Source organism: Paenibacillus sp. Soil766, assembly GCF_001428105.1.
Lineage (GTDB): Bacteria > Bacillota > Bacilli > Paenibacillales > NBRC-103111 > Paenibacillus_E.
This window is the reverse complement of record NZ_LMSJ01000008.1, coordinates 1-57,671: the sequence shown is the minus strand read 5'-3', so window position 1 is coordinate 57,671 and position 57,671 is coordinate 1. Positions and strand designations below refer to the sequence as shown.

The window sequence follows — 57,671 nt, the reverse complement described above, 5'->3', positions numbered from 1 at the left end:
CGAGCCATAATCTTGCCGTTAAGAGTTGGCAGTGGATAAGGCTTCATCGAAGCACCCGGCACATTCTTCATTAGATCCGTAGTTGGCCACCCCCCCATCCAGTAAGGAGACACCACAATACCTACACGGCCTTGAGCGATCATTTCTGCTAATTTATTCTCGTCATGCAGGCCAGCTTCTTTCGAAATATAGCCTTTGCTGTACCAGTCCCGGAGCTTGGCCAAGCCGTCTTTCATCGCCGGAAGCGTTGATCCGTGAACCAATTTACCGTCTTTCTCCAGCCATTGATAAGGTACAGTGCCGAAAGCCCCGAACACCCATGAGGTCTCTCCCAGCCAGCTAGTGAACGGGTTGGGGGAAGATCCACCTGAGCCAAAGCTTGCTCCGAATGGGATAACATTGTTATTACCACCAGGTTTCTTGTCCAAGAAAGCTTGCATGACTGCTTCCAGCTCTTCAAATGTCTTAGGAGCCTTCATTCCGAGTTTATCCAACCAGTCCTGCCTGATCCACATGACAGGATTGTCGTTCCCCGCATTGGCAAAGTTCGGTAGTGCCATCTTTTTCCCACCGTATGTGACCTGACTCCAATTGAGCGGAGTTGAGTTGTAGATTGATTTCATATTGGGAGATGCATATTTTTCGAAATCTGCTGTGATATCTCTATATTTGCCGGACTGGATCAATTCGTCTAACAACGTCATATCTTGGGTTGTCAGAACATCAGGCAGCGATTCGTTGGCTGTCAGCATCAATCTGAGTTTCGTATTGAATTGTTCGCCAGGTACTTGCCACAAAACTTTAAGATCGATACCTAGTTCGTCGTGTGCCCATTTCGTATGCACGTTACTTTCCATGGTCTCCCCATTCTTAAACTTCATGGTGGCGTCCGTGGCTTTGACCGTCGTGATGGTCACAGGCGTTTCAAACTTGTAAGTCCCCTTTTGGATGGCTTCAGCAGCAGCTGCACCTTTCTGGTCAGCAGTCACAGGCGAATTTTCCGTACCCTTCTCTCCACTATTTGTACTTGTGGAACAAGCTGTAACGGTAGAGAATAACATGAGCCCTGCTAGTGCAAGTAGATATCGTTTTTTACCCATTTTCTATCAAGATCCTCCCTTATAGCTGTATTTAGTCGCACTTTTATCTTAATACAGCGCTTACAGCTGGGTAAGAGTTAAAGATTTAAGATGGTATATGAAATTGTTAAGATTCAAGCTATATATGCCGGTCCCTATATTCTTGTGGAGTTACCCCATAATAATTTTTAAACAGTTTGCTGAAATACGGTGGGTTCTGAAACCCCATTTGACTTGCCAGTTCATAGATTTTGATATCCGTTGAACCCAGCATGACACCCGCCTTTTCCATCCGATAGCGCATGATAAAGTCGCTGATGTTTTCTTTCATCTCCTGTTTATAGAGAGATGATAAATATACCGGGTGCAGACTCACATGATCAGCAATGGTTTGCAGAGAAACATCTTTGGCTATATGAGTCTCGATAAAACGATGGATCTTGGTAATAAGCTGATTTTTACTATCTTTGAATTCACGGTTACTGCCGGATTCCATGCTTTCCAGTACCCCCATAGCCCACTCCATGACCCGGTCCGACTGGTATAACATTCGCGGATCTGCCGTCACATCTATCTCCCATCCCGATACTTCCATCAACGTTTTACCTTGCAAATGCGCGATATACAGAAAAGCATTCATGAGTGTATAGATGACTTCCATCATGTGTTCTTCGGTATCCATTTTTTTGGAGTTCATTTCTTCAAACACTTCACTTACTTTAGTACGGGCATCTGTCCACCGCCCAGCTTCCAAAAGCTGCCCGATACTTGGCGGGCTGTATAAGGTTTGCAGGGATCTCGATTGCACGCGAGGCTCCCCGGATATGATCATGATTTCCCGGTCGCTTCGGGGGACCTTACGGAATTCATTCAACGATTTGCGGTAATGCACGGCGAGCTCTGGAAAGACCCCCAAGTCGCTTATCAAGACGGATATTTGGCCCTTCAAGAAGCCGGCGACTTTCAATTGGAGCTCATAGGCCGATTTCTCAAGAGCTTTATCATCAACTTTTTCTACAGACCCATCCTTAACTTTGTTCTGCAGCACGTAACACAAATATCCGAAAGAATCTTTACAGTACCAGACATCGTAATCTGTCTCTAGAATTTCGCAAGCGATATTATGGACGGCGTATTCGAATAACAACAAGTCACCCTCCTCTGGATTGCCAAACGCACCTTCCATTCGTACTAGAATTAAAGAGCAATCCATTCCCGCTACAAAAGGAAGCTTGTACTCTTTCATCCGCTCAGCCAAGACGGATGCTGTCATGGAACCTCCGGATAAGAGGTTATTTAATAAATTTGATCTTAATAGTGGCAGATGAACATGAAGTGTATGACGGGCCTGTTCCAAGGAACCCACTTGCTCCCATTCCTCCTGGATGAGCATTTTGACACGGGAAACCTCATTCATCAAATCTTCGTCCTTGATCGGCTTGAGCAGATAATTCACTGTACCGAACTTAATAGCCAGTCGTGCGTACTCAAATTCGCCGTAACCCGATAATAGAATACATTTGGTACGGGGATAGTGTTCCTGGATATGTTCGCATAATTGCAGCCCATTCATGCCCGGCATCCGGATATCCGTTACGACAATATCGATTGGCGTTTTCTTAAGAATCTCAACCGCATCCAACCCGGATGCTGCCTGAAAAACATACCCGACACCGACACGTGCCCAGTCATTATCTACCATACTCTTTACTAGCATCGGTTCATCATCCACTAGCAAAAGTTGAATCATAGATCCCCACCCTCTCCTACCTCATACTCTTTTCCAACGCAGTGATACGCAAAGACCTGACAATCTTGTCGAAGACTCAATAACAATACCGGCATCCTGACCAAATCGTTGGATTAATCGTTGATTGACGTTCCAAAGTCCGCAGCCTGTATGTTCATCCATGGGTTGTTCCAGCGTCTGTACATATTCGCCAATCTCAAGATCCGTCATTCCCTCACCACTATCTTCCACAACAAGAACATTCCAGTCGGACTCACGACGTCCAGAGATCATAATGGTTCCTCGCCCCAGTTTGGGTTCAATCCCATGTACAATCGCATTTTCCACAACGGGCTGTAGAATAAGCCTCATCACGGGTTCATCCAGCATTTCCGCAGGGATATCAATGTGATAATCGATGCGTTCCAGTCTCAACGAATAGATATTCAAATAGTGATTGACCAAATCAACCTCCTCTTTCAAGAGAGGCATTTGATTCTCGACCCGGGTGGTATACCGATAGTAATCCCCAAGGTGGTACGTCATTTGTTTGATTGTCTCTGTATATCCTGCTTTTGCGCAACCGGCGATGAAAGACAGACAGTTGTACAAAAAATGCGGATTGATCTGCGATTGCAGCTGCTTTAGGGTGGCAAGGCGGGAGCGGTTCTGTTCCTCGTACACATGTGTGATTAAATGTTGGATTTCCGTTCCCATATCATTAAAACGCTGCATCATGTAATCAAATTCGTTATGAAACCGTTTATTGATTCGGAACGAATAGTTCCCCATCTCCATTTGCTTTAGTCCTTTCATAATAAACGAAATCGGCTTTTGCACATGAAGATACAAGAGATAAGAAACGGCAAATCCCAGAATGACCAGCACAAACATACTGATATAAAACAAATTTCTGCTCTTAATAATAGGAGCATGAAATGTGTTTAAAGGGACGTAATCGATCAAATAGGCACCGAGTCCTGATAGGTGTGTATAACTCAAATAGGCTTTCTGCTCCTCCAGCTGTATTCTCCGATGCCCGCTTTCGCTTAACCCTTCCTTGAGGAGATTCTCTCCCAATTTCTCTAATGCGGCATCATTCGATTCGTTAACCGAAAACACCTTGCCAGTGCTTGTCAGTAAGAAGGAGTGTCCCGGACTATCCCGTTTGTAGTGCTGCAGCATTTCCCGAATATTATCTAGACCGAATCGCACCTCATACACGGCATTTACGGTCTGCGAATTACTTTTAGAAAAGTACGGATCCCATATAAACAGCTGGTAGTAAGGAGATTCCTGAGAGTTCCCCTGGCGGAAATGCCAATTTCCGTTGTCAGCCATATCCAAGACGCGCTGATCGTAACGATCATTGGGGTTTGTAGAAATTCTCCTTTGAGTCTCTGGTAAATATACAGAAAGATCATTGGACCAATTGCTGGAGAAACTCTGAAGATAGAGTTTTTCTTTTACTTGTGTCTGGAAGTCGATCGCGCCGTAATAATCATTGGTCAGTATGCTCATTTGCAGCTTCAGTATGGAGGAATCTCGCGCTAAAACACTGGAGGAAAGCGATAAGCGTTCCGCATTAGCTTCAATCTGATTTTTTAGAAACTGCAGTTGGCTTTCATTGTACGCCGTTATCTGTGAATCAATGACCTGAAAGCTGGTCCTATTGAAATAAGCAAATAGAATGACAATGGGAATCAATAGAATGAGGATAACTCCGTTGATTTTCAGAAATATTGGCCAATGCCCTTTCACAGCACAACCTCCTAAGCGTTTCTGTAGAAAACTTGCTTCATATGCATTCACTACGAGTTTTTCGCCAGAAGAACTGGCTTCGTAAGCCTATGCTTAAAATAATGACAGTCACCTTTAATATGTATTCTATACAAAAAAACGCTTCCAACCTAAGATGATTATACAGACAGTCGCAAGTAGAGGAGGAAAAAAATGTATGAAGGATACCGTCATTATAACATCATCGTCATCCGCATCGGCAAGAGTAAAAAGGAGTAAGCCTACTTCGTTCCGTAAAACCTGGAGGCTTCATCTCATGCTGCTGCCCGCAGTGTTAGTCGCGCTTATTTTCAAATACGCCCCGATGCCGGGGATTATTATGGCGTTCCAGGATTTTAAGCCTTGGCTTGGCATTACCGGCTCCCCCTGGGTCGGTTTGGATAATTTCCAACTCATTTTCACGATGAAAGGTTCCGTTCAAGTGATTTGGAACACGTTGATCATCTCCATTTTGAAAATCATTTTTGGATTAGCCGTACCGGTCACATTTGCTTTGCTGCTTAATGAATTCCGCAATATGAAGTTGAAACGATCGGTTCAAACCATGGTATATCTGCCTCATTTTATGTCCTGGGTCATATTAGCCGGTATTTTGCTCGACGTACTTTCACTGGATGGCATCATAAACCGGTTATTCACATTCTTTCATTTGCAGCCCATTATGTTTCTGGGAGAAGGGACTTGGTTCCGTATTACCGTAATTGTTAGCGATTTATGGAAAGAGTTCGGTTTCTCTGCCATCGTATTCCTTGCCGCATTATCCGGTATTAATCCTGAGCTGTATGAGGCCGCCGAAATCGATGGCGCTGGCAGATGGAAGCAGACCATTCATATTACACTTCCGTCCATGCTTCCCATCATGGTTGTTGTGTTCACATTATCGCTAGGGAACATGCTGAGCGCCAACTTCGATCAAATATATAACTTGATTAATCCGCTAGTACTTCAGCAGGGCGATATTATCGATACGTTTGTATTCCGCAACTTCCAAGGCGGGCAATACAGTTTGGCTGCCACTGTGGGCTTATTCAAATCGGTGGTCGGGTTCATCCTGATCAGCGGCGGATATTACTTCTCCTACAAATGGACGAATTACCGTGTATTTTAAACTTAATAACTGCGGAGGAAAAAGTTATGTATTATAAAAATCCATCCTATAAAGTGTTTTATTACTTGAACGTGACGATTCTGATCCTTGTTTCCATCCTTTGTATTTTACCGTTGGTGCATATCTTCGCCGTTTCCCTCAGTGGAAAAACGGCAGCCGAATCGAACTTAGTCACTTTTATCCCGATCGATTTTAATCTGGACAGCTATGTGAAAACCTTTCAAAACGACAACTTCCTGCATGCCATCCAAATCTCGGTATTGCGAAGCCTGATCGGTACGGTATTGGCTATGATCGTCACCGTTCTAGCGGCCTTTCCATTGTCTAGGAGCAGCATCGAATTCAAGCCACGCAACTTTTACGTATGGTTCTTCTTGATCATTATGATCTTCGATGCCGGACTTATCCCGCACTACCTGCTGAACCAGAAAATCGGACTGGTTGGTTCGTTCTGGGTCTATATTCTTCCGCATCTGCTCAATGTTTGGAATGTTATTCTCATGATGAATTTTTTTCGGGCTATTCCCAAGGAGTTGGATGAAGCGGCTACCATGGACGGGGCAAATTCGTTTAGAATTTTCATGTCCGTTTATTTACCGATATCGTTGCCAGCCCTTGCAACCCTTTCCTTATTCACACTGGTTGGCCATTGGAACAACTGGTTCGACGGCATGTTATACATGAGATCTCCAGATCAATGGCCACTGGCCACGTTGCTGCAGACCATCGTAGTAGCACGCGACCTCAGTCAAACTGGCATTGATTTTGAAGATTTGGAACTTTTATCCAATCGGAGCGTCAAATCTGCGCAAATCTTCATCGCGATGCTCCCGATCCTGGTCGTATATCCCTTTCTGCAACGCTTTTTTGTCAAAGGCATTGTCATTGGAGCTGTAAAAGAGTAATCTCATTTTTCGAATGTAATCCCCTAGCTCGAAATAAAAAAAACACCGTTACAAGCTGCTTGAAAGCCAGCTGCAACGGTGTTATTACTTTAAGATAATCGCTCTACCAATTGATGAGAGTTTAGTACAAGATCAGCACGTATGCTGCATGCCTGCGGATTTGCTAAACTAACGATAAAATGCTGAACAACACCAGCGAAGCCTCTACGCTCCAGCACCGTGTCCCAGCTGCCGAAGGTGCGCAGTCGCGGAGCGGCATTTTTATCATAGAAGACCGCTGACTCTAAATTCGTCACCTCGACGGATCTACCGCTGCCGTGCAGCTCCACCTTTTCCAAATCAACACCAGCGAGTCTAACCATACTGTAGGAACCTATAGATGAACCGAAGCTCAACGTTCCAGATGCATGAAGCAACTTGCCGCTATCATCCACCTGTTGATGGGAGGCTCTCACCTCATACGAACTATCACCAAGCCAAAGCAACGTGTCCAGCATGTGGATCAAATCGTCGTACAGTGTTTCTTTGGCGCTGTGTCCCTGCAGCTTGGTACGATGCTTTACGGCTGAGGCTACATCGAAACCGCCTGACTCCTGCAACCATTGTTTCGCCTCCATATAAAGTGGCGCAAAGCGACGATTAAAGCCAGCTGCGAGCAATACACCTTTCCTCTCCGCGTACGAAGCCATTTCCACGGACTCATTCCACGCATACGATAGCGGCTTATCCACATAGACTGCTACGCCATGAGCCATGCATTTCATCGCAATATCATAGTGCGTCGACGTCGGACTATGCACGAAAACAGCATCCAACCCAAGCGCTAATAATTCATCCAATTGTGTCGTCCCAAACGGCACTCTGTACTTCAACTTCATGCGTTCAACAGTTGCCGGCGTAGAGCTCATAATCCCTACGAGATCTACTTGTTCATTAACGGACAGCAAAGGTAAGTATACTTTTTGTGCAATATCACCTAAGCCGATGAGGCCGATTCTTTTTTTTGACATGTTACACGCCACTCCTTATTTGTGTTCGTAATACATAACGTCCTACCCACAAGCCAAGTATGAGCAAGATAGCGCCCACCAACGTGGACACGCCATACACCTGCACCCACTCAGGTTGATCCACAATTAGGGCATAAATCTTTCCCCCTGCAACAGGTCCCAAGAAAGCCGCGAAGCCTGTGATCGCCGAGTACGTCGCAATATACATCGGACGCTCACTCTTCGGAGTATCCCCAATTGTAAAAGCGAAAACCATCTGGTTGAAGCCTCCCAAGCCAATCCCAAGCACAATATGAACCAAGTACAGCACAACGACTGCTGGAATGAAAGCGATAGCTCCCCATAATAAACACGCTAACGCAATGATCGGTAACGACCATAATAGCAAGGTCTGAGCCGAGAATCGCGCATTGAGATTTCCCCATACATAATAACTAGCCATCATGACTAAGGTATGTACTACCGTAATATAGGAAACAGTTCCATAGGAAATGTTCATCAACTTCAACATAACGTAAGAGAAAAGAGGCACAGTCAATCCTTGCACGAAGAGGAAGGCTGCTAGGAAAATGATTGCTCTAAGAAATGCGCGATCCATAAGAGGCTTCCGGATCATACCAACTGGATTGGATGCAGTAGAAGGCTCGAAAGGCGGATTGGGGTACAAGAAGTAAGCAATCACGTTAAGAACCACACATACACTCACAATCATGAAAATGTAATTGAATCCCTGTTCGCCAGGGTACTTATCCAGAATCTGACCACCTACGAATAGCGCCAGCGAGCTCACACCACCCAGAATCGTATTACGCAGCCCAAAATATCGCCCACGTATCGGGCCTGGTACCGCATCACTGATCAGTGAAGTCCACACAATCCCCCCAGCCGCATTCCCCAGATGCGCAGCCGTGTACAGAATCATGTAGGTGATCACCCAATACTCTTGCGGTAAGACAAAAGGAATTAAACCTACACATGCCCATAATATACGATGGGTAGATCCGAAAATAATCAACATGCGCTTCCGATTTCGGAATTTCTGCATGACGACAGCCATCGCGATTTGTACAATATTCACGACTGTCGTGATCGCTAGAATAAGGCCAATCTCGGTGGAGCTTGCACCCAAGTAAATCAAGTAACCGGTTAGGAACGGTCCGCCAAGCAGTTGAAAAATAATAACAGCAGGAAAGCCCTCAAATGTCGCGACGAATAAGCTTTTACGATAGGTGGACATTTTTTTCTTCGGCTTACGCGCGCTCGGATCGAATAATTTCATAGGCATAAATCTCCTTTTGTCGGTCTAGCAAAGTTAGCAGTATCTAATAGTTTACAACCTATGGGTTGCATATGTTAAAATAGAAGTGATTACCTAATCTATCATGTCAGGCGGGATCATTGTAAACTTATGAAACCTAAATTTTGGGGTTTGCTGGCAACATTGTTGCTCTTTTTGATTTTCATTGTACTCTCTATGAAATTTGAGTCAACTACTTATTTGTATATCGCGAGTGTTTGCCCGATTCTTGTCGTGCCTTTTTTACCTGATATCCGCTCGAATCAATATATTAAGCCCAAAGCGAACGGCGCTGTACGCCTCATTTCGATGGAAAGCAAGGACGACGGAGATACTGATTTTCTCGTGATTCTTTTTGAACCCGGTTATGTCAAATGGAACGGCGGTAAGCTTTTCTTCAAATTGGCAGATAACATGAAAGATGTGTATGTGAAGCCAGACCCCTATGCGGCAACGCTTACCGTACTTAAATACGATCTGTTCAAGCACCGTCGTAAGAAGCATTGGATCGGCATTTCCTTAGCCCAGCTCGAACAGCGCACCGAACAGCTCTCTTATACAACGAATGAAGTAAACCGTCTCATTATTCGTACTTCGGATATTCAAGAATTGCTGCAGACCAACTTTAAACAACCTGCCTCCCTGGGGCAACAAGTTGGCGCTTAATAGCCACTAAACATAAAATCACCCAACGCTTGAGATCTCAGCCTACTGAAACTGGTAGGTGGGAGGACTTTCAAACCTGGGTGATTTTTTTATTTGAAGAAAAATATTAACCGAGCTGCTCGCCGCACAAATACGCCGCTAACGTTCGAACCAGAACACCGGTTGCCCCTTTGGGCTCGATGCCTTTGGCCGACCATAGCCAAGCTGTGCCACCGGTATCCAAATGGATCCAAGGCGTTTCCTCAGCAAAGTATCCGATGAACAGTCCTGCCGTAATCGCGCCTGCCCAGCGGTCGGAGGATGTCGCGTTTTTGATATCCGCTACATCACTTTTCAGCATTGCGCGATATTCGGGATAGTTCGGAAGCTGCCATATTTTCTCGCCTGCATCTCCTGCTGCTTGCAGGAATGGCTTAATGAATTCATCGTCATTCGTAACAGCCCCTGTTGCGATATCTGCAAAGGAGATCAAAATCGCGCCCGTTAATGTCGCTACGTCGATTAGACGGTTCGCCCCTTGCGCTTTGGCGTAAGTGATTCCCTCTGCCAAAATAATACGACCCTCCGCATCGGTATTCAATACCTCCACGGAATGCCCGCTGAGCATTGTGACGATATCCCCTGGACGGTACGCCGTACCCGACGTCATATTCTCTGCTGCGGGAATAACCACAACCAGATTTACCTTCGGTTTCAATTGACCGACGACGTGAAGTACTCCAAGCAGTGTGGCGGCTCCGCCCATATCACTGATCATTTCTTCCATGCCGTCGGGCTTCTTCATCGAGATACCGCCGGTATCGAAGGTCACGCCCTTGCCGACGAGGCCCAGCACGTCGGCACTGCCCGGATCACCCGTGTACCGCAGGGTGATCATGCGGGGCGGGTGGACGCTGCCCGCGCCCACCGCCGTGAGGCCGCCCATCCCGCGGGCGGCGATCTCGTGCTCATCCAGCACTTCTATGGCGAAGCCATAGTGCTGGGCGAGTGTGATGGCTTCCTCTGCGAGGGAAGCCGGCACAAGCTTGTTGCCCGGGAGGTTCGTGAGATCCCGGGCATAGTTCGTGCCCTCCGCAACCGCCTCGGCGGCTGCGATCGCACTTGCGAGAAGCGCTGCATCCGCAGCCGCTTCTGTGAGCAACACCGCCTGGCGCAGCTCCGCGCGCGCAGGCTCGTTCTTGCGGTACGCCGCAATGCGGTACGTACCGAGGAGCAGCCCTTCGGTCAGCGCCGAAGCGGCTGACCGGCTGTCGAAGCCGCTTGGCAGCTTCAGCGCCAAGCGTTCGAACTGCAGCGCGAGCATCTTGCGCGCTGCAAAGACCGCGGCTGCGCGCAGCGTATCGCGCGTGGCAGCGGGGCCGAGCCCCGCTACCAGCACGTACGCGTACGGCAGCAGCCCGTGGGTCGGCAGCGCCTCGAGCTCGCCTGAGGCGCCCGTGAATAGGCCCTTTGCGCGCATGCGCTCAAGGGCCTGGTCGAGCTGCGGCTGGCCGAGGACACCGTCCTGGCGCAGCTCCGCTTCGGTAAGGCAGACGAGAATCACGTCTGCCCCTTCTGCATTATCCAACAACGAGGTGTACACACGCGTTGTGATGTCTGTTATTTTAGTAAACATAGGAAATGATCCCTACCCTCATCCATTTTTCGAATCTTGCTTTTATCCCTATCTGCCTATTTCCGTCCGCCAATTAACTGGATAAACTCCCGTTAATTTCTTCACATTTCATCAAAAAATCCATTTAACTGGAAAATCCCCAGTTATTTTCCGCCTAATTGCCATTTTCAAACCAAACTAGGCAAATTAACTACATAAAATCCATCTATTCCTCTAAATCCATGGGATTAGTCGAAATTAGCTGTACTTTTTCCATTAAATCGCTTGAGCTGACGAAGCAGAACCATCCCTGCCGCTCGTTGTCTCGCCTCACATGGTGCCTGACCCGCATCCGTACTCCCTTGCTCTACTCACGCGCACTTACATGCTCTACTCCCTAGTGCACTTCCTAACGCACTTCCTAGCTCACTCCCTAGCGCACTTCCTCACACACTCCCTAGCTCACTTCCTTGCTCCCCCTAATAAAATGAAGCCGCCTTCTGCACAACCGACGACATCGGTAGTTGGTACGGACACTTTGCTTCACATAGTGGGACCACTTTACAAGGATCATGGTCTGCACAGCTAGTTATTTTTTCCTGATGCCGCTGGAAAAATCCATCCCCCTTCGGCAGCAAGCCGAATTTCTCCCTGAACTTACTTGCGATCATCACATCAGGGATTGGGATTTCCAGTGGACAGGAGCAATAATTACACCGTCTGCAATCGTGCTCACCTAACTCAACTGCAAGCTGTTCTAGCTCACGGCGCTCCTCAGGACCAACTTCCTTCCTTTGCGCTTCCAAATTCTCTTGCACTTCCTTCACGCTGACCATCCCTGAAATGGTTACATGCACATCCTGGCTATATGGATATCGGATCGCACGATCCACGGGTTGAATAAATCCACCTGACAAGGGCTTCATCGCTACTCGCATCAAGTCCATCTCAGCTGCTTTGGGAATTAGCTCATCCAAGGCGAAGGGCTGTGCCAAGTTCAGATGAAATAATATTTGCGAGAACTGCTCGTTCGCAATCCATTTGACAAGTAAATCTGGTCGATGTCCGGAAATGCCGATAAACCGCACTTTTCCCTCTCGCTGAGCCTCTAACGCAGCCTCGTAGGCGCCGCCGACTTCCATCGCTTTCTTGTATTCCGTAACATTATTCACATAGTGAATTTGTAGTAAATCAACATGATTAGTCTTCATGCGTACTAGGCTTCGCTCAATTTCTGCTTTCGCAGTAGCGTAATCGCGTGCGCCTGTCTTCGTTGCCAAGAAATACTCCTGTCTTCGATGCGAGATACACTCCCCGATAATCTCTTCGCTGTTCCTATAGGCCGCTGCTGTATCTATGTAATTAATGCCATGATCCAAAGCATAATTAAGTGCTTCTCTCGCTTGTTCCAAGGGAACGCTAGGCAAATTCATGGCGCCAAACCCTAATGACGACACTTTATAGCCAGACTTCCCAAATGTTGAATATTTCAAGCCTTATTCCCCCTTAGGTTTGCTGGTTCACAACCAGATTAACTTCCTCTTCGTCTTTCTCATGCTCTCCCGCAAGAGCTTCCTTCTTCACTTCAATATTGTAATACAAGTCAGTTCTACTTTCCATGCTGTCCACTAGGTCACTTACATGCAAAAGCACCTGAGACGAATGCCTCAGGTGCTCTTCCTTTATCTTCTTCCCTCATTTTGATTACCATTGTCGTCCCGATCATTGCTCCCCCAGCCCCAATTGATACCTGGGAATTTCCCGTTGTCATCCCTAGAAAATGGGTTCACCGTAGGTTTACTTGAACTTGTTGGTTTCACTGTAGGCTTCGCAGTAGCTTTTGGTGTTGAAGTAGCCTTTGGTGTTGGAGTAGCTTTTGGCGTTGGAGTTGCCTTCGGTGTCGAAGTTGTTTTTTTCGTTACCGTAGGTTTCTTCCCATCGTCGTCGTCATCATCCTTACGATCCGGCTTTGGGGTTGGTTTGCGATCCTCATTCTTCTCGTTGCCGTTATTCTTATCATTTCCGTTGTTCTTACCATTGTTATTATTGTTATCGTTGTTATTATTTCTGCCGTTATTGTCATTCTTAGATGTTGGTGTCGGCGTCGGTTTCTTAGTCACTTTGCCCGGGGTATTATTCCCTGCATTGTTACCTTTGCCGTTGTTGTTTTTACTGTTTTTATCGTCATCTTTATTAGATGAATTACCCGTACCGGATTTGGCAACCGAAGTTTGCTGAGCACGCTCACTGAGCTTACCTGACTTTTCGTCAGCAAGTAACCTTTGCAAAGTAGACTTATCAATCGGTTTATCTGGTTTAACGAACGTTTGAATACCACCGTTATCCTTCGCCAGTTGATGAATGGAAGTCGTTTTGATGTCATCCAGCGATACTTTCGCACCATTATCAACGGCATTGAGATAGATCGCATATTTCCCTGCGGATACACCACTTGCTTTCGCTTCTTGTCTTACTTCTTGCGGAGCAGCGAAAGCTTGCACTTCATAATTCTTCACTTGGTCCGGATGACTGTCTTCGATATGTTTATTTACCTGAGCTTTCAGCTTCGTCGCAATGGCTTCGTCGTCGACCGTTGTTTTGGCTCCTACAACCGTTGAGGAAATAATAATATCTCCTTCACCTTTCGCCAATGCCCCTTGCTCGGCTTTATCGAGAATATCAGACGTTACATCCTCTAATGTTTTACCTTCAAACACTAAAGCTTGAATCAAATCCTCACCGTCTGTATTAAGTCCATGCAGGTCACGAACAATCTCATTATTATCGATGCCAATTTCAACACTTGGATTAATATCAATGGTTACGTAGGCAACAACACTATTGCCGGGCACACCACCTGACAAGGTTGATACCAGAACGAAGCATACAACAATGGCAGCAGCTAATGCTGACACGACAGCCATTTGCGGTACTTGTAACCGACGCTTCACTGGTGAGTAGAGAATCTCTTCACCTAATTCACAACTGCGCGTCCCCCTTGGCAACTTATCAAAACGCCCCTCTGAATTCATTACAATAATGGAGCTCTCGCTTAATTCCATTACGATCCCCTTGTTCATGCGCTGTTCTTCCTTTCATTCAACTTTCTTCATCACGAATATGTAAGTAATCCCGTAAATATGGATATGGGCCGTTAAAAATAAGTGCAATTGCAATGATGTACTTACGATTTCGTTCCAAGGTCTTTCTAGATACTTGAACTTGCTCGAGCAGCTCTTTAATTGGCAGCTGTCGTTTCGTCAACAGAGTGCGCATAAGCTCTGAATCCTGTGCAAGTGTGCGGCCGATACCGAACAGCATCTGCCTGGAGTCGTCATGTTTGGGGGAGGCATCTGTTAATTCCGAGAAATTAATGTCAAAATCACTTAAGCAGCGATTAAAATCAATAATTTCACTTCGCCTTTCTTCTAAGCCCTTCTGCTTCTCATAGGCTTCGATGGCTTGATGAACCTCAATTGGATTCATTAAGTTATCTTCATCATCTTCTTGATCAAACGAGCTATAAGGGATTTGCCCTTTGAAGCGTTGCTCCTTACGAATAAAATCAATGAGCCTTCGCCTGATAACCGTCTCTGCGAAACCTAGAAATGATCTTCCCATAACCGAAGAATATTGATTAATAGCTTCATTAAAAGCTGCTAAGGCAATGCTAAATTCATCATCTCTTGCGGGATCAATGAATCTCTTGCAAAACCTGCTTGTTACTTTGGCAACATAGGGCTGATAATCTGCAATAAATTGATTCCTTAGTCTTAGGTCTCCCTCTTGAATCTGATGTATGGTTACCTCAAGTGAAGAGGCTTGCGGTTCATTTTTTCCATGGGACTCTTTCTTTCCCAGAAACTTTTTGAATAGTACCAGTAGCACCTTTCCACCTCACAGTATAGTAGTTTCGTCCTTGTATATAACAATTCGGGGGGTACGTATGATGAAATTTATAAATAATTTGCTGATTCATTATAACATAGATATCTAAATGAGCACCTACTGGCAAATAAACCCTTGTTTTACGGTTTCAATTGCTTTATCTATCCTTTATAATATTAAGAAAACCTCTATCACGATGCCCTCTCCGATGAGCAATGTTGAATAGAGGTGGTACGACAGGGAGGTGTTTCATATGGAAGCAAGCAATCACTTTGGTAAGTTTCTTGAAACGTTACGAGGCAAAGCTTCATTGCGTAAAGCAGCTAATAAGAGCGGCCTATCTCATGCATATATTAGAGATTTGGAACTGGGTCGTAATCGAACGACCAATGATGTCATTAAACCTTCTCCCGAGACCTTGAGAAAGTTGGCCCAAGCTTATCAATACCCGTATACGGATTTACTTAAAAAGGCAGGATATCTAGAAGAAACTTCCACTTGGTCGAAGCCAGGGCAAGCCAATCTGGATACGATCTGGTATGTCGAATTTGGAATTCAATCCATTATCTACTATTCAGAGGATGGAATGCGAGAAGAACAAGTCGAATCTCTCGTGGCTTTCACACACTTTATCGAAACATTAACAGAGCATCATTTTGTGAAAATGGATATGCATCTTTTCGTAAATCTGAACAAAATAAAAAAGTATGCCTCCTCAGAAGGCAAACTTTATTTTGATACATATGAAAATGCACCCTTCATCATTGCCGCAGCAATACCACAGAAGAAGTATCATCAAACTATTCTTGATTATGTCGCATTTAATAATGGACACGCATTGGAAGCATTAGGTAATCCATGTCCCTCATCTTTGAAAGCCAAGTTCTTTACTTAGCATGACATAGATGAATAGAATCGTTGCCATACTCAATAACTGAATAGGCATCACGACACTGAATACATTATCACTGAAAGCATGACGGTAGATCATGCCAATAATAACAACGATCATGTATAAGTATACCCCGACATTTTCTCGATTGAACGGAATTCTCGTATAATGCGAAAGAAAGGTAAATCCTAGTCTCCGCTTGTATAGCGTCATGAGGAATACGAATTTACCTAACAGAATTAATATATGCGTCATATAAGAAATGGCAAGATCGTCTTTAATGACATGATAGGCTTCGTCTTGTGTGAAATTGATGCAAACATATACAGTCGTAGAAATGAGAACTGGCATAATGTAGCCCGAAAGTGCTATGAGTAAAGCAGGTACAAACCGATATTTCCATACACACATGAGTAAGATACATAGGATACAAACCAATATTAAAGGCGAATTATTAATTAATGAGAGCAGTGAGCCTACCAGCACAGCTAGCGATATTTGTTTCCAATATGGCTTTATTCGAATCCGAAATAGCAACAAGGAGAATAAGACCATGGGAACAAAATGAATAATAGCTAGTATCAATTTTACCCATGTGAACAATTGCGCTTTCCCTCATTTCTAAGCGACGAAATCATGCTGTAAGCAACTTGACAATTTCTATAATTACATTAAAGAGTATACAAGATATTCGTACTTTTGCCTTCAAAGTGGACTAAGTTGGCTGTTATAGCGTATAAGATGACATAGTTCCTGCTATTGTCTTTGGAAGGATTGGAGTGAGATCAGTAAATGAAGCATGGCTTTACAGTCGCCATCGTAGAAGATAATTACTGGGTAGGTCAATTACTTGAAAGCTATTGTCAGCAATGTGGGTTACAAGTCATTTCAATCGTATCGGACGGGGAACAATTCCTACGGGATTACGATAAGTTACAACCTGATATCCTTCTCATGGATATTGGGCTTGAAGGTAAGTTGGATGGTATCAGCGTTGTGCAGGCTTTACGCCTTGCGGGGTACCAAATGAAGGTCGTTATGGTTAGTGGAACCACGAATACCGAGCATATTTTGACGGCATTTCATGAACTTGATTCTGTCTACTTTCTCTCCAAACCTGTCATGTTGCCGAAATTTCAAGCTGCCATCCGCAAAACGATTGCCGAAATTCAATTAGAGCGAAGCCGCAATTCGCAGGAACCACAGCCTGCCTCAGCAACGTGGATTACAGTTAAAAATCAAAAATCACAACTCCCTATTTCCGAAGATGCCATTCTCTTTGTGGAAAAGGAAGACAAGCGACTCTCCAGAATTCATCTGGTGAACGGTGCTCAAATGGAGTCCAGCTCGAATTTATCGGATATATTGGCTCAAAGCACACCCCATATGTTCAGCCCCTTCAAGGGCTATCTAGTGAACTTGCGACATGTCGTGTCGTTTGTGAAAGAAAGCGGGTTCCCCACTTCTCGGAGATTCATCATTCATTTGAGACATACCTCCGTCAAGATTCCCCTCAGCCGTGATTTGCAAAAGGAATTCGCAAAGCTGCTGCAAGAAGTTAAATGAGTATGAAGAGCCCGTTGCGTATAAGCTAAATAACAGGAAAACCTCCAGCTATTCTTTGGAATTTGCATCGAAAACAGCAAAAACCAGAACATTAACGGGAGGTTTTCCATTTAATTGAAATTTTCATTTAGAAAGCACACCTCTAGGAATTCTTAGAGGTCTTTTTATTTTTCAGCTTGTCACGGCGTGTGCTAAGCATTTGTAATCGTTTCATGAGTTGCTCTTCCCATTCCTGATCCTCAATCGTTTTGGCGAAACCTAACAGATCTAACGCCATGTCAATTTGACAACGAACGATATCCATCGGCTCTTCGCCTTCGTGATTTACGCAATTGTCGTGCAACAAATGATCCTTGCCATCTACGTACTCAATAAAATCGACTTCTGCAGCGCCATCTCCATGGGCATATTCGGCGAGAATTTCATATTCGTTCTCCACCAAATAGTGAACCTCAATATGGTGACATACCGGGCAGAAGAGGATGGGCACATTGTGAATTTGTGTACGTATGTGCTTCAAAGTACCTTTTGTTCCAATCATACTGGCTCCACAGCAAAAACTCATGGGAAATCCCTCCTAATCATCGAACCCGGATTAATTTAATATATTCGTTACAAATGTGTGAAATTCCTTTTTCATAAGTGCAGCTAGAGGATGTCAAATCATTCTAAATGTGTTTGACTAAGCATAATTATAGTAATGACTGATCCATTACGTGTTTTCCGAATTCTTGAGATGAAGGGGAGAGCGGCGTGAACATGATTCCGAGTGTTTCCAGACAGATAGCCTTTGTGCAGTATGACGACCAATCCTCCAGCATGACAGTCCAGTATCATACCGGATTCAGAGCCTCCTACACCAATGTAAAACAAGATGAGTATCTCTTGCTTTTCACATCGCCGAATCGATATGATTCTCTAATGAGACTTACGGAGAGTAGGTACATGGAAGAAAACATCTCAACCAAGTAAGGCATTGAATCACCTTTACCCTCGGCCAATCATGATGAGCAACTGCTAGTGGTACACAAGCAATCTCCCCCCTTTCTTCTGGGGTGGAGATTTTTGGTTTATATGGCGCATATGCTACAATAAAACATAGAACAACATCTATAAACACAATTACTCCTTCTTACAACATAAGTAAGCAGAAAAGGTGAGTCTGATCTCTACTCAAGCACGCCACTTTGCCTTTGATCGCGATACGCTTCATTTACTGGCACAATCCCCTTCCGTCCAGTTTATTTATTGGCAGCTTTCTTCCAGTAAGCAGATGCTCCTGCAAGAGCATTTCCAGAAGGACTGGCGCTCTTTATCTCCTTCACTACGGTTCCACGAAGTCGTCGATCCATCTCCTAACACATCTTGCAGCAACCAACAGCAACCCGCGGGTCGGGTCTCGGAGCTTTTGCTTCCTCCTGGAGATTCATGCTTTCTCAGCGGATTAGCCTCTGGCCAAGCGTATTATGCAAGACTAGGTATCCGAAATGAGCAAGGTTATTTCCTTCCGCTTCTGCATTCCAATATCATTCAAATCCCAGCGATAAGTCTGGATAGCGATCATCATTCAGTCGAAACTGATCATTCTTTTATTTATCAGTTAACGTCTCTTCTTTTACCACAAGTAACGCCCGATGAACATGCGTATTTTTCGGCCTATTCGGTGTATGTACCGAAGAACACTTACCTTGTAGATACGGAATCTGGAGGCGATACTGATTGAGCACTAACGTACAAGGCTATGTTGCTTTGCTCTTGCATGCCCACATCCCTTATGTTCGCCACAATGCATCTGAAATTACGTTAGAAGAACGCTGGTTTTTCGAAGCGGTTGTCGACACGTACCTGCCTCTCATTGACATGATGGAAAAGCTTGTAGAAGATGAAGTGCCGTTTCGCCTTACGTTATCATTGTCTCCACCCCTGCTTGCCATGCTAGAAGATTCACGCATGCATCTGCGACTTCGCAAGCACCTCTCCTCGCTTTGCGAGTTGGGGCAGCGTGAAGTCATTCGCCTGTGGGGTGATGAAGCCTTCGGCCCGCTAGCTAAGCTATACGCGGATCGGTATCATCGGCTCAGCCTCTTATACGATCGCCTCCACGGCGATCTCATTGCCAAGTTCCGCAGCCTCAGCTCCACAGGCTGCTTAGAATTAATTACTTGCGCTGCGACACATGCGTTTCTACCCTTGGTGAAGAACGATGGCACGCTACGCGCGCAGCTCGAGTCGGCGGTACAGGAATTCCGCCGACATTTCGGAGTCGCTCCTGCAGGCATCTGGCTGCCAGAGTGCGGCTATTCGCCTGCGCTTGAGCCACACCTGCAAGCGCTCGATCTACGTTACTTCATCGTAGATACGCATGCGCACACCTTGGCCCGCCGCGAGGGCGCCATTGACAAGGACACAACAGGTCTGCCGCTGCGCACGCCAGGCGGTGCCTGTGCGTTCGCCCGGGATCCCGAGGCCGGCGCCCATGTCTGGAGCGCCGAGGCTGGGTACCCCGGCGACCCCGACTATCGCGAATATTATCGCGATATCGGGTATGACCTCGGCCGCGAAGGCGGGGCCGAATGGGCATACTTGAAGCCCTACGTGCTGCCGAACGGCGCACGCATCCATACGGGCTTCAAGTACTACAGCGTCACCGGCGATGGTGACGCCAAAGTGCCCTACAACCCGGCGCGTGCCGCTCAGAAAGCTCAGCTCCACGCTGAGCATTTCATCGCTAGCCGGGTAGCGCAGGTGCGCCGCCTCGCGGAGCGGCGCCTGGCGTCTGGCGCAGAGGCTGCATCTGCGCCTCAGGAGCCCTCGGTCATCGTATGCCCGTACGATGCCGAGCTGCTTGGCCACTGGTGGTACGAAGGCCACCAGTGGCTCGAAGCCGTGCTGCGCGGCCTTGCCGCGCGCAGCGATGACAGCGTAGTCGTGCAGACGACTACGCTTGGCGGCTACGCCGCCGCCCATGCGCCGACCACCGTAGCTGCGCTACCGGTGTCGAGCTGGGGCCGCGGCGGCTATGCCGAGGTCTGGCTGCAGCCGCGCAGCCAGTGGGTTACGCCGCGGCTGCACGCGGCGGAGGATCGCATGGTGCTGGCTGCGCAGAAGCACCAGGACCCGGCAGCGCTTAGTTCCCTGCAGCTGCGGGCGCTGAATCAGGCAGCGCGGGAGCTCATGCTCGCGCAGAGCAGCGACTGGACGTTTATCCTAGATGCGGATACGGTCACCTCCTACGCGACGAAGCGTATCGAAACGCATTTATCCCAATTCCATAACCTTATGAATACATTAGACAAGGGCGGATCTGACAAAGAGCTAGCCACGCTAGTACACGCTCTGGAACGGAAGACTCCTTTTTTACCAGAGCTTCATTATCGACTTTTTCAGCTATCTTCCACTAATCATGTCCTATTACGCGCATCATCCAGTGTAGATACCGTCATACCTTTAAACGAAGTTGCCGTTACCTCGAACAAAGAGGCTGCGCAACAGAGCCATCCGTCCAAGCTGCGCATTCTCATGCTCGCTTGGGAATACCCGCCGCACGTCATTGGCGGTCTAGCAAGAGCGGTTTGCGATTTATCCAGAGGGCTTGCTGCCGACGGACATTCCGTTCATGTCATCACCTGTCAGTCTCCAGACTGTCTTCCTTATGAAGTTTCCGAGGGTGTCCATATTCATAGAGCGGAAGTCATTCCTACAACCGACTCCTTGCACTTCCTAGATCGCGTATTCCAAATGAATATGGCGTTCACAGATCTCATGTTAGGCTTAGTACGTAAGGGCCTTGTATTCGATCTAGTGCATGCGCATGACTGGCTTGTGTACTACACAGCACATGTCGCCAAACATCAAATGCACCTCCCGCTTCTAGCAACAATTCACGCTACGGAAACAGGACGTAATCTTGGAAAGCTCGAGTCACCGCTTCAGAAGCGGATTCATACCATAGAAGGTAAATTAACAGAAGCGGCCGATCATCTCATCGTATGCAGTGTAGCCATGGGGCAGGAAATTAAGACGCTCTTTCATATTCCTATTCACCAAATAACCGTAATTCCAAACAGTGTTTCTCCCTTGCCTAAGCCCGACCCAGCGTTATTCACGATGAATCCACTGCTTGCTAACGCGATTCCTCATAGCGAGGCGCCGCAGCGCGTCCTTGCTTTTCTAGGCCGTCTTGTATATGAAAAAGGTGTACACACTCTTCTGACCGCGATGCCGCAAGTACTCGCCAAATGCCCGGACGCCAAACTCGTCATCGCTGGAAGCGGTCCTGAGCGAGATAGCTTAGAGGAACTCGCTCTTAGCTTTGGAGACCGCGTATGCTTCACAGGCTTTCTCGATGAGGCTGACAAGAGCTTACTTTTACAAAAGGCAGAAATTTGTATTTTCCCAAGTCTCTATGAGCCCTTCGGATTAGTCGCGTTGGAAGCGATGGTCAGCGGGACGCCTCTCATCGTTTCAGATACGGGAGGCCTTGCAGAGATTGTCAGCCACGGGGTTAACGGATGTACATGTCCCGCAGGCGACAGGGATGCGTTAGCCGCACAAATCATTCAGTTATTAGATCAACCGCAGTATGCATCTAAGCTCGCTTCTACCGCCTTACGTACCGTTCATAGCGAATATAACTGGAAAAGAATTGGATCTATGACAACTCACGTTTACGAGGCAGTGATTTCACTTCTAGCTACTACTACCAGTCATTCCCCGCATCAAAAGGAAATAATCAAATAATTTGGATATCTACACCAAATGAAAGCGTGACCAGTGAGAATTTTCAGTTTTTTTTCAAAGAATCATTGATTCCTTTGTCAGAATTAGGTAACCTAATTGCAAGACATGTGCTCCATCGTTCAGTCCTCCTGGCCTGATCTGAATGCGCGATCAAACAAAAGAGTGGGGAAGTGATTGTATTGCCAAGACATCTGGTCATCGGAAATGGAAAATTCCTTATTAACCTCGATCAGCATTCCTACATGCGAGATCTGTACTATCCTTTCGTAGGCCAGCTTAACCATATTGGCGGTTATCAGTGCCGTGTTGGTGTATGGATAGATGGCGACTTCGCATGGCTGAATGCCCCTGAGTGGCAATTCAAGCTTGCCTATGTGGAGGATTCCCTCGTCACAGAAGTGACAGCTACACATCCCGGCCTCGGTGTTACTCTACTTATGAATGACGGTGTTCACCAGCGTGAGGATATTTATTTGAAGCGAATTCACATTACCAATCACACGAATACGGTTCGTGAAGTACGTATGTTCTTCAACCAGGATCTGCTCATTAATGAGACGGAAGTTGGCGATACAGCCGCGTACTACCCATCAACGAATACCGTCTTTCATTATAAAAAGGATCGTTACTTCATGTTTAACGGAAGTACTGGCACAGAAGGGATTTATCAATACTCCACTGGTGTCAAAAGGTTCTACAACGCCGAAGGTACATGGCGGGATGCTGAAGATGGTCATCTGATGGGCAATGCCATCGCACAAGGCTCTGTTGACAGCACGATCTCCTTCCGACTGTTCGTCCCTCCTAACGGCAACCAAACACTTTACTATTGGATGGGTGCAGGCAAGAATCTGGAGGAAGTGAAGAAGCTCGATTCCTATGTCAAAGACAGCCACCCAGGCAAGCTGCTTGACCGTGTGACCGTGTACTGGCAGCGTTGGGCGAACAAAATAGATCGCGATTACTTCGATCTCACACCTGAAGTGCAACGTCTCTTCAAACAAAGCCTGTTGCTCGTTCGCACGCAAACTGATGTGAATGGGGCAATCATTGCTGCGAATGATTCTGACATCATGCAGAGCAACCGAGATCATTACAGCTACATGTGGCCACGCGATGGTGCGTTAATCGCTTATTCCATGTCCATGGCTGGCTACCAGGGAATGATTATTCCGTTCTTTAACTTCTGTGCAAATGTCCTGTCACCTGAAGGTTATTTGCATCACAAATACAATCCGGACGGCACCGTAGGCTCCAGCTGGCATCCCTACATTCATTCCGGTCGCGTGCAGCTTCCGATTCAGGAAGACGAAACGGCGCTTGTATTATATGCACTCTGGCAGGATTTCCAGAAAAATGGAAGCTTGGAGTTTGCTCAATCTTTGTATCGCAATCTCATTCGCAGAGCGGCAAGATTCATGTCCACTTACATTGATCAAGAACTGAATCTGCCGAAGCCGAGCTACGATCTGTGGGAAGAACGCTACGGGATCTATACCTTCACGGCATCTGCTGTGTACGGGGGATTGATCGCTGCTTCGAACTTCAGCAACCTGTTTGGAGATGAGGAGCGCAGCAATCGCTACAAGCATACCGCGGAGAAAATTAAATCCGGTATTCTGAAACATTTGTGGGATGAAGGCGAGCAACGCTTCGTTCGCGGCTTGTATATGGAAGACGGCCAATGGGTTAAGGATATGACGTTGGAAAGCTCCGTGTACGGTATTTTTGAGTTCGGCGTACTGCCTGCTGACGATCCACGTGTGGTAAGCACGATGTTAGCTAACAAAGAAGGTCTGATGATCAAAACCGAAGTCGGTGGCTCCGCCCGTTATCATCATGATTATTACTTCCAACGCTCCACCGATATTGAGAAAGTGCCAGGGAATCCTTGGATCATTTGTACCCTCTGGATCGCAGAATGGGAAATTGAGTATGCCAAAACGGTTGCCGATCTCGAGGCTCCACGCAAAACGCTCGAATGGGTCGTCAAACATGCCATGGAAAGCGGCGTGTTATCTGAGCAATTGGATCCTTTCTCCGGCGAACCGGTGTCTGTAGCTCCACTTACTTGGTCGCATGCGACCTATGTATTGACTGTGGTCAAATATCTGAACAAATATAAACAGCTTTTAGGGAAATAAACGTTAGTAAATGGAGGACAGGAGTCATTCTTGTCCTCCTTTCATTTCCGACCATAGGGGGATCTGGTTTTGGGGAATTTGAATTTCTACATCTTATGTATCATCATTCTGTATTTGCTTTATGTAATGGTTTCCCGCATTCGTAAGAGAATGAAATTGAAGAAATCAGACCTTCCACCGCTTGGAAAGTCTCGTAGAAAAAGAGCTGTTGCAGGCGATTCAAGTAACTGGCATGACACAGCTATCTATGATCATAACCCTGGGCGTGCTCACCACAATCATCACCACAGCAGCCATGGGGATGACCATTGCGGTGATTCCGGGGATTCGGGAGATTCTGGAGGGGATTCTGGAGGAGACTCGGACTAGCCCCTTTCTTTTCCAACCGAATTAGCCCGTTATTTTATCAAGGAGGTTGTGTATGGCTACGATCATCACTATTGTCATATTCGTAATTGTCGTTCTGTTTCTTTTTTCTGCTTTCTCCCACGAGTCTAAGCGCAGGCAACAGCGAAGACGCCGACATGACAACCATGACGCTAGCTATAGCGGCTTTGCTAGTGACTCCTCTCCGTATGAGGATAATCGTCATCATGGTGGACATGGGCATCACGGTGCTCATAGTGACCATGGGCACTCCCATGACAGCGGCGGAAATAGTGGTGGTGGAGATTCTGGTGGCGGCGGCGATGGTGGTGGCGGTGGCGGGGACTAAGCCAATTCTACTCGAAACAACCATCCCCTATCATATGGCGACTCATACAACAGCATGGTGGTGCGCTCTACCAACATATTCACAGCTATCACCTTCCCTGTCACAGGAGAAAATAAGTCAAATTCATCAACAGCCGTTTCGATGGTGCTCATGAATGCCCCTTTCGCTAGCTCGGCCCCCTTCTCTGGCAGCTCTATGAATAGAATCATGCTCCATTTCTCTAAAGCATCCTCTGTAAACCCAATTACAGCTTCGTTACCTTCTTTACGTATCCAAAATAAATTTTCTGTCGTAATGCTATCCATACTCGGACCTCCTTAACAAGAAAAGCCCCTCCGCCCGCATTCGCATGCTAACCGAGGGGCCTTCCTATGTAGTTACAACTTATTTAACAACCAAGTTTTTGTCGCCTGGTTTCCAGTTCATTGGGCACAATCCGCCGGATTGTAGCGCTTGAAGCACACGAAGTGTTTCTTCTACGCTGCGGCCTACGTCGTTGTGGTTAACAACTTCGTATTTCAATTCGCCTTCTGGATCGATGATGAATAGACCGCGAAGCGCGATACCTTCTTCTTCGATTAGAACGCCATAATCACGTGCAACGGATTTCGTAATGTCAGCAGCAAGTGGGAATGCCAATTTGCCAAGACCATTATCGTTAACCGGTGTGTTTATCCACGCTTTGTGAGTGTGAATGCTGTCGATGGAAACACCTAGAATTTCAGTGTCCAATGCTTTGAATTGATCAGCAGCATAGCTAAGTGCTGTGATTTCAGTCGGACATACGAATGTGAAGTCCAATGGGTAGAAGAAAAGAACTAACCATTTTCCTTTGTAATCGGACAAAGATGCTTTACCAAATGCTGTACCGTCACCTGTAGCTGTCTCCATTGTAAAATCAGGAGCTTGTTTACCAACTAAACGTTCTGCCATGGGTATAATTCCTCCTCAAAATCTATCTTAATCTATATTATCCGTATAAAATGGTATCATCCCCCTACTTGAAAGTCAATAATTAGATCGTATACTAGATAATAATTATTTTAATCCATGGAGGATAACCTCGTATGAACACATTCCTTCCTCTTCATACGTTTTTGGATAGATTACTCCCGCTCACGGAGGACCAAAAAGAGCGTTTCACAAGCTTATTCACGGTTACGACGCTGGCCAAAGGCGAACATTTACTCCGAACCGGCGATCATTTGTCCCATTTATATTTCAACTTATCCGGCTGCTTTCGCTTATATTACAGCACCTATGATGGTAAAGAGCGCATTAAATCCTTTTGCGCGGCGAATGACTTCATCACATCATATAGCGCCCTACTAACGGACAGTCCCTCTCCATTTTCTATACAAGCCCTAGAACCCGCCAAGTTGCTTCGCATATTTTACCCTGACTTCTTGACCTTAATTGCGGAAGATCCTATCTGGGAGCGTTTGGCTAGAAAAATGGCTGAAAGCCTATATGTGAAAAAGGAACGACGCGAGATGCAGCTACTCACCCTTTCCGCTGAGGATCGCTACCGCTCTTTCTTAGAAGAATTTGGCGTTTTGGCAAAGAAGATTCCCCAATACTATATCGCATCCTATCTAGGCATTACTCCTGTCGCGCTGAGTCGGATACGCGCGAAGTGGCGGAATTCATAAGCAGAAACAGAATCGATTAACCTATGTTAATGAGATTCGCGGTAAATCCCCTTATGCTGAATGATATCCCCCTTTCGAAAGGATGTAGCTCAATATGAAACTAACCGGTCATTGCATACTCATTACAGGAGGTTCTGCAGGCATCGGCTTCGCACTCGCCAAACGCCTTGTGGAGATGGGCAATCAAGTGATTATTGCCAGCAGAAACGGCAATCGATTAGAACAAGCCGTACAAGCTTGCCCTGCACTCATTGCCTACCCTTGTAACTTGGAGAATCCAGCGGATATCGATATCTTTACCCAGGAAGTACTGAAGGCGCATCCCGACCTGAGTATTCTCATCAACAATGCCGGTATCCAATTAAACTATGATTTCCTTCGAGAACCCGATACCTCGAATAAAATCAATCGTGAAATCCAGATCAATCTTACTTCAACGATTCAGTTGTGCAGCAGCTTTCTATCACATTTTACCAAGAAGCCTCACGCTGCCATCGTGAATGTGTCCTCAGGACTTGGTCTTGCCCCTAAGAAATCGGCCCCCGTGTACTGTGCCACCAAAGCTGCGGTCCATCTCTTCACTAAGAGTTTGCGCTATCAATTGGAAGCAACGAATGTGAAGGTTTTTGAGATTATCCCACCGCTCGTCAGCACCGAAATGACAGAAGGAAGAGGCAAGGGGAAAATCACACCAGATCAGCTTGTAGACGAATTCATACAGGGTTTTGAGCGTGATCGTTATGAAATTCTGATTGGCAAAGTAAAGCTTCTGCGACTTATCCAGCGTATCTATCCGTCGGTAGCGGATAAGCTTCTGAAAAATGGGTAGAAATGATCCTGCCCACGTCCTGCTATGAAAATAAGCTCGCATTCCCGAAGCAAATCTGCTTCGAAATTGCGAGCTTATTTATATCTTTATTTGCGCATAGCGTCAACAATCAATTGACCCATTGCAAGCGTACCGATCGCTGTGCTCTTATCCACTGCGATGTCGCCTGTACGGTGACCAGCGTCTAACACTTCTTTCACTGCGCGCTCGATGGAATCCGCAGCTTCGTGGTAGCCGAAAGTCAAACGGAACATCAAAGCAACGGAAAGGATTGTTGCGATAGGGTTGGAGATACCTTGACCTGCGATATCAGGTGCTGATCCGTGTACCGGCTCGTACAAGCCGAATGCGCCTTCGCCTAGGGAAGCGGATGCTAGCATCCCGATGGAGCCTGTCAGCATAGCTGCTTCGTCGCTCAAAATGTCTCCGAACATGTTCTCTGTTACGATAACATCAAAGGAGGACGGACGGCGAAGCAATTGCATCGCACAGTTATCAACCAATACGTGCTCAAGCTCAACATCTGGGTAGTCAGCCGATACACGGATGACTACTTCACGCCATAGGCGGGATGTTTCAAGTACGTTCGCTTTATCAACGGAAGCAAGTTTCTTGCGACGTGTGCGTGCGATGTCAAAAGCTTGACGCGCAATACGCTCGATTTCACTTACACTGTAAGCACATGTATCAACAGCTTCTTGACCGTTAGCTGTTTCACGACGGAATTTCTCACCGAAGTAAATACCGCCAGTCAACTCACGAACAACGATCAAATCAGTGCCTTCAAGAACTTCTGGTTTCAATGTGGAAGCTTCTTTCAAGCAATCAAAGATGAACGCAGGACGGATGTTGGAGAACAAACCAAGCGCTTTGCGAATACCTAGAAGACCTGTTTCAGGACGAAGCTCTTTGGAATTGTTGTCCCATTTCGGACCGCCAACTGCTCCAAGAAGTACAGCGTCTGCGGATTGACAAACTTTCAACGTTTCTTCCGGAAGCGGTGTACCTTTCTCATCGATTGCAATACCGCCGAAAAGCGCGTGTTCTGTTTCAAACTGATATCCGAATAATTCCTCGGTACGTTTTAATACTTTTTCTGCTTCTGCAACGACTTCTGGACCAATACCGTCCCCAGCGATAACCGCAATTTTTTTAACATCAGCCATGACAATCATTCACTCCTTATTGTAGCAAACCTAGTTTGTTAGTATTCCAATCGTTATATCCTGCTATCATTGTATCATAAGCAGACTCTCCTCTTTAGATATAAAAGCTATCGCATTTATAGGTTTCACCTATTAACATAGTTCAATTACTATTCTAATACCCCAATACTTTTGATGATCACTTTAGGTGAAACATTTACTGTTGCTTCAGATAACGCTTTTCCCCAATTATCCTCTACCTTCTTCCAGTTTTTATACTGATATGCACGTACATGGACGCCAAACTGAAAGGGACCTATTTGATATTTTTGAGCTTTCTTGATTAGAGCCGCGCATTCTTCTTTCAATTTTTTTTCAATGGCTTGTTCTAACTGTTTTTTCTTCTCCTCTACGTCTAGTTCAAACAGCCTCTCCGTCAAATCGAGCTTTACCTTCATCCCAATATCTATTGTCAAATGATCATCTTCGAATTTCGCCTTGATCTTAGGCTTTCCTTTTTTGATATTAAAGCTCACATAGGACATTTCTTTGTTCGTATGGAACATTTCAGGAGAAAGTTGAAACGTTAACGGAATGCTATTTTTCGTATTACCCTGCAATAAGATGAGCAGAGAACTCTCTTGATGATTCAAAGAGGTCGCGTAAGTACCGTCTTTATGTAAAAGAACAGTACCTGAAATGATGAGTTCATTTTTCACAGGTTTCATTTCAGTTAAAACAGGCGTCATTCCTTTATCCTTTATTTGTTGATGAAATTGTTGTAGTGAGGTTTGCACGGTGACTCTGCTCTTATAAGTGCTTTCTACAAGATCTTTGATCACGGTTGCGATTCGGCCTTTATCACTCATGTTCGTATACATCACATCTTTAACCGTCCCATTAATCACAATCACATTCGCATTAATCTCATTTCGGGAATCACGGAAGAGAACATCTAGATAGGGAAATGGGTTCCTTTGCTCGAGTAGTTTTTTTCCTATGAGGAGATTTTGTGATTTTCCGTAAGCAAAGATACCGCTTGTCTTACTATTAATTTGCCCTTTTGATTTGCGCAACGTATTAGCTCTTGCGAATGAGATTTTATATCGATCTGTGGCTTCTTTCGTGAAAACAGGAGATGATGTGTACACGACTAACTTATTATTCTCATCAAAATCAATAGCCTCTGTAAGAACAAACTGTTGATTCTCTATATATACGGCTTTACCGCACCCTGATACGATCATTAAAACGACCAATGTCAAAGAAATGCTATTGTATTTTTTCATGATTTCGCTTCCTTTCTCACGAAATGAAAAATCCATCCGTAAATCCACAGAAAAATCGGGAATACGAAAGCACTATATACACCTGTTATCCCCCATAAATTGGCCATTTGAGTTATTTGGGAAGAAGTCGGGATAAAAAAGAATGGCAATAAGATCCAAAGGAATAGGAGTATTCGTAAAACGTTTCGATGATCCTGCTTGCCTATTAATTGACTTATTCCTAGTGCAGCCGTGTAGAGATAAGGAATAATCGTCATAAATATCATAAACAAATAAAAGCTCAGACAAATGATCTCCAGTCGTTCCATAAAAGGCAACCGGATAACCTTCAATAAATTAAGCACGGGATATACGTAATCCGTAACCTCACTCGGAGCGAATCTAATAAAACAAGCTATTGTAGTCATTACATAGACGATCATCGATAATGAATTTGCAATAACAATTCCCTTGGATGCTGATTTCTTGTCCTTTAGAAAAGGATAAAGAATAAAAACCAGTTCAAATCCAAGAAAAGAATAAATGGTTGATTTTATGGTAGATAGAATGGGAAACACGCCAACTTTTCCTATTGGAAAAAGGTACATCCATTGGATATCCTTTAGTGCAAATAACAATAAGATAGGTATCCACAAAGTGACCATCAAAACAAGCTCAGCGAAGAGTCCGATCATCCTTATTCCTTGTTTGGTAATCATATAAATGGGAATGACAAATAGGATCATCAAGATGTAGTTCCGTATATCCTGAACGATCCATATTTTTATGATATGAATCGTTGCAAACATAGCTAGACTTGCTGAATATGCCGCAAACATAATCCATACTGCTCCTAAACCTTTACCCAACCACTTCCCAAAATATGTAGATAAAAGTTCGAATATCGTATGCTCGGGATTTTTCTCCATAATTCGTATGATGACTAAGCTTAGCAGCATAGACGCCATCCACCCCAATACAATCGATATCCAACCGTCGGTACCTGCCGTTTTAGCTAAATCGCGGGGCAAGGATAGGACACTTCCACATCGGGAGTCGAATCCATACGTCTTTCCAATCTGACAGTCGGATGGGAGCAACCGGACTTCCATAAGAGACGCCAAACGATTCCATCGAAATAAGGTGCACCCCGATAATCATCATACCAATCACAATCCCCACCATACCGAACGCAGCTGCCAGAATCATCATTGGAAAGCGAAGCAGCCGCAGCGAGGAGGACATATCATAATCAGGGATAATAAAAGAGGAAATAGCTGTGATGGCAACGATAATCACCATAATATTACTTACAATCCCTGCTTGCACAGCCGCCTGACCGATGACAATACCCCCGACGACACCTATTGTTTGTCCAATAGGGCCTGGTAGACGCAAACCTGCTTCCCTCAACATTTCTAGGGCCAGCTCCATAAGAAACGCCTCAACAATCGGTGGAAAAGGTACCTTTACTCTGGATTCTCCAATCGATATTAACAGGGCCAAAGGAAGTAATTCATAATGAAACGAAACAATGGCTATATAGAAAGCCGATAAAGAGATCGTCGTAATTAAGGCTAGAAAGCGCAATAAACGTAGGAAGGTGGCTATGGTCCACCGATTGCTGTAATCATCAACACTTTGAAAGAATGATGAGAAGGTTACAGGAGCCACGATTACACTGGGCGAGTGATCGACAACGACAACTATTCTTCCTTGTAAAATATGGGCTGCAGCCGAATCGGGACGTTCCGTCATAATTAATTGTGGAAACAAACTTATCGGGTGATCTTCAATATACTCCGCTAATTCTCCCGTATTCAAAATGGCATCCACATTAATTTGGGAAAGTCGATCCTCCATTTCTTTCACAATATTAGGTTGTATGACATCTTCGAGATACATGATAGACACTCTCGTATTTCCCCGAGATCCAACGTTGAATTCTTTTATTTTCAGTTCTCGATTAGGAAGATAGCGTCTGATTAAAGCAATATTTTGACCGGAAGTTTCGACAAACCCTTGATGTGACCCTTTTAGCGTGGATTCGATTTGCGGCTCTTTAATCGCTCTTTGAGGCCAGCCTTGTATATGTAAAACAAGTGAACGCGTCTGCCCCTGAATAATTAGGATGCTTTTACCTTGAAAAATAGCATTTTCAATATCTGACCATAAGGAGATCATTTCTGTTTTTGCAATCGTAATGGAAGAGTTCCAAATATCGTTAATCGACTCGAGTTCATACATAAGCGGGTATAAGATGTTATTATTTATCGCGGATTTATCAATGAGCCCTTCTAAATAGACAAGAACGGCATTTTCCCCAGTTCTTAATTGAAACTGACGTGTAACAAGATCTGGAGCAAAAGTAAAAAATGTTTGCAGGGTACCGAGGTCATTTTCAAGGACTCCTGAAATCGTTTGATGTAAAGGAACAGATGATTGATTGCTTGGATCTGATTTCATTCCTTTTAACCATCTCCGAATCGATACCATCCTTGCACCACCATTCCTATATGACATGTACAGAATATTTTCCCACATTTAGGTAAAATTAATCCCCGGTTGGTGATTCATTCCAAATTTGATCATGAAAAAACACCCAGAGCCATGCCTCTGAGTGTTGGTTACCAATCTTAATTCGTTTTCAAATGCAATTCCATCGCCTTCGCGAGATTCTTCAAACTAAATGCCCATCGCATGAACTTAGCTTGGTTTGATGATCATAAATATGAACAAAATGACTCCTACGGTAGATGCCGCATAGAAATAGTTACGAGCCTTGGCCCATAGCAGCAGCTGCTCACCAGGGAGTGAGGTCGCTTTCTGATTGGAAGGATCCAACACCCAGCCTCCGAGTTTTTTCTGACTGGGCGTAGCAAAGCCGATGGCAATAATTTGAATGATCACATAAGCCACAAGCGAGCCGATCAACCAAATTTGCATGATGGAGCCGTAATCACCCAACCAAATCAACAACAATCCAGTTAGCACGGCAATCGTACCTCCGATTTTCGGGAAGATCTCCAACCGACTTCCGACGCGCAAGGACATCCGCAATTCCTCAAGCGTTTGTTTTTTTCTTAGCAGCACATGTGCAAAAAACGTTGGACCAACCCCGATAATGGCAGACAAAACATGAATAAGTACAAGAAACTTCATGCAAATTCACCTCTCGCTATGTAATATATAAACAACGCAGTTTATAAGATACAATCTAGAGGAAGAATTTTCTATGAGTGCCGACACCATTAGTGGATATTTTCACCATAATTTCGAATAAAATTTCATCAATTATTATCGTTATTTCCAGCCGTCAGCAAAGGTTCGTACATCATAATTGCGTGGTTATCCGTCACCCATTCATCCCTTACGAGCTGCCCATCTCGATTCATCACTCTACGATGGATTTCATTATGGCGGACATATCCACCCCAGTATTCACGCGTAATTCTGTGGCTCTTCTCATAAATTTCGTAGCTGTGAATATTGGGACTAAGTGCACGCCATTCGCCAACTAAATGGGTATCCGAAACCTGGATCGTCAGCTGATACGGTTCTTGTGTCTCGTTCCGAATTTGCAAATCCAAGTAATTATAGTAACACGTTGCCCCGCTCCCAAAAGGCTGCGATCTCCCCGCATCTGGAAATACATCATAGCTGTGACGATACCTTTCCGTTACCGTAAGCGGCGTGTGCAGCGTCATCCAATAGATCAAATTCGAAAGCTGGCATAAACCGCCGCCAACACCCGTCTTCACCTTTCCGTGAAAAAGCACCATGCCATCGACATACCCTTTCCTACGGGTTGTACTGCCAATTAAGCGCCAATAGGAAAAGGTTTCGCCAGGCTGGATAATTACGCGATTCAACTGCTTAGCAGCGAGTTTCAAATTGATCACTTTGTTATGCTGAAGCCACATATCCACATCTTTCAGCTGTCTTAAAAGAGGTGTACGGTGCGTGAAAGCAAGGTGAGGGAGTATGTCACTCTGCTTATGGGAGGTGTACCTTTTGCCATCGAATAACCAGGCTATATAACGTTTCAATTGGTAAGCTTTAATCCCAAAATAAATCCTTGCACGACTTCGGTGGATCGGTTTTAAGGGCTTACTCATCTTCTGGAAGTCCCCTTTCTCATATCCTCTCCCCATCTTAATTTCAAAATAATTCCAAGTCAACGGACCCAAAGAGAATCTGGCGACACAAATTTGCCTAATTCACACTCCTACGGTTTAAATTGTATCAACTAAAAAAGTTAAAAAGAGCCAGTCTACGACAGGCTCCGCCAATTAAAGAATATATAGTTCAAATTATACTTTATCTTGAAAATGAGGACTATTATGGCCGATAAGCCATGAAATTCTTCGTGATCCTTACAAATGAAATAATTACAGCAAACGATCTTAAAAACAAGCTCTTGTGAATCTATTAAGCCAAATAAATTATTCATCTTTGCTTACCCAATAGAGAGGATCCTTACCTTCCCAAATCACGGCATAAAGTTTTTTAAGAGGAGTAATAACTTTAGCTTTTACCATGCGCTGCTGCAGCTCTGCTTCATTCCACCCCAATTTTTCAAGATTTTTTTTCATTATCTTACCATCCTCAATTAAAACTGTAGGCAGTGGGGAATCAAGGGGGGATTTTATATTCAGATCTGTAGTAGTTACTGGCATAAAGTCAGCTTTTTTTATTACACTAAGATGACCTGTCGTCTCCAGGATAGCTGTTTCAACTTCCGAAAGCTTCGCTATTCCTGACATTCGTAATTCGGATATCAGCATTTGGATTGGAAAGAGAGCTTGATTCATTGTTTTATCTTGAATTTTTCCTTTTTTGATAAGTGTAAATGGATGCCCCGAAATCCACGAAGACCACTTTCGACTCTTCATTGCTAAACCTGAAAGAAGAAAATGTGTCAAATAAACGATAATAACAGCTGTTATCATATCAAGAAAGCGAATCTTCAGATCATATAAGGGCGCGACGAGTAATCCACCCAGTAACCAGAAAAAAACAAAATCGTATGCGGCGAATGTGCCTCCGGTACGACGGGGGAGATATCGACTAATGATGTAAACTAGTAATCCTATAATTAAAGTTCTACAAGCAAACATTAAGGGTTCCAACAAAAATCCATTCACAATTTATGCTCCTTTTGCTGAAGTACTACCAGTGTTCCATTCGGCTCTGCGAGTACTGCCCACAACTGACTCCAATCAAGTATTCCAAATTGCTGATCCAGAGTTCGTTTCAGCCAAGTTTTATCTTTTTTTATTTGTTTTAAACCTTCATTATGGACCCTACCGTCTTGTATTAATGGAACCGTTGACCCTACGGGAATACTCGGAAGCCCATATATTTTTCGTGTAACTGGCCCCGCAGACTCTCTTAAGATCACACCGAGTTTACCAGTTGGTTCAAGCACTGCAGCCCAAGCGTCCGAAATCCTCGGACAACCGTTCCCTCTCAGAAGTGCTAACAATTCATCCAATGTAACTCGTGCCCGAACAAGGTTTCGAGGGACAAGCTTCCCTTGCTCGATTAAAGCAATAGGCTCCCGATCTACTAGGAAAGGTCGTCTAAGATCTAATTTTGATAATAAAACACTAATTCCGCCATATATTACGACGATCACCAACCCTGAAACTAAGGAACTTTTAGGATTTACCATCCGAATACCCGCCAAACCGACTATACCGGCAGCAATTAAGTAATTATGTCCAGACAGAATCCCTACTTGCCGATGCCCTGTCCAGCGAGTCACAATAATTAGAGCTATGTAGAGGACAAAAGCACGAATGGCAAACATCCAAATAGGCAGATTGGATCCTCCAAAAAGTAGTTCTGTCATAAATATCCCTCCAATGCATTCGTCAGGCATTTTGAGCAATCATCTCTTTTTATGAGAATTATGATTCCCCTTGCTTGCTCAGTAGCTCATCTAATTTCTTCATACGCCTCTGGTCTCTGCTTCTTAAAGTCTTTTCATCTTGCCTAAGTGCGATCATTAAGGATGCACACATCCCGATAATAACGATGGCGAAAGGTACTGCTGCAACGATAGAAGCGGTCTGTAAGCCGCTTAAACCGCCACTAATTAACAGTACAATAGCTATAGACGATTGAAGGACGCCCCATACAATTTTTACTTTATTCGTTGGATTGGGATTTCCTTTCGTAGATAGCATACCAAGGACGAAAGTGGCTGAGTCAGCTGATGTAATAAAGAAAGTTATGATCAGCAAAGTAGCAATGAAGGCTATGATGTGACCTAAAGGCAATTGCTCCAGCGTTAAGAACAATGCGGATGTTACATCCTTCTCAGCCGCGGCAGCAATTGGATAATGATCAAACAACTCTATATGGAGACCAGTCCCCCCGAATACAGAGAACCAGATGAAGCTAAAGAGGCTTGGCACTAAAAGAACGCCTAGAACGAACTCCTTAATCGTTCTGCCTTTCGATACTCGAGCGATGAAGGTTCCAACGAATGGTCCCCAAGCGATCCACCAAGCCCAGTAGAATAAAGTCCAAACACCTACCCACGAGCCTTGAGTAAAAGGAGTCATTCTCAAACTCATGTAAACAAGATTTTGCAGATACCCTCCTAGTGTCGAAGTAAATAGATCCAAGATAAAGGAAGTTGGTCCGACTACAAATACAAATGCCATTAATAATACAGCGATGAGTAAATTGGTGTTGCTTAATATTCGGATCCCTTTATCCAGACCGGTCGTGGCAGAGATTAAGAATAAGACAGTCACTACGGCAATTATAACCACTTGAATCATGGGATTTATTGAAATTCCGAACATATGATTCAAACCGCCGTTAATTTGAAGCGCTCCAAGCCCAAGTGAAGTTGCTACGCCGAATGCTGTGGCAATAATAGCAAGTGTGTCGATAAAAGCTCCGACACCTCCTTCTGATACTTTCCCAAGTAAGGGTGAAAATGCAGAGCTTATGAGACCCTTTTTATCTTTCCGGAATTGAAAGTAAGCTAATGTAAGCGAGATGATGGTATAGATCGCCCAAGGATGCACTCCCCAATGAAAGAAGGAATAACGCATAGCTAATCGTGCAGCATCTGTAGTAGCTCCAGTTACCCCTTCAGGCGGTGATAAATAGTGCGATAACGGCTCAGCAACTCCCCAAAATACAAGCCCAATCCCCATTCCTGCACTAAACAACATAGCGAACCAGGAGATGGTTGAATATTCTGGCTCGTCATCATCCTTCCCTAGTCGAATCCGGCCATACTTGCTGAAGGCCAAATAAAAAGCGAAAACTAGAAACCCAAAAGTGGAGATTAAAAAAAACCAACCAAAATTTTTTATAGACATGTCAAAAAGTGAAGTCGCTGTTGCAGCAAGCTGAATTGGAGCAACTGCCCCCCAAAGTACAAAAATCAAAATAATACCTATCGAAATATATAGAACCATATTCTCATACCTTCCTTTGTTCCAGACTCACATATAATCTTTACCTCCATAGGAAAAATAATGCACAAATGAAAAAATAGAGCCCATCAAACCACTGCTATTGGCATAATAGCTCTGGATTGATGAACTCTTACTTTTATACTCGTTAAACCTACTCTACCAGTTTCCATAATCAAGTGAGGAAAGGAAACGACGCCTTCTTTAAGGCAATAGAGATGCTACCTCATTATATTTCCTCCGCTAATTTACGGAACAACCGGTTTGAAGCTGCGTTGCTTGGTGATATGGTGGTTTCTATATACCGTACCTCGGTACATGAAGCTCCGGTTATTAACTCACGTAAAAGAGAATACGCGATTCCCTTTCCTTGATGTTCCGTTGAAACAGCAATTTGCCAAACAAATAGTATTTCAGGATTGGATGGGCAATTCATTCTTGGATACAGCGTACATCAGCGGCCTACCGACACGCGATGCCTCATTCCTCATCTAGTCTGCTCTTGGTAAACTACCTGCCACCGTCATCGCAGATGCAGGATACGGCGGCGAAGAAAACTATGACTATTTAGAGGGAAATGAAGTCGAAGCCGTCGTCAAATATAGCACCTACCACCGCGAGAAAAGTAAGGCGTGGCAAAAAGATATTAGTAAAATCGACAACTGGACGTATAACACCGAACAAGACACATGGACATGCGCGTCGGGACAAACACTTATTTTCCGAAGAGCGAGCAAGGAGAAAACGGAAAGTGGATACGAAATTGAGTATCGCCATTACCGAAGCATAAGCTGTGAAGGATGCCCACTAAAAGCTCAGTGTACGAAAGCTGAAGGTAATCGAGAGGTAAAGGTTAGTCTGAAGTACTTACGTTTGAAAAACCAAGCACGTGAAAAGCTCCGAAGCGAAGAAGGTTACGCCCTTGCGGTTCGGCGTATGATCGAGCCAGAGCCTGTGTTTGGAGACATGAAGAACAACCGTGGTTTTAAAAGGTTTCTGCTTCGAGGCTTACCCAAAGTAAGTCTGGAGGTCGGTTGGCTTTCCCTTGCCCACAATCTGCTCAAGAAAGCAGCTGTAGACACCAAAAACAAAGGAACTAAGCGCAAACAAGTCGCTTAGTTCCTTTTTCATTCAAATTTTCACTTTTTCCAAGGCTTGAGTTTGTCCCGGTAATTATTTAGTAGTTACTTTTGAGACAGCCCCGCTGCTTCTCAAGCTTATGCATTATGCAAATATGATTCCATCGCCTTTGCGAGCTTTTTCATGCCCAGAACGGTAGTTTCTTTATCCGTGTGCGTGTAGTTCAAGCGCATCGTGTTGTACTGCGGATTCTCCGCGTAGAATGTTGCACCGGGAACAAAGGCTACGCCTTCTTTAACCGCAATTTTCAACAGTTCCGCCGCGTTAATTTGCTCAGGAAGCTCGACCCAAATGAACATGCCGCCCTTTGGCTCTTCCCATTTCAGACCCGGCCAGTTCAGCTCTTCGAGCAGCCCTGACATGAACTTCATCCGATCCATATACTGTTCACGGATTAAGGAAATATGAGCGTCCAGATCAAAGTGCTCAAGCAGGTGATACAGTGTTTGCTGGTCGATCGTGCTCGAGTGCAAATCCGCGGATTGCTTGAAGCGTGCAACTTGGCGAATAATCGACTCGTCGCCCATGATCCAGCCTGTACGGAAAGCAGGCGCGACGGTCTTGGAGAAAGTGCTCGTATACACGACATTGCCACCCTCAGCTTTACCGCCAAGCGAGTAGATCGTCGGATAGCTTTCGCTTTCGTTAAACTGGATTTCCCCATAGGGGTCATCTTCCAGAATGAGCACATCCGCACCGCGGCAAATGTCTAGCAAGCCTTGACGACGTTCCAAGCTCCATGCACGACCCGCAGGGTTGGAGAACGTTGGAATGACGTAGACCATTTTGGGATTGTGCTGCGCGATTTTAGCTGCCAAATCCTCGAGAATCATACCATCATTGTCGCTATCAACAGATACGATTTTTGCTCCTTTGGCCTGATACACTTGGATTGCTGCCAAATAGGTCGGACGTTCAACGAGAATGACATCGCCTTCATCAATATATACACGTGTCAAAAGATCGATCGCTTGCTGTGAACCTGTCGTGAGCAGCATCTCGTCTGGGGTAACCAGCATGTTCTTCGCTGCCATCCGTTTACATAAGGATTCACGCAAAGGCTTGTATCCCTCTGTTAATCCGTATTGCAACGCAGACTTTCCGCCGCCAACAACTCTTGTGAACGCTTCGCTAACAGCGTCTAATGGGAAAAACTCTTCAGCAGGCAATCCGCCAGCAAAGGAAATAATCGAGCTCCCTTGAGTCAGCTTAAGAATTTCTCTTACTGCCGACGATGAGAAGCCTTCCAACGATTTAGAAAATCGATATTTCATACAGGGACGCATCCTTTCGCATTTGTAGAAAGCACCCCTCCTCGAATCGTGGAGGTGAGGTGCTTATCCGGGTTGCCATGATAGCTAAGAGATTATATTAACGTAACGTTGCTTCTGTTACTTGTTGGGTTTTTGCGCTTATCGATCAGTCTGTTCACCGCGTCTAGGTAAGCCTTCGCACTTGCTTCCAGAATATCCGTCGAAATACCGCGCCCTTGAACGGAAATCGTGTCTTGTTTCAGAACGACGTGAACTTCACCAAGCGCATCTTTCCCGTGGGAAACGGATTTGATGGAATAGTCATCAAGCTCTACGTTTTCCTTCGTTGCTTTATCAATCGCGTTGTAAATCGCGTCAACTGAACCGTTGCCTACCGCGCTTTCAGCCACTTCGCTGCCATCCTGGAAGCGAACATGAACCGTAGCAGTTGGCGTCATTTGGTTACCGTAGGCAACTTGAAGCGTGCCAAGTGCGAAAATTTCCGGTGTCTCGATCAATTTTTCTTCGATCAGGGCACGAATATCCTCGTCCTCTACCTGCTTCTTGCGATCAGCTAAATCTTTAAACTTGGCAAAAGCTACATTGACTTGCTCGTCGCCGAGCTCGTAGCCGAGATCAATAAGCTTCTCACGGAACGCGTGACGTCCGGAGTGTTTGCCCATTACGAGCTTACTTTCCTTCACGCCGATCGTTTCCGGAGACATAATCTCGTAGGTGGTTTTCTCTTTGAGCATACCATCCTGATGGATGCCGGACTCATGCGCGAAGGCGTTAGCGCCAACAATCGCCTTGTTGCCTGGAACCACCATGCCTGTCAACTTGCTGACGAGACGACTGGTGCGGTAGATCTCATTCAACACAAGCGAAGTCTTCGCTTGGTAGAAGTCTTGGCGTGTTTCCAGCGCCATGACCACTTCTTCGATCGAGGTGTTCCCTGCTCGCTCGCCAATCCCGTTAATGGTACCTTCAATTTGATCGGCACCGTTCAGAACCGCAGCGAGCGCGTTCGCAGTTGCCATGCCTAAGTCGTCATGGCAGTGCGCGCTTAATTGAATCTTCTCAATGCCTGGGACCGTTTCCTTCAGCATTTTGAAAATATTACCGTAATCATATGGTGTCATATAACCAACGGTATCCGGAATATTCACGACAGAAGCGCCAGCACGAATCGCCATGCTTGTTACTTCAGCGATAAAGTCCAGCTCCGTACGTCCAGCATCCTCGAGTGAGAACTCGATTTTGCTGAAATACTTTTTCGCATATTTAATCGCCGCTTCAGCCGTTTCCAACACCTGGTGCTTCTCCATCCGCAGTTTATGCTGACGGTGAATCGGTGAAGTCGCAAGGAAGAGATGGATGCATGGATCCTGTGCACCTTGAAGGGCTTCACGCACAGCTTCGATATCCTGCTCGCGAGAACGAGACAAGCCGATAACTGAAGCGTTCTTAATCGCTCTAGCGACCGCATTCACACCAGCCAAGTCCCCTGGGGATGCCGCAGGAAAACCAGCCTCCATACGATCAACACCAAGCTTCTCTAGCTGCAAGGCAATCTCAACCTTCTCTTGTGTGTTCAGGTTCACACCCGGTGATTGCTCACCATCACGAAGGGTTGTATCAAAAATGTAAATTTTACGCACCATGTCACCTCCTAAAAGTTTCCGATAGAAAACTTGCTTCGTAAGCATTTGCTCTGCTATTTTTTCTAAGTCTGTATAGTATTCACAGGGAGCAATTGGGAAATTCTCCTCAATCACTCCCTGTGGAATGTACAGCTATAAAATTCAATAATGCCGAGTGACTATTTTTTGATCCAGTGCATCATTTCACGCAATTGTCCGCCAACAACTTCGATCGGATGTTGTGCTTCGTTACGACGCGTAGCGTTCATGAATGCGAAGTTGGATTGGTTTTCCAAGATGAAATCGCGAGCGAATTTACCTTGTTGAATATCGGAAAGAACTTCTTTCATTGCTTTTTTCGTTTCAGCTGTGATGATACGAGGACCCGTTACATAGTCACCGTACTCAGCTGTGTTGGAGATGGAACTACGCATGGAAGCAAGTCCACCTTCGTACATCATATCAACGATCAATTTCAATTCGTGTAGACACTCGAAGTAAGCCATTTCAGGTGCATAGCCAGCTTCAACCAATGTTTCGAAACCAGCTTTAACTAGCTCAGAAGCACCGCCACAAAGAACTGCTTGCTCACCGAACAAGTCTGTTTCTGTTTCTTCTTTGAAAGTAGTTTCGATAACGCCTGCACGTGTACAGCCGATACCTTTTGCATAAGCAAGACCGATTGCTTTTGCATTGCCAGTCGCATCTTTTTCGATTGCGATTAGACCAGGTACACCAAAGCCTTCAACGTACGTACGACGTACCATGTGACCAGGGGATTTAGGAGCTACCAAGAATACATCTGTACCTTCAGGAGCAACGATTTGTCCGAAATGGATGTTAAATCCGTGGGAGAACATGATCGCTGAACCTTTTTTCATGTTCGGTTGAATGGACTCACGGTAAACGCGAGCTTGTGTTTCATCCGGCATTAGAATTTGGATAACATCAGCGCGTTGTGCTGCTTCTTCTACAGATACAACTTCGAAACCATCGTTTTTAGCTGCGTTCCATGAACGGCCTTCACGAAGTCCGATAATAACGTTCAACCCGCTGTCACGCAAGTTTTGTGCTTGTGCGTGTCCTTGGGAACCATAACCAACAACCGCAATCGTTTTACCTTTAAGTACTGCTAAGTCTGCATCTTTTTCATAGTAAGTAGTAACTGCCATTCGAATAAATCCTCCTTTGATATAATGAATCCGTTTTGTCTACCCCTTGAGTGGGTGTTTCAACGATTTACCGTGGTACTTCGCTGAAACACCCACTCAAAGAGAGCTTACTTCTCATTGAAACTAGGTGTTTCTTTCTTTATTTAACCGAACCGCGAATCATCGCAGTAACGCCCGTACGGGAAAGCTCACGAATGCCATAAGGACGAAGCAATTCGACCATAGCATCTATTTTATCTGAATCTCCGACAACTTGCACGATCAATGAAGCTGGACCGATATCGACAACTGCTGCGCGGAACGTTTCAACAATCCCTAGAATTTCAGGACGCATAATCGGTTCAGCATTTACTTTAATAAGTGCGAGTTCTCTAGCTACCATAGGGTTGGAGCTCAAGTCCACAACCTTGATAACGTCGATCAACTTGTACAATTGCTTGGAGATTTGCTCCAATGTGTTATCATCACCCGTGGTTACGATAACCATCCGGGAAAGTCCGTTTTCCTCGGACTCTCCTACGGTGATGCTTTCAATGTTAAAGCCGCGGCGTCCGAACAAACCAGATACACGTTGCAGGACACCAGGCTGATTGTTTACGAGTACGGAAACTGTATGTTTAGTTGTCATTCCGAATCCCCCATTAACATGTCACTAATTGTATCGCCGGCTTTAACCATTGGGAATACGTTCTCGCCCTTCGGTACGACGAAATCAATAACGACAGGCCCCGGTGTATCGAGGGCTTCCTGCCATACTCTTCTTGCTTCTTCCTTCGTCGTTGCGCGCAAGCCTTTTACGCCGTAAGCTTCTGCAAGCTTCACGAAGTCAGGGCTTCCTGCCAAGTCAATGTGACTATAGCGATTCTCATAAATAATTTCTTGCCACTGGCGAACCATCCCAAGTACTTGGTTGTTGATAATAACAACTTTAACCGGAATGTTGTTGATCGCACAGATTGCAAGCTCTTGCGCACACATCTGAACGCCGCCGTCTCCATTGATGGAAACAACCAGTTTATCTGGGTTCCCCATTTGAGCGCCGATCGCGGATGGGAATCCGAAGCCCATCGTTCCTAGTCCACCTGATGTTACTAGGGAGCGTGGGTTTTTGAATTTATAGAACTGCGCGGCCCACATTTGATGCTGACCAACGTCTGTCGTAATGATTGCTTCACCTTTGGTTGTTTCGCTAATCATTTCAACAACATATTGCGGCTTAAGCTCAGTCTCTGTTTCACCGTATTTGAGTGGGAACTTCTCTTTGCTTTCTTGCAGCTCAGCGATCCATGCTGCGTTATTCGCAGGCTTCGCTTTCGTATTCGCATACTCCAGAACGGCCTTCACATCACCAACACATGGGATATCCGTCTTCACGTTCTTGCCGATTTCAGCTGGATCTACGTCGATATGAGCGATTACTTTTACCTTTGGAGCAAAACCATTCAAATTCATCGTCACCCGATCATCAAAACGGGAACCGATAGAAATCAATAGATCTGCATTCTGAATCGCTGTATTCGCTGTAAACGTTCCGTGCATCCCTGGCATACCGAGCCATAGCTCGTGTGCACTTGGGAAGCCGCTTAAGCCAAGCAAAGTCGTGGCTACAGGGATCTGTGTTTTATTAACAAATTCGATCAATTCATTGGAAGCATCCGCATAAACAACGCCGCCTCCTGCAATGATTACTGGACGCTCAGCCTCTTCGATGGCTTTGATCAGCTTATCAACTTGCAGCTTATTCGGTTGTACCGTAGGGTTGTAACCACGAATGCTTACATCCTTTGCGGGTTTAAATATCGTTTTATGAGCGGAGACATCCTTTGGTATGTCAATGAGAACCGGGCCCTTACGTCCTGAGTTCGCAATATGGAATGCTTCGTGAATGATACGCGGCAGGTCATTAACGTCTCTTACCAAATAGCTGTGCTTCGTAATCGGCATTGTAATACCTGTAATATCAGCCTCTTGGAAAGCATCCGTACCGATGAAGTTCGTTGCAACGTTACCTGTAATAACCACTAGAGGAACAGAATCCATATATGCTGTAGCAATACCTGTGACTAGATTCGTAGCCCCCGGTCCGGAAGTTGCGATACATACGCCAACTTTGCCAGTTGAACGAGCGTAGCCGTCAGCTGCGTGAATCGCGCCTTGCTCATGTCTAGTCAACAAGTGATTGAAATCATCAAAACCATGCATCGCATCATAGATGTATAATACAGCGCCGCCTGGATATCCAAAGACGCAGTCCACACCCTCCAGCAATAAGCTTCTTAGCAAAATCTCGGAGCCTGTAATCAGGTCTGGTTGCGTCAGCTTCTCAATTAGTTCTTCTTTAGAGCGTTTTGGTTCAGTTTGAACATTCATTGTGATCCTCCTCTCGAAAAGTCAATTCGTGTCATCGTCTACCATGCCATGAAAATAAGAAAAACCCCTATCATCCCGGACACGCACAAAACGTGTTCAACGGGACGAAAGGGGTTTAAGCTTCCGTGGTACCACCCAAATTTGCTATATGCCTCACAGCACATAACCTTAGCAGGAATGTTCAAGAACGAACATTACCCTCAGCACGATAACGTGTGCTCTTCCGGTTCTCCCTACTACGTGCGGGTCATCCACAAGTTTCAGGAAAACAGCTCCGAGGTGACTTCGTATCTAAGGGATTAAGGCGATGGTTTCAGCAAGTCCAACGCTCTCTGCGCATAAGTGCCCTTATTACTTCTTCCTCTTCATAGCGATTCATTCGTATGCTTCACCATATCAAATATGATTAAAGATTATTATATGCATCTGAAAGCCAATAGTCAATAGGTAGATCGAATAAAACGATGGAAAGTGAGAGAAGATAATACCAATTCTATGGAATGATCTGAGGGGGCCTACAATGAATACGTCTCTGCAAGCCCCTTTCCCCCTGACCACATCCCTGCAAGACAATGTCAAATGGCTTCAAGATCAATTAGGCAAAAGTTCAGATGTGTGCTATCGGCAATTAGAAATTGGCGTATATCCGGAAACGAATAGTGTGGCTTTATTTTACATCGATGGACTTGTCCAAACGGAAATTTTGAATGAACACATCACAAAGCCTCTCCTTACCGCTCATGAGAATGCCTCCTATTGGCAGCAGGATATTTGCTTCCACGATTTATTATGCCAGGCGATCACGCTCAGCGAACTAAACTTGAGTACGGAAGGAACCGCTGTTCTCGCTGCCCTTCTAGGGGGAAATACCATCCTTATTGCGGATGGCTATGACGAAGTTATCATCGCAGGTACTGCGGGTTGGGATAAAAGGGCCATAGATGAACCGCAGACGCAAACCGTCGTCCGTGGTCCCAAAGAAAGCTTCACAGAGGATTTGCGAACCAATATTTCTTTGATCCGGAGAAAAATAAAATCGCCTCAGCTTCAGTTTATTTCCTTAAAGATTGGCCGTTATACACAAACGGAAGTCGTGATCACTTATCTGGAGGGTGTCGCTGAGGAAAGAGTGATTGAGGAAGCAACGAAGCGATTGGAACGAATCGATACCGATAGTATTTTGGAAAGCGGCTATCTGGAAGAATACTTAGAGGACGTGACCTATTCTCCCTTTCCTACCATCATGAATTCAGAACGCCCTGATGCCGTAGCCGCAGGTATTCTCGAAGGCCAGATTGCGATTATCGTTGACGGCACCCCCTTTGTCCTGCAGGCGCCTGTTACGTTTTTCAGTTTTTTGCAATCGAGTGAAGATTACTATCAACGCTTTGATATCGCGACATTCATCCGAGGCATTCGGTATATGTCCTTCTTCGTCTCCATGCTGCTGCCTTCCCTCTATATTGCCATCACAACGTTTCATCAGGAAATGCTGCCGACAACCTTACTCATTTCATTAGCCGCACAGCGTGAAGGTGTGCCTTTCCCTGCGATCATCGAAGCCTTTCTTATGGAAATTACTTTCGAGGTGCTTCGTGAAGCAGGTGTCCGTATGCCTCGTGTTATCGGTTCGGCCATCTCCATCGTGGGGGCACTTGTGTTAGGGCAAGCCTCTGTTCAGGCTGGTTTGGTATCGGCAGCCATGGTTATTATCGTTTCCTTCACAGCCATTTCAAATTTTGTGACACCCGCTCTAAATATGGCCGTTGCCGCCCGATTAATCCGCTTCGGCTTAATGCTCCTTGCAGGTACCTTCGGCTTGTTCGGTATTCTAACGGGCTGTATGGCCATCTTGATTCATTTGGCATCACTACGTTCCTTCGGCATCCCTTATCTCACACCTGTCGCCCCGTTAGTTGTTAGTAATCTGAAAGATGCGCTCATTCGTGTGCCCCATTGGTTAGGTAGTTTGAGACCTTTTAGTCGAAGGAACCTAATCAGACAAGCACCTTATGACAAGCCATCTCCGCCTAGAAAAGATCGTTCGTGAGACTTCTTGCAGGAGGTATTCGACATGACAATGAACGTAAGGCGAGGATGGCTGCAGCTACTAACGCTCAGCTTGTGCTGTTTCCTGTTAACAGGTTGTTGGGATCGTAAAGAATTGAACCAGCTTGCCATTACCTCAGCAACCGCCGTTGATTGGGACGGAAAAGTTTGGACCATTTCGTATCAGGTTGTTATCCCACAATCCATCGCCAATCCCAATACGGGGGGCAGCCCTGGCCAGCAGGCACCTGTTATGGTGTTCTCGACGAGTGGTGGTTCCATTCGTGGGGCGGTTCAGCAATCAAGCTTAGAAATGCCAAGGTCTCTTTTTTTTGCTCATAATCGCGTGATTGTTATCGGGGAAAAAGCAGCCAAAGAAGGGATCTCCCAACTCTTGGACGTGTATCTACGCAATTCAGATTCGCGTGAGACAGTGGTATTACTGGTCACCAGCGGTGAAGGAAGAACCATTTTGGAACAAATTGTCCCTTTGGAAAAATTGCCAGGCGCCGCAATTAAAAATATGATTCACAACGAGGCTATGAATGGATCTAATTTTCAGCAGGTTCCCATTTATCAAATGATGATGGGGATCACGAGCGACGCCCCCTTCACACTGGTCCCCGAAATTGTCATCTCTGGTGAAGGTGAGAATACGACAATTGCCACACTTAAGAAAACATCCTTTACCAATAAACTTAAACTTGGCAGAATGGCTGTATTCAAAAAAGATAAATTAGCTGGCTGGTTTACAGCAGAACAGGAATATGGCATCAGTTGGATTCGCGATACCATTCAGCAGACGACCTTGTTCTTTGGTTGCACAGAAGACAGCAAAGATATTAAAGCAGCACTGCGCGTCGATCAGAGCAAAAGCAAATTAAAGCCTATCTTCGCTGACGACGGCCATTTGGTTATGTATGTTGATGTGGAGACATCAGGTACCCTGAATGAGAATGGCTGTCCGAGTGACCCCACGCAACCCAAGGATTTGCATACCATGGAACGAATCGCAAGTGCCGAAATCACACGTCTCATGACCAATGCGTTTCAAGTCGCTGTTCAGAACAATCTAGATGTCTTCCATTTCGCGGATGTGATACATAAGCACGACCCTAAGATTTGGAAAAAGGTTAAGCCCGATTGGGAAGCGCATTTCGCCAAACTTGAATTAGCAACTAACGTGAGAGTGAAGATCACAAGAATCGGTATGAGCGGTAAAGCTTTTAAGGAAATGTCCAAAGAAACAGGTGAGTGATCTGATCTAGCTCACAGTGGGATGAGGTAGAGGGTCTTGGAAGAACGTATTACGAACTATCAACTTATCGTCATGATTATCCTATTCGAAATCGGGAGCACCCCGCTATTTGCGTTAGGGAGCAGTGCGAAGCAGGATTCTTGGCTTGCCATGTTGGCTGCAGCAGTAGCTGGATTCTTCTTATTGCTGATGTTTGTATCCATTCAACGGCGGGCTCCTGAGCAGGACATTGTCGGACTCCTTCGGATCTGTTTTGGCAAAATCGCCGGCAGTGTCCTCGGGGTTTTCTTTGCGATCTATTTTGCTTATGAGTCCATGAGAAACGTCCGTGATTTCGGAGAAATCTCCAATTTAACCTTACTGAACAATACACCTAAATACATCACCATGTTCATCATTCTATTGCTAGCCTCGTACGCGATCATGATGGGGGTAGATACCCTATTTCGGGTGACAGAAACACTGCTCCCTATCGTCGCTATCAGCTATGGCCTCCTTATTTTTCTGATAAGCCTTGCCAATTTGATTCATTTCGATAATGTACTTCCCATTTTGGAAAATGGCTTCAAGCCCATCCTTCATGCCGCATTCCCTGATATGGTCTCTTTCCCGTTCGGGCAGACCATCATCTTCTTCATGGTATGGCATATGCTGCCTGAACGAAATAAAGTGAAGAGGCTTAGTCTCATTGCTTACACCATGGTTTCCCTTTTCTTGGTCTTCATGAATATCATCAACGTAACCGTGCTTGGAACAACACTTGTTGCAAACAGCACACTGCCATTCTTGCAAGCGGTGCAATTGATCGAGGTTGGTGAAATTTTTGAGCGATTGGATGTTCTCGTTACCTTATTGCTCTTTCTTGGTTTATTCGTCAAAATGACGACCTTCTTCTGGGGAGCTGTGTATGCACTCGGGCACATTTTCCCATCTCTCCGGAAAGGTACATGGCTAGTCATTGTAGGCTGCCTGATCTTCATCACTTCTTTCCTTGAACCCAACTATTCGGTACACGTTTGGCTAGGGCTTAAGTTTAGCGTGAAGCTTTACCCGCTTTTTCAGGTGATCATTCCTCTACTCATGTTTATCGTGATCCGCTTTCGGAAGCTCCCAGCCCCACAGGTCACCTCAGACATCTGAGTTCTGCAGCATTTCTCCATTAAGATAAAAAAAGAGCCTGCCCCCTGGTGGGGACAAGCTCTTAGGCATATCGGATCGCTTACGCGTTTACTTTCGCTTTTGCAGCTGTAGCCAAATCGTTGAACGCTTTGGAATCATTCACAGCTAGATCAGCCAAGATTTTACGGTTAACTTCGATACCAGCCAATTTAAGGCCGTGCATCAATTTGCTGTAGCTCAAGCCGTTTTGGCGAGCGCCTGCATTGATACGAGTAATCCAAAGTCTACGGAAGTTACGTTTTGTTTGACGACGGTCACGGTATGCATATACCAATGACTTCATTACTTGCTCTTTAGCTGTTTTAAATAAACGGTGTTTGGAACCGAAATAACCTTTTGCTAATTTCAAAATTTTCTTACGACGGTGAGCGCGAATAAATCCGCCCTTGACTCTTGCCATTGTGAACTACCTCCTGGGATATATAAATGATGTTCGAATGTTATGCTATGTTACAATTAACCTTTGATAAGGGACAGTTGTTGTTGCAAACGACGTACATCGCCAGGAGCCATTGTTGGGTTCGTGGACAATACGCGTTTTTGCTTGGATGATTTACCAGAAAGCAAGTGGTTCTTACCTTGTTTGTATCTCATCACTTTGCCTGTGCCAGTGATTTTGAAACGGCCTTTCAGGCTGCTGTGTGTTTTCATTTTCGGCATGTTGTTGTTCCTCCTAATTTAGTATACTCGCCTAAGTTGTCGCTTTTGGCGTTAAGATCATGATCATGCTTCTTCCCTCAAGCTTAGGAGCACGCTCCTGCGAGGAGATTTCAGCAGTTTCTGTAGCAAGGCGCTCAAGCACTTTGCGACCAATCTCCGAGTGTGCAATTTCACGACCACGGAAACGAACGCTAGCTTTGACTTTATCGCCCTCACCAAGAAACTTAACTGCGTTGCGAAGCTTCGTCTGGAAATCATGTTCATCGATCGTCGCACTCAGGCGAATTTCTTTGATATCCACAATTTTCTGATTCTTACGTGCTTCTTTTTCTTTCTTCTGCGTTTCATAACGGAACTTGCCGTAATCCATAATGCGGCAGACAGGCGGCTTCGCCGTCGGTGCAACGTTTACTAGATCAAGGTTCGCGTCAAGTGCAATTTGAAGAGCTTCGCGAATTGGCGTTATGCCAAGTTGTTCTCCATCCGCCCCAATAAGGCGTACTTCCTTCACACGAATCTCGTCATTAATCATATGGTCTTTGCTAATCGTGTTCCACCTCCATAAAGTATGTAACTCTTCCAAATATAAAAAAGATGCGGGCACAGTGGGCCCACATCTTCATCAATAACAGGTTTAAAACAAACCTATTGAATGTACATGATGATTCATTCAAACCAGCCAACGTTCGTTAGTCAGGTGAGAAGCGGGCGCTTCTGCTTTACTTGAAACATATTATCATCTCATTCTAGAAAAGTCAACTCACTTGTTTACTTTTCATTTCATCCAATCGAATGACACGCGTATGCTCAGTGTGACTCCATTGTTTGTTGTTTTGCGTGAAGAACGCATAGAACGTGATTGGCCACCAAGACAGCATGAAAATCGGATACAGCAACAAATATTTGTACGTCTTCTTATGAGCCTTCTCAATTAACATAGACATCGGAAGCAACACGTAAATAGCCAAGCTGAGTGAATTGATAACCACTGGGTTGACATGAACTAAGGCTGAATCAGCCGTCCCATGCGATGTCATGGATTGTATCCATAGCATAACCGTTAATATAGCACCAAAGAAGAAATTGTATACATTCGCCGAATAGATCGCCGCGTCAATTTTCATCCAGCTTCCTGTTTTAATCCCTTGCCATAGCAGAGGGAAGAAGAAGCGTTTGGCTACTTCAAAGTGACCTTGCATCCAACGTAGACGCTGCTTAGCAGAAGCGTTGAAGGATAGCGGCTTCTCATCGTAAACCCGTGTATCGTAGTTGAAAGTAGGTTTGATCCCCATTTGAATACATCTCATGGAGAACTCAAGATCCTCAACCAAGCTAGTTGCTCGCCATCCAATTTCTTTGAGCAGATTAGAATCGAAACACATGCCCGTACCGCCAAGGTAATTGGCAAGTCCCAAGTTCGATCTAGGTGTTTGGACAAAACGGTTCGCATAGAAGTACGAGATTGCGAATGAACCCGTAATCCATGAGTCATTCGGATTCTTGGTATCCAGGTAAGCTTGAATCACGCGGGAGCCTGAACACAGATCGTTGTTCATGTGGATCAAATAATCAGGACTCACCAGATTGTCTGCATCGAACATGACAACACCGTCGTATTGACGCTCACGCTTCCATAGCTCTTTGAGCATCCATTCAATCGCGTAGCCTTTGCCTCTGAGGTTCGGGTTCCGGCGTTCCATGGCGTACACACCATGTTGGCGTGCGATGTCAGCTGTGTTATCTGTACAGTTGTCACAGATCACGAAGATATCAAATAGCTCTTTCGGGTAATCCAATGTCTTCAAATTCTCAATCAGGGCCCCAACGACTTGTTCCTCATTATGAGCGGCAACCAATACAGCAAACGATTTCTGTGGAGCAAACATCTTCTTGTTTTTGGGACGATACCAACCAAAAAACGTTAAAAACAACTGATACGCACCGATCAAAGCTAAGAAAACCTGAACGGAAAGCATAATCTTGTCTAGCATGAAGCAAAGTCCCCCTTTTTTTGTGCACGTCAGCTATCTTTTTGTATGCCTAGTGCGTTTATGTACAGTCATTCATGATAAAAGTCTAACGGTGAAACAATCGTTTCTGATTTTCCTCTCTTTCCCCCTGTTTGTCAAAGTCTGCAAACTCCGAAAAAGCGTCAGTTCTTTGATATTTGGGAGGTTCGCACACACCGAATAGAGCATGCGCTTGAAATCGGGTCGAAAATGTCTTGTTTTCATCGTTTTTCATATATTGTGTACCAAAAGTTCACCATTTAGACGAACACTACCTTTTCTACGTGGTGACGTCCTTATTATAAATTACTCAGCTATTGGCTGACAACTTTTGCTTAAATACCCTGTTAATGGATAGATCTAACCACCTTACAACATTCGCATAACAAAGTCGTTAACAGTCCGTCGTTCACAATTAGGACATACCAACCTCAGCTGCGGCGGGATATCCGTTCCAATTTTCGGCAACACTAACAAGAGATAATTGCCATGTTACCACACCAATGTTAACGCCAGATTAGTGCAACATTAAATGGAATTTATGAATATTTATCATCCAGTTAATCCCCCTCTAATAAACCCTTCGTACAATAGAAATAGCGAGCAATTCTAAGTTAGAAGGAGGCGGTTACTCATGAGCAGCAAAGTTGTCCATTGGCTTCAGGATCATGAAACACGTCTATTCCACTTCGTCAATCAACGAATCCAACATCATTTTCTCGATCAATTTTTCACGAAAATTACACATTTAGGCGGTGCCACGGCATCGATCATGATCTCTTTATGCATGGCCTGTTTTGGGCAAGGCTCGCTGCGTATAGCTGGAATTCAAGCACTACTTGCTTTAACCATCAGCCATATTCCTGTTGCCATTATGAAAAAGAGATACCCTAGACTTCGCCCCTACCTTGTCCATCCTCAAACAATTACACATAAGAACCCTCTGACGGATCACTCCTTCCCCTCTGGGCATACCACAGCTATTTTCTCATTTATCGTACCTTTCGTTTATGCTCTACCCGTTCTAGGACTCGCATTGATCCCGCTTGCATTAGTTGTTGGTCTGTCGCGGATTTACTTGGGGCTTCATTATCCATCAGATTGTGTTGTAGGTTGCTTGATTGGAACGACGGCATCAATAGTGACAGTCGCATTCTGGGGGTAATTCATGGAACAAGTATCGCGAAAAAGAAGAGTACTCATCCTATCCGAAGGCTTCGGTGCCGGCCATACGCAAGCTGCATTCGCATTGGCCAGTAGTTTGGAGCAACGCTGCGCTACGATCGAAACCCGTGTCGTGGAGCTCGGCTCCTTCCTCCATCCCACGCTGGCCCCCTGGATTCTAGGCGCTTATAAGAAAACCATCGCTGTGCAGCCTAAATTGTATGGTCGCTTATACCGTGCTCAATACCAAAAATCGCTTAATCCGTTGACACAGCTCGCCCTGCATCGCATTTTCTATGCGCAAACGGCAGCTATGATCAGGCATTGGGCACCACAAGCCATCGTATGTACGCATCCTTTTCCCAGCGTCGTTGTGTCTCGATTGAAAAGGGCTGGTTTACACATCCCGTTGTGCACGGTTATCACGGATTACGATGTTCATGGAACGTGGGTCAGCCATGAAGTGAATAAATACATGGTGTCTTCCGAGGATGTGAAGCATAAACTCATCGTACATGGCATCGCGGCTGCCCATGTCGAAATAACAGGAATTCCTGTGCATCCCAGCTTTCGGGAAGCACACGATCGAACGCTGATTCGACAACAATTCGGACTATCTGCGCTGCCTACTGTATTGGTCATGGGCGGTGGTTGGGGCCTCATCGGCGGGGATTCATTGAGCGAGCATTTACTAACGTGGAGAGACCGAATTCAGTTCATATTCTGCTTAGGGCATAACCACAAAGCCATTTCAAAACTAGCAGCAGATCCGCGGTATCAGCACCCTCATATTCACCTGCTCAGATTTACGCAAGAGATCGGCAAGTTGATGGAAGTCTCCGACCTGCTCGTTACGAAGCCAGGAGGAATGACGTGTTCAGAAGGGCTGGCCAAATCGATTCCCATGTTATTCTATGATCCCCTTCCAGGCCAAGAAGAAGAAAACGTGCATTATTTTACTAAACTTGGCTTCGGCGAATCAATCCAATCAGCGGATACGATCTCTCACTGGTTGTCCATGCTGGCTAGCCGCTATGCGGATGTGCAGGCCAAACGTGTTTCCAATCAACAAAGGAAGAGCCAGCTGCCTACGGGTGATGGTTCAGAAGTCATTCTCCAGTTGTTAGGATGAAAAAAACAGACTATCTTTGCTGCGCATTGGCAACATGGATAAGTCTGTTTGTTTGGGAAGCTTATTCAGCTGATTCTTTCGATTCAGCGGCTAAGGCAGAAGCAGAAGCTTGTTTCAGCTGTTCTTGATGTGTAGACAATGCTTCTTGTCCGATTACAACTTCACAGCGATGAATATTCATACCTTGACCTGCGAATTTCGTTTCGTATTCGGTCATTACATGATCCGGGTGAATTCCTTCTACATGAAGATTCAACGAAATATTACGCATTCTTAGACCCATATCCGCAAATGAATTCAATGAGAATTCGAATAAGGATTGCGAATCAGTTTTCAAATGAATTTCGCCCTTTGCGTTCAGAATTTGTTGATATTTGGCAACAAAGCCTGGATGCGTCAGACGTCTTCGCGCGTGCTTTTTCTTCGGCCATGGGTCACTAAAGTTCAAATATACGCGCTCTAACTCACCTTCAGCAAATGCTTCTTCAATATGCTCGATATTGAATAGCATCAGTCTTAAGTTTGGAATGTTAAGCACCGCATCTTCTTCATTCTCCACGGTAATTTCATGTGCAACTTTAGCTTTCTCACTTGCCTTGCGAATTAATTCATCATACATATCCACACCAATGAAATTGATGTCCGGATATTTCTTGCTCATTTCACTAATAAAGCGCCCTTTCCCCATCCCCAGCTCGGCATGAATCGGGTTATTGTTTCCGAACAACTCGGACCATTTGCCTTTATAATCCTTGGCGTTTAGTACAACGAGTTCTTTTTGACGTTCTATATCTTCTCTGATACCTTTTCTGCCCCGTAAACGCATTATTCATTTGCCTCCTACACGCACATGCTTTCGAATACAAATCATAGACGATTCTATAAAAAAAATCAAAACTTTCCTCTAGTAGATGAATGGAAGAATAAAAGAAAACACCTTCCGAAATGGAAGGTGCTTCGCTCTTAGAAGCTGTTTATTTGTAGCTTTCGTCTCTTCTTTTATTATTACTTCGTAGACCTGCTAAACCCAATAAACCTACCAGACCTAACCAACCCCAATCCATATCATTGTCATTATCCGTGGTTGCATTAGCTCGATAAGAATTAGTACCATAAGTGCTAGGTGTTGTTGTTGAAAGGCTTTTCGTACTCATTCTATCCACCATGTTTGCGCTGCGATCGACACCCCGCTCAATCGCATTGGCTCCGCGTTGGACACCTCTCTCAACCGCATTAGCCCCTTTTTCAACAGGATTCGTTCCATATCCATTCATATGGTCCATAACGCCAGTGCCTCTCCCGGGTGTCCCATAGCCAGAATACGTGTTTGGGGTCGTTAGATTCCCATTATAAATGCCGTTCGTTCCATTTCCACTAAAGTTCTGTGAACTGACGCCCGTCCCAAGCCCCATTCCCGGTGAGGTGGCATCATAATTGCTTCCTGTGTAGCCCGTTGAAGTCGTAGTCCCCGTTGTCCCTGTCCCCAATGTCCCAATTGGTGATCCCGTTCCGACTGCATTTCCTGTATCCATTTGCGTTGCCTGAACCCCTGATGCCCCCATACTTAAAGCTGTTGTCAATGCTACCGCCAAAGTTATCGTACGAAACTTTTTCATGTAGTCCATTCCCCTCTCAGCTCGTAATTGTGGTGCAAAGTTATCATGCTCGTAGTTGCGAGGTTTTATCGGGGGACTTGTTGGAAAGGCAGGGGTCGCTTTCATGCGCAAATTTCGCTACAATATAGGTTGAACAAAACGACAACACAGTCCTCCAAAGGCGGGATTTTGCGGAAAGAGAAGTAACTGAAAGAAAGGATATGTCCTATGTCTACAATGATCCAGGAATCACCTCAGCTTTGGGGCGATAAACGTTTCCATACATGGAATTATGAAATGCGCGAGAATTTAGGCGGTAAAGTATTCAAAGTCATGTTAGATGCTGGTTTCACATGTCCTAATCGGGACGGTAAGATTGCAACTGGCGGCTGTACCTTCTGCAGTGCACGTGGATCAGGAGATTTCGCTGGAAGTCGCCGCGACGATCTTGTCACACAATTTAACAAGATCCGTGATCTGCAGCATCAAAAATGGCCGGAAGCCAATTACATTGGCTATTTTCAGGCTTACACGAATACCTATGCGCCCGTTGAAGAGCTGCGGGAGTACTATGAAGAGATTTTGAAACAGCCTGGTGTTGTCGGCTTATCTATCGCCACGCGGCCAGATTGCTTGCCAGATGATGTCATTGAATATCTAGCTGAATTGAATCAGCGCACCTATTTATGGGTGGAAATGGGTTTACAAACCGTGCATGAATCCACTTCCGTACTGATCAATCGCGCCCACGATACCCAATGTTATTTGGATGCTGTTGCTAAGCTGCGCAAACATAATATTCGGGTGTGTGCACACATTATTTATGGCTTACCTGGAGAAACCCACGAGATGATGCTGGATACAGGGAAAGCTGTTGCTCAAATGGATGTACAAGGCATTAAGATTCATTTGCTTCATCTCATGCGCAAAACACCGATGGTGAAACAATATGAAGCTGGTTTGTTGCAGTTCTTGGAGAAGGATGAGTACGTCAAACTAATCGTGGATACTTTGGAGATTTTACCACCAGAGATGATCGTTCATCGACTCACCGGAGATGCTCCGCGAGATCTACTGATCGGACCGATGTGGAGTCTTAAGAAGTGGGAAGTGTTGAACGCTTTTGATAAATTGCTCACTGAGCGGAATACGTGGCAAGGGAAGTATTGGGCGGGGAAAGCTGAGCAAGTATGAGTTAGACTATATCTGCATGCCGAAAGAGCATCCTGGAGGAGAAATCAGGGTGCTCTATTTACGATAGAGCGAGCTCGATCACGCGAATAAGGCCCGAAAAGGGCCTTATTCAGTGGCGCTTCCACTGCGACGAGCTCGATCATAAGCTTTAGCGCCCTTTTGGGGCGTTAATGCCGCGTTCCACTCGCTCGATCACGCGTATAAGGCCCGAAAAGGGTCTTATTCAGTGGCACTTTCGCTGCGACGAGCTGGATCACAAGCATTAACGCCCTTTTGGGGCGTTAATGAATTTAGACTTAGTAGTGGACACAACGAATTGGGGAGTTAGATAATAGACCTATCCAAATTACGAGGTGTCCGAGATGAGTGAATTCCGCCAAC

Annotated in this window: 54 protein-coding genes and 1 other annotated feature (1 of these 55 running past the window's edge); of the genes, 20 read left to right on the top strand and 34 right to left on the bottom strand. The window is 45.3% G+C overall.

Features of this window, described 5'->3' with window-relative positions:
* From ASG89_RS07195 to ASG89_RS07185, 3 genes are all read right to left on the bottom strand, one after another.
* Positions 1–1,100, bottom strand: the 5' portion of a protein-coding gene (locus ASG89_RS07195) for an extracellular solute-binding protein (RefSeq protein WP_057309915.1). It extends 601 nt beyond the left edge of the window; only the first 1,100 of its 1,701 coding nucleotides appear in the window; it begins with the start codon at positions 1,098–1,100; its stop codon lies off the left edge, out of view.
* A 118-nt stretch (positions 1,101–1,218) separates the two neighbouring features.
* Complete coding sequence (locus ASG89_RS07190) at positions 1,219–2,829, bottom strand: response regulator transcription factor (protein ID WP_057309914.1); 1,611 nt, start codon at positions 2,827–2,829, stop codon at positions 1,219–1,221.
* A 21-nt stretch (positions 2,830–2,850) separates the two neighbouring features.
* Positions 2,851–4,569, bottom strand: coding sequence for a sensor histidine kinase (locus tag ASG89_RS07185; RefSeq protein WP_057309913.1), 1,719 nt, complete (start codon positions 4,567–4,569; stop codon positions 2,851–2,853).
* Positions 4,570–4,765: 196 nt separating this feature from the next.
* Between ASG89_RS07185 and ASG89_RS07180 the strand changes: the two genes are divergently transcribed.
* Positions 4,766–5,716, top strand: coding sequence for an ABC transporter permease subunit (locus tag ASG89_RS07180; RefSeq protein WP_082592816.1), 951 nt, complete (start codon positions 4,766–4,768; stop codon positions 5,714–5,716).
* A gap of 26 nt (positions 5,717–5,742) precedes the next feature.
* Positions 5,743–6,621, top strand: a complete 879-nt coding sequence (locus ASG89_RS07175; RefSeq protein ID WP_057309911.1) for a carbohydrate ABC transporter permease — start codon at positions 5,743–5,745, stop codon at positions 6,619–6,621.
* 89 nt (positions 6,622–6,710) lie between these two features.
* Here ASG89_RS07175 and ASG89_RS07170 read toward each other — a convergent pair whose 3' ends face one another.
* The gene (locus ASG89_RS07170) at positions 6,711–7,631 is read right to left on the bottom strand and encodes a Gfo/Idh/MocA family protein (RefSeq protein ID WP_057309910.1); all 921 of its coding nucleotides are present in this window, start codon (positions 7,629–7,631) and stop codon (positions 6,711–6,713) included.
* 1 nt (position 7,632) lies between these two features.
* Complete coding sequence (locus ASG89_RS07165; RefSeq protein WP_057309909.1) at positions 7,633–8,910, bottom strand: MFS transporter; 1,278 nt, start codon at positions 8,908–8,910, stop codon at positions 7,633–7,635.
* A 195-nt stretch (positions 8,911–9,105) separates the two neighbouring features.
* Between ASG89_RS07165 and ASG89_RS07160 the strand changes: the two genes are divergently transcribed.
* A complete protein-coding gene (locus ASG89_RS07160) occupies positions 9,106–9,594 on the top strand; it encodes a hypothetical protein (protein WP_157276553.1) in 489 nt (162 codons plus the stop codon).
* A gap of 106 nt (positions 9,595–9,700) precedes the next feature.
* Here the strand turns inward: ASG89_RS07160 and ASG89_RS07155 are convergent, their stop codons facing one another.
* From ASG89_RS07155 to sigI, 4 genes are all read right to left on the bottom strand, one after another.
* Positions 9,701–11,209 (bottom strand): leucyl aminopeptidase, encoded by a 1,509-nt coding sequence (locus ASG89_RS07155; protein WP_057309907.1) that lies wholly within the window; start codon positions 11,207–11,209, stop codon positions 9,701–9,703.
* A 458-nt stretch (positions 11,210–11,667) separates the two neighbouring features.
* Positions 11,668–12,681, bottom strand: a complete 1,014-nt coding sequence (locus tag ASG89_RS07150) for an aldo/keto reductase (RefSeq protein WP_057309906.1) — start codon at positions 12,679–12,681, stop codon at positions 11,668–11,670.
* 189 nt (positions 12,682–12,870) lie between these two features.
* The gene (locus tag ASG89_RS07145; protein ID WP_057309905.1) at positions 12,871–14,268 is read right to left on the bottom strand and encodes an anti-sigma factor domain-containing protein; all 1,398 of its coding nucleotides are present in this window, start codon (positions 14,266–14,268) and stop codon (positions 12,871–12,873) included.
* A 19-nt stretch (positions 14,269–14,287) separates the two neighbouring features.
* Positions 14,288–15,076 (bottom strand): RNA polymerase sigma factor SigI, encoded by a 789-nt coding sequence (gene sigI, locus ASG89_RS07140; protein WP_057309904.1) that lies wholly within the window; start codon positions 15,074–15,076, stop codon positions 14,288–14,290.
* 253 nt (positions 15,077–15,329) lie between these two features.
* Between sigI and ASG89_RS07135 the strand changes: the two genes are divergently transcribed.
* Positions 15,330–15,971, top strand: a complete 642-nt coding sequence (locus ASG89_RS07135; protein WP_057309903.1) for a helix-turn-helix domain-containing protein — start codon at positions 15,330–15,332, stop codon at positions 15,969–15,971.
* On the opposite strand, the gene ASG89_RS07130 is transcribed toward ASG89_RS07135, so the two are convergent.
* Positions 15,942–16,571: a hypothetical protein gene (locus ASG89_RS07130; protein WP_057309902.1), complete on the bottom strand. Its 630-nt coding sequence runs from the start codon at positions 16,569–16,571 to the stop codon at positions 15,942–15,944. The two genes, ASG89_RS07135 and ASG89_RS07130, sit on opposite strands and share 30 nt — an antisense overlap.
* A 189-nt stretch (positions 16,572–16,760) precedes the next feature.
* On the opposite strand from ASG89_RS07130, the gene ASG89_RS07125 reads away from it, so the two are divergent.
* Entirely contained in the window at positions 16,761–17,534 is a 774-nt protein-coding gene (locus ASG89_RS07125; RefSeq protein WP_057309901.1) for a LytR/AlgR family response regulator transcription factor, read from the top strand.
* 142 nt (positions 17,535–17,676) lie between these two features.
* Here the strand turns inward: ASG89_RS07125 and ASG89_RS07120 are convergent, their stop codons facing one another.
* Positions 17,677–18,099, bottom strand: a complete 423-nt coding sequence (locus ASG89_RS07120; protein WP_057309900.1) for a hypothetical protein — start codon at positions 18,097–18,099, stop codon at positions 17,677–17,679.
* 194 nt (positions 18,100–18,293) lie between these two features.
* Here ASG89_RS07120 and ASG89_RS07115 point away from each other — a divergent pair, with 194 nt between their 5' ends.
* From ASG89_RS07115 to ASG89_RS07090, 6 genes are all read left to right on the top strand, one after another.
* The gene (locus tag ASG89_RS07115) at positions 18,294–18,506 is read left to right on the top strand and encodes a KTSC domain-containing protein (RefSeq protein ID WP_235549653.1); all 213 of its coding nucleotides are present in this window, start codon (positions 18,294–18,296) and stop codon (positions 18,504–18,506) included.
* 184 nt (positions 18,507–18,690) lie between these two features.
* Complete coding sequence (locus tag ASG89_RS07110; protein WP_057309898.1) at positions 18,691–19,257, top strand: DUF4912 domain-containing protein; 567 nt, start codon at positions 18,691–18,693, stop codon at positions 19,255–19,257.
* Entirely contained in the window at positions 19,254–22,274 is a 3,021-nt protein-coding gene (locus ASG89_RS07105; protein ID WP_057309897.1) for a 1,4-alpha-glucan branching protein domain-containing protein, read from the top strand. The genes ASG89_RS07110 and ASG89_RS07105 overlap by 4 nt, the downstream gene beginning before the upstream one ends.
* A gap of 179 nt (positions 22,275–22,453) precedes the next feature.
* Entirely contained in the window at positions 22,454–24,418 is a 1,965-nt protein-coding gene (locus ASG89_RS07100; protein WP_057309991.1) for a glycoside hydrolase family 15 protein, read from the top strand.
* Positions 24,419–24,599: 181 nt separating this feature from the next.
* Positions 24,600–24,812 (top strand): hypothetical protein, encoded by a 213-nt coding sequence (locus ASG89_RS36180; RefSeq protein WP_157276551.1) that lies wholly within the window; start codon positions 24,600–24,602, stop codon positions 24,810–24,812.
* Positions 24,813–24,839: 27 nt separating this feature from the next.
* Positions 24,840–25,133 carry a hypothetical protein gene (locus ASG89_RS07090; RefSeq protein ID WP_057309895.1) on the top strand — a complete coding sequence of 98 codons (294 nt, stop codon included), beginning with the start codon at positions 24,840–24,842 and terminating at the stop codon, positions 25,131–25,133.
* Here the strand turns inward: ASG89_RS07090 and ASG89_RS07085 are convergent.
* Positions 25,130–25,438, bottom strand: a complete 309-nt coding sequence (locus ASG89_RS07085) for a glycine cleavage system protein H (protein ID WP_057309894.1) — start codon at positions 25,436–25,438, stop codon at positions 25,130–25,132. The two genes, ASG89_RS07090 and ASG89_RS07085, sit on opposite strands and share 4 nt — an antisense overlap.
* Positions 25,439–25,517: 79 nt before the next feature.
* Positions 25,518–26,066 (bottom strand): peroxiredoxin, encoded by a 549-nt coding sequence (locus tag ASG89_RS07080; protein ID WP_028554012.1) that lies wholly within the window; start codon positions 26,064–26,066, stop codon positions 25,518–25,520.
* 134 nt (positions 26,067–26,200) lie between these two features.
* Here ASG89_RS07080 and ASG89_RS07075 point away from each other — a divergent pair, with 134 nt between their 5' ends.
* Positions 26,201–26,785 (top strand): Crp/Fnr family transcriptional regulator, encoded by a 585-nt coding sequence (locus ASG89_RS07075; protein WP_057309893.1) that lies wholly within the window; start codon positions 26,201–26,203, stop codon positions 26,783–26,785.
* A gap of 94 nt (positions 26,786–26,879) precedes the next feature.
* Positions 26,880–27,614, top strand: coding sequence for an SDR family oxidoreductase (locus ASG89_RS07070; protein WP_057309892.1), 735 nt, complete (start codon positions 26,880–26,882; stop codon positions 27,612–27,614).
* Positions 27,615–27,700: 86 nt separating this feature from the next.
* On the opposite strand, the gene leuB is transcribed toward ASG89_RS07070, so the two are convergent.
* From leuB to ASG89_RS35460, 10 genes are all read right to left on the bottom strand, one after another.
* Positions 27,701–28,780 (bottom strand): 3-isopropylmalate dehydrogenase, encoded by a 1,080-nt coding sequence (leuB, locus tag ASG89_RS07065; protein ID WP_057309891.1) that lies wholly within the window; start codon positions 28,778–28,780, stop codon positions 27,701–27,703.
* 149 nt (positions 28,781–28,929) lie between these two features.
* On the bottom strand, positions 28,930–30,048 hold the full coding sequence (locus ASG89_RS07060; protein ID WP_057309890.1) for a Ger(x)C family spore germination protein: 1,119 nt from the start codon (positions 30,046–30,048) through the stop codon (positions 28,930–28,932).
* Positions 30,045–31,139 (bottom strand): GerAB/ArcD/ProY family transporter, encoded by a 1,095-nt coding sequence (locus tag ASG89_RS07055; protein ID WP_063867760.1) that lies wholly within the window; start codon positions 31,137–31,139, stop codon positions 30,045–30,047. Before ASG89_RS07055 ends, ASG89_RS07060 begins: the two co-directional genes overlap by 4 nt.
* Positions 31,039–32,493, bottom strand: a complete 1,455-nt coding sequence (locus tag ASG89_RS07050; RefSeq protein WP_057309990.1) for a spore germination protein — start codon at positions 32,491–32,493, stop codon at positions 31,039–31,041. Before ASG89_RS07050 ends, ASG89_RS07055 begins: the two co-directional genes overlap by 101 nt.
* Positions 32,494–32,733: 240 nt before the next feature.
* Complete coding sequence (locus ASG89_RS07045; protein WP_057309888.1) at positions 32,734–33,189, bottom strand: DUF2269 family protein; 456 nt, start codon at positions 33,187–33,189, stop codon at positions 32,734–32,736.
* A gap of 128 nt (positions 33,190–33,317) precedes the next feature.
* Positions 33,318–34,145: a VanW family protein gene (locus ASG89_RS07040; RefSeq protein ID WP_057309989.1), complete on the bottom strand. Its 828-nt coding sequence runs from the start codon at positions 34,143–34,145 to the stop codon at positions 33,318–33,320.
* Between the two features lie 327 nt (positions 34,146–34,472).
* On the bottom strand, positions 34,473–35,174 hold the full coding sequence (locus ASG89_RS07035; RefSeq protein WP_057309887.1) for a DUF421 domain-containing protein: 702 nt from the start codon (positions 35,172–35,174) through the stop codon (positions 34,473–34,475).
* A complete protein-coding gene (locus ASG89_RS07030) occupies positions 35,171–35,884 on the bottom strand; it encodes a DUF421 domain-containing protein (protein WP_057309886.1) in 714 nt (237 codons plus the stop codon). The genes ASG89_RS07035 and ASG89_RS07030 overlap by 4 nt, the downstream gene beginning before the upstream one ends.
* 58 nt (positions 35,885–35,942) lie before the next feature.
* Positions 35,943–37,475, bottom strand: coding sequence for a glycine betaine uptake BCCT transporter (locus ASG89_RS07025; protein ID WP_057309885.1), 1,533 nt, complete (start codon positions 37,473–37,475; stop codon positions 35,943–35,945).
* 226 nt (positions 37,476–37,701) lie between these two features.
* Positions 37,702–37,908 carry a GNAT family N-acetyltransferase gene (locus ASG89_RS35460; RefSeq protein WP_082592842.1) on the bottom strand — a complete coding sequence of 69 codons (207 nt, stop codon included), beginning with the start codon at positions 37,906–37,908 and terminating at the stop codon, positions 37,702–37,704.
* Between the two features lie 89 nt (positions 37,909–37,997).
* Here ASG89_RS35460 and ASG89_RS35455 point away from each other — a divergent pair, with 89 nt between their 5' ends.
* On the top strand, positions 37,998–38,591 hold the full coding sequence (locus ASG89_RS35455; protein ID WP_235549652.1) for a transposase: 594 nt from the start codon (positions 37,998–38,000) through the stop codon (positions 38,589–38,591).
* Positions 38,592–38,689: 98 nt separating this feature from the next.
* Here ASG89_RS35455 and ASG89_RS07015 read toward each other — a convergent pair whose 3' ends face one another.
* The 5 genes from ASG89_RS07015 to ilvB all read right to left on the bottom strand — a co-directional run bounded on the left by ASG89_RS07015 (position 38,690) and on the right by ilvB (position 45,050).
* Positions 38,690–39,886, bottom strand: coding sequence for a PLP-dependent aminotransferase family protein (locus tag ASG89_RS07015; RefSeq protein ID WP_057309884.1), 1,197 nt, complete (start codon positions 39,884–39,886; stop codon positions 38,690–38,692).
* A 92-nt stretch (positions 39,887–39,978) separates the two neighbouring features.
* On the bottom strand, positions 39,979–41,526 hold the full coding sequence (locus ASG89_RS07010; RefSeq protein ID WP_057309987.1) for a 2-isopropylmalate synthase: 1,548 nt from the start codon (positions 41,524–41,526) through the stop codon (positions 39,979–39,981).
* 161 nt (positions 41,527–41,687) lie between these two features.
* On the bottom strand, positions 41,688–42,680 hold the full coding sequence (gene ilvC / locus ASG89_RS07005) for a ketol-acid reductoisomerase (protein WP_057309883.1): 993 nt from the start codon (positions 42,678–42,680) through the stop codon (positions 41,688–41,690).
* Between the two features lie 139 nt (positions 42,681–42,819).
* Complete coding sequence (gene ilvN, locus ASG89_RS07000; RefSeq protein ID WP_056609108.1) at positions 42,820–43,308, bottom strand: acetolactate synthase small subunit; 489 nt, start codon at positions 43,306–43,308, stop codon at positions 42,820–42,822.
* Complete coding sequence (ilvB, locus tag ASG89_RS06995; RefSeq protein WP_057309882.1) at positions 43,305–45,050, bottom strand: biosynthetic-type acetolactate synthase large subunit; 1,746 nt, start codon at positions 45,048–45,050, stop codon at positions 43,305–43,307. Before ilvB ends, ilvN begins: the two co-directional genes overlap by 4 nt.
* A gap of 520 nt (positions 45,051–45,570) precedes the next feature.
* On the opposite strand from ilvB, the gene ASG89_RS06990 reads away from it, so the two are divergent.
* Genes ASG89_RS06990 through ASG89_RS06980 form a run of 3 tightly spaced genes read left to right on the top strand, consistent with a single transcriptional unit; the run spans position 45,571 to position 49,497 of the window.
* Positions 45,571–47,100, top strand: a complete 1,530-nt coding sequence (locus ASG89_RS06990) for a spore germination protein (RefSeq protein ID WP_057309881.1) — start codon at positions 45,571–45,573, stop codon at positions 47,098–47,100.
* Positions 47,101–47,124: 24 nt separating this feature from the next.
* Positions 47,125–48,357, top strand: a complete 1,233-nt coding sequence (locus ASG89_RS06985) for a Ger(x)C family spore germination protein (RefSeq protein ID WP_057309880.1) — start codon at positions 47,125–47,127, stop codon at positions 48,355–48,357.
* Positions 48,358–48,393: 36 nt separating this feature from the next.
* Entirely contained in the window at positions 48,394–49,497 is a 1,104-nt protein-coding gene (locus tag ASG89_RS06980; protein ID WP_235549647.1) for a GerAB/ArcD/ProY family transporter, read from the top strand.
* A gap of 79 nt (positions 49,498–49,576) precedes the next feature.
* Here the strand turns inward: ASG89_RS06980 and rplT are convergent, their stop codons facing one another.
* From rplT to ASG89_RS06960, 4 genes are all read right to left on the bottom strand, one after another.
* The gene (rplT, locus tag ASG89_RS06975; protein WP_028553998.1) at positions 49,577–49,936 is read right to left on the bottom strand and encodes a 50S ribosomal protein L20; all 360 of its coding nucleotides are present in this window, start codon (positions 49,934–49,936) and stop codon (positions 49,577–49,579) included.
* A 56-nt stretch (positions 49,937–49,992) separates the two neighbouring features.
* Positions 49,993–50,196: a 50S ribosomal protein L35 gene (gene rpmI / locus ASG89_RS06970; protein ID WP_028553997.1), complete on the bottom strand. Its 204-nt coding sequence runs from the start codon at positions 50,194–50,196 to the stop codon at positions 49,993–49,995.
* Positions 50,197–50,227: 31 nt separating this feature from the next.
* The gene (gene infC / locus ASG89_RS06965) at positions 50,228–50,728 is read right to left on the bottom strand and encodes a translation initiation factor IF-3 (protein WP_056609101.1); all 501 of its coding nucleotides are present in this window, start codon (positions 50,726–50,728) and stop codon (positions 50,228–50,230) included.
* A 50-nt stretch (positions 50,729–50,778) separates the two neighbouring features.
* Positions 50,779–50,922: a sequence feature (ribosomal protein L20 leader region), on the bottom strand.
* Positions 50,923–50,951: 29 nt separating this feature from the next.
* Complete coding sequence (locus ASG89_RS06960) at positions 50,952–52,187, bottom strand: glycosyltransferase family 2 protein (RefSeq protein ID WP_057309879.1); 1,236 nt, start codon at positions 52,185–52,187, stop codon at positions 50,952–50,954.
* Between the two features lie 652 nt (positions 52,188–52,839).
* Between ASG89_RS06960 and ASG89_RS06955 the strand changes: the two genes are divergently transcribed.
* Positions 52,840–53,370, top strand: coding sequence for a phosphatase PAP2 family protein (locus tag ASG89_RS06955; RefSeq protein WP_057309878.1), 531 nt, complete (start codon positions 52,840–52,842; stop codon positions 53,368–53,370).
* 3 nt (positions 53,371–53,373) lie between these two features.
* A complete protein-coding gene (locus ASG89_RS06950) occupies positions 53,374–54,501 on the top strand; it encodes an MGDG synthase family glycosyltransferase (protein ID WP_057309877.1) in 1,128 nt (375 codons plus the stop codon).
* Positions 54,502–54,562: 61 nt separating this feature from the next.
* Here the strand turns inward: ASG89_RS06950 and trmB are convergent, their stop codons facing one another.
* Together trmB and ASG89_RS37490 are read right to left on the bottom strand one after the other, a co-directional pair.
* Positions 54,563–55,327 (bottom strand): tRNA (guanosine(46)-N7)-methyltransferase TrmB, encoded by a 765-nt coding sequence (gene trmB / locus ASG89_RS06945; RefSeq protein ID WP_057309876.1) that lies wholly within the window; start codon positions 55,325–55,327, stop codon positions 54,563–54,565.
* A gap of 148 nt (positions 55,328–55,475) precedes the next feature.
* Complete coding sequence (locus ASG89_RS37490) at positions 55,476–56,117, bottom strand: WGxxGxxG family protein (protein ID WP_057309875.1); 642 nt, start codon at positions 56,115–56,117, stop codon at positions 55,476–55,478.
* A 207-nt stretch (positions 56,118–56,324) separates the two neighbouring features.
* Between ASG89_RS37490 and ASG89_RS06935 the strand changes: the two genes are divergently transcribed.
* Entirely contained in the window at positions 56,325–57,290 is a 966-nt protein-coding gene (locus tag ASG89_RS06935; RefSeq protein WP_057309874.1) for a TIGR01212 family radical SAM protein, read from the top strand.
* Positions 57,291–57,671: the final 381 nt, after the last annotated feature.

Excerpts from the sequence above, each read along its gene's own strand:
- ASG89_RS07165 (WP_057309909.1), bottom strand. The coding sequence starts at position 8,910 with ATGAAATTATTCGATCCGAGCGCGCGTAAGCCGAAGAAAAAAATGTCC.
- ASG89_RS07075 (WP_057309893.1), top strand. The coding sequence starts at position 26,201 with ATGAACACATTCCTTCCTCTTCATACGTTTTTGGATAGATTACTCCCG.
- ASG89_RS07175 (WP_057309911.1), top strand. The coding sequence starts at position 5,743 with ATGTATTATAAAAATCCATCCTATAAAGTGTTTTATTACTTGAACGTG.
- ASG89_RS07170 (WP_057309910.1), bottom strand. The coding sequence starts at position 7,631 with ATGTCAAAAAAAAGAATCGGCCTCATCGGCTTAGGTGATATTGCACAA.
- ASG89_RS07135 (WP_057309903.1), top strand. The coding sequence starts at position 15,330 with ATGGAAGCAAGCAATCACTTTGGTAAGTTTCTTGAAACGTTACGAGGC.
- ASG89_RS35460 (WP_082592842.1), bottom strand. The coding sequence starts at position 37,908 with ATGAATTGCCCATCCAATCCTGAAATACTATTTGTTTGGCAAATTGCT.
- ASG89_RS07125 (WP_057309901.1), top strand. The coding sequence starts at position 16,761 with ATGAAGCATGGCTTTACAGTCGCCATCGTAGAAGATAATTACTGGGTA.
- rplT (WP_028553998.1), bottom strand. The coding sequence starts at position 49,936 with ATGGCAAGAGTCAAGGGCGGATTTATTCGCGCTCACCGTCGTAAGAAA.
- ASG89_RS07085 (WP_057309894.1), bottom strand. The coding sequence starts at position 25,438 with ATGGATAGCATTACGACAGAAAATTTATTTTGGATACGTAAAGAAGGT.
- ASG89_RS37490 (WP_057309875.1), bottom strand. The coding sequence starts at position 56,117 with ATGAAAAAGTTTCGTACGATAACTTTGGCGGTAGCATTGACAACAGCT.
- ASG89_RS07030 (WP_057309886.1), bottom strand. The coding sequence starts at position 35,884 with ATGACAGAACTACTTTTTGGAGGATCCAATCTGCCTATTTGGATGTTT.
- leuB (WP_057309891.1), bottom strand. The coding sequence starts at position 28,780 with ATGGCTGATGTTAAAAAAATTGCGGTTATCGCTGGGGACGGTATTGGT.
- ilvB (WP_057309882.1), bottom strand. The coding sequence starts at position 45,050 with ATGAATGTTCAAACTGAACCAAAACGCTCTAAAGAAGAACTAATTGAG.
- ASG89_RS07055 (WP_063867760.1), bottom strand. The coding sequence starts at position 31,139 with ATGGAAGTCCGGTTGCTCCCATCCGACTGTCAGATTGGAAAGACGTAT.
- infC (WP_056609101.1), bottom strand. The coding sequence starts at position 50,728 with ATGATTAATGACGAGATTCGTGTGAAGGAAGTACGCCTTATTGGGGCG.
- ASG89_RS07160 (WP_157276553.1), top strand. The coding sequence starts at position 9,106 with ATGAAATTTGAGTCAACTACTTATTTGTATATCGCGAGTGTTTGCCCG.
- ASG89_RS07090 (WP_057309895.1), top strand. The coding sequence starts at position 24,840 with ATGGCTACGATCATCACTATTGTCATATTCGTAATTGTCGTTCTGTTT.
- ASG89_RS06990 (WP_057309881.1), top strand. The coding sequence starts at position 45,571 with ATGAATACGTCTCTGCAAGCCCCTTTCCCCCTGACCACATCCCTGCAA.
- ilvC (WP_057309883.1), bottom strand. The coding sequence starts at position 42,680 with ATGGCAGTTACTACTTACTATGAAAAAGATGCAGACTTAGCAGTACTT.
- ASG89_RS07180 (WP_082592816.1), top strand. The coding sequence starts at position 4,766 with ATGAAGGATACCGTCATTATAACATCATCGTCATCCGCATCGGCAAGA.
- ASG89_RS07015 (WP_057309884.1), bottom strand. The coding sequence starts at position 39,886 with ATGAAATATCGATTTTCTAAATCGTTGGAAGGCTTCTCATCGTCGGCA.
- ASG89_RS06935 (WP_057309874.1), top strand. The coding sequence starts at position 56,325 with ATGTCTACAATGATCCAGGAATCACCTCAGCTTTGGGGCGATAAACGT.
- ASG89_RS07025 (WP_057309885.1), bottom strand. The coding sequence starts at position 37,475 with ATGGTTCTATATATTTCGATAGGTATTATTTTGATTTTTGTACTTTGG.
- ASG89_RS06955 (WP_057309878.1), top strand. The coding sequence starts at position 52,840 with ATGAGCAGCAAAGTTGTCCATTGGCTTCAGGATCATGAAACACGTCTA.
- rpmI (WP_028553997.1), bottom strand. The coding sequence starts at position 50,196 with ATGCCGAAAATGAAAACACACAGCAGCCTGAAAGGCCGTTTCAAAATC.
- ASG89_RS07155 (WP_057309907.1), bottom strand. The coding sequence starts at position 11,209 with ATGTTTACTAAAATAACAGACATCACAACGCGTGTGTACACCTCGTTG.
- ASG89_RS06985 (WP_057309880.1), top strand. The coding sequence starts at position 47,125 with ATGACAATGAACGTAAGGCGAGGATGGCTGCAGCTACTAACGCTCAGC.
- ASG89_RS06950 (WP_057309877.1), top strand. The coding sequence starts at position 53,374 with ATGGAACAAGTATCGCGAAAAAGAAGAGTACTCATCCTATCCGAAGGC.
- ASG89_RS07080 (WP_028554012.1), bottom strand. The coding sequence starts at position 26,066 with ATGGCAGAACGTTTAGTTGGTAAACAAGCTCCTGATTTTACAATGGAG.
- ASG89_RS07190 (WP_057309914.1), bottom strand. The coding sequence starts at position 2,829 with ATGATTCAACTTTTGCTAGTGGATGATGAACCGATGCTAGTAAAGAGT.
- ASG89_RS07050 (WP_057309990.1), bottom strand. The coding sequence starts at position 32,493 with ATGAAATCAGATCCAAGCAATCAATCATCTGTTCCTTTACATCAAACG.
- ilvN (WP_056609108.1), bottom strand. The coding sequence starts at position 43,308 with ATGACAACTAAACATACAGTTTCCGTACTCGTAAACAATCAGCCTGGT.
- ASG89_RS06960 (WP_057309879.1), bottom strand. The coding sequence starts at position 52,187 with ATGCTAGACAAGATTATGCTTTCCGTTCAGGTTTTCTTAGCTTTGATC.
- ASG89_RS07045 (WP_057309888.1), bottom strand. The coding sequence starts at position 33,189 with ATGAAGTTTCTTGTACTTATTCATGTTTTGTCTGCCATTATCGGGGTT.
- ASG89_RS07120 (WP_057309900.1), bottom strand. The coding sequence starts at position 18,099 with ATGAGTTTTTGCTGTGGAGCCAGTATGATTGGAACAAAAGGTACTTTG.
- ASG89_RS07145 (WP_057309905.1), bottom strand. The coding sequence starts at position 14,268 with ATGAACAAGGGGATCGTAATGGAATTAAGCGAGAGCTCCATTATTGTA.
- ASG89_RS07060 (WP_057309890.1), bottom strand. The coding sequence starts at position 30,048 with ATGAAAAAATACAATAGCATTTCTTTGACATTGGTCGTTTTAATGATC.
- ASG89_RS07070 (WP_057309892.1), top strand. The coding sequence starts at position 26,880 with ATGAAACTAACCGGTCATTGCATACTCATTACAGGAGGTTCTGCAGGC.
- ASG89_RS07040 (WP_057309989.1), bottom strand. The coding sequence starts at position 34,145 with ATGAGTAAGCCCTTAAAACCGATCCACCGAAGTCGTGCAAGGATTTAT.
- ASG89_RS07115 (WP_235549653.1), top strand. The coding sequence starts at position 18,294 with ATGATTCCGAGTGTTTCCAGACAGATAGCCTTTGTGCAGTATGACGAC.
- trmB (WP_057309876.1), bottom strand. The coding sequence starts at position 55,327 with ATGCGTTTACGGGGCAGAAAAGGTATCAGAGAAGATATAGAACGTCAA.